This window comes from Mesorhizobium sp. M0207 (assembly GCF_040321995.1).
GTDB lineage: Bacteria > Pseudomonadota > Alphaproteobacteria > Rhizobiales > Rhizobiaceae > Mesorhizobium.
Map to the genome: position 1 here is coordinate 223,343 of NZ_JAMYSQ010000003.1, position 57,001 is coordinate 280,343.

Here is a 57,001-nt window from a genome sequence, read left to right on the forward strand (position 1 = left end):
GCTCGACACAGTGAAGGTGTCGTCACCGCCCCGAGCAAAATTGAACAAGCTCCGAGCCGCGTCGCCGTAGAAGGTGTAAGTCGACGGTGCGGTTTCCGTAAAGGTGTCGTTGCCGCCTCTTGAGAAATCGAGCAGGCTGCCGCCAGCGTCGCCGGTCAAGATATTCGTATTCGGATCGCCTGTGAGGGCGTCATCGATACCCCGCTGATGATCTGCCAGATCACCGGTAGTAAAGGGAACGCGTTTAGACATTTATCCGCTCTCCTGTTGAGCCTACCCGTCCCATGGCAGCCGTACGATGTGAGGCAAAAACGAGCAATAATCCCGAATGGCTATGTCTTTAGGCGTAGGGATCGGTGCCTCGTTAACGGCGCGCTTGGCGGCAGCTTCCTGAGGCCGTCCTATTCCGGACTATCCCAGCCTTGCCCGAGCCTTCGCCGTCCAGGCGTTGAACAGCCGGTCTGCGACGATGCCGATGAAGGCGATGGCTAGGCCGGCGACGATGCCGCGACCGGAATCGGCCTTGGACAGGGCGATGAACACCTCCTGGCCGAGATCGCGCGTGCCGACCATGGCGCAGATGATGATCATCGCCAGCGCCATTAGGATGGTCTGGTTGACGCCGAGCATGATCTCGGGCAACGCCAGCGGCAGCTGCACGCGAAAGAAGGTCTGGCGCCTGGTGCAGCCCGAAACCTTCGCCGCCTCGATCAGCGCCGGCGGCACCTGTCGAATGCCGTGATTGGTGTAGCGGATGGCCGGCACCACGGCGAACGCGACGGTGGCGATCATCGCGGTGACGTCGCCGACCCTGAACAGCATGACCACCGGAATGATGAAGCAGAACGACGGCAGCACCTGCAGCGTGTCGATGACCGGCGTGACGGTCTTTTCGAAGCGGTCGCTGCGCGATGCCATCAGCCCAATCGGGATGCCGATCAGGCAGGCGATAAAGGCCGAGATTCCGCACAAATAGACGGTCGCCATGGTCTTTTCCCAAAGTCCGGTGACGGCGCAGAACGCTGTCAAAGCCGCGACCAGGGCGGCGAGGCGCAAGCCGCCGAGCTGGTAGCCGGCAAGGCCGAGGAGACACACCGCGCCCAGCCACGGAAAACCCTCGCAGAAGGCGCGCACCGGGTTCAGCACGTTGAGGATAAGCGCCACGCGGAACGCTTCGATAGTGTCGAAGAAGTTGATGGTGATCCAGTTCACCGCCGCCTTCCACAAAGGCGCGGTGGTGAAGGTGATCGCTTTCGGCACCGCGGCGAACGCCGGCACGAACAGGCCGAGCAGCGTGGCGACGGCGAGGATGGCAACAGCCAGCGCCAGATTGGGATAGCGCCGCCAGAAACTGGTGCTGGCCTGGTGGCGGACATTGCCCTTGGCGTGATTGTGCGCGATCGCCTGGCTCAGCCGGTCGAGTGCAATTGCCAGTGCGACAATGGCGAGGCCAGCTTCCATCGCCTCGCCGACCTTGAGTGCGCGCAACGCCAAAAGCACGTCATAGCCGAGCCCACCGGCACCGATCATCGAGGCGATGATCACCATGTTGAGCGCCAGCATGATGACCTGGTTGACGCCGACCATCAATGTCGGCCGCGCCGACGGCAACAGCACCCGCCACAGCTTCTGCCGTGCCGTGCAGCCGGCCATCTCGCTGAAATCGTCGATCTCTGACGGCACCCGCGACAGGCCGAGCATCGTCGCCCGCACCATTGGCGGCGTCGCGAAAATTGCCGTCGCGATCATTGCCGAGACCGGGCTGTTGCCGAACAGAAGCAGCATCGGGATCAGATAGGCGAAGGTCGGGATCGTCTGCATCAGATCGAGGGCAGGGGAGATCAACAACCTCTCCGCCCAAGGCTTGCGCCATGCCCAGATGCCGGCGAACAGCCCGGTGACAATGCAAAACGGCACGGCGATCGAGATCAAGCCCAGCGTCAGCATGGCGCTGGTCCACTGCCCGAACAGCGCGATGTAGAGAAAACAGCCGCCGGCCAGCGCACCCAGCTTCCAGCCGCCGGCGGCGCGTCCGGCAAGGTAGGCGGCAGCGCACACGCCGACCCAGGACAGGCGCGGCAAGACGATCATATCCGCACCATGGCCGATCTTGAAATTCTTGGCCAGAAGACCGAGCGCGAAATCGAGCGGCACGCCAAGCACCGCGGTGATCGAGCGGGTCAGCCAGGAGAAGTTCGACTTCACCCAGTTCATCAGCGCACCGACCCAGTCAGCGACAGGAACGATCGCGCCGGCCGGGTAATTGACCGCCCAAGCCAGGCTTTCCTGCAGCAGGAAGACAATAAGCACGGCGGCGAGCGCACAGGCCCAGATCGCCAGCCAGGTTTGAACCGGCCGGGGCCTCGCTGCGCTGGCGCTTGCCGTGACGGTCATCCGCCGGCCCCACGACGCTCGATGCCGGCGAGAAGATCGATCACCGCCTGCGGCGTGACTTCGCCGATCGGCTTGCCGGTGCCGTTGACCACCGCGAAGGGCTTGCCGGCAGAGACGATATCTGCCGAAAAACTTGATATCTTGGCATCCGGCGCGACCGTGCCGCCGTACTCGGCGCCGTCGCAGGCGCGCATCAGGCGGCGCGCCGAGATCACCTTGGCGCGATCGACATCGCGGGTGAATTCGGCGACATAGTCGGTCGCCGGGTTGACCACCAGCTCTTCCGGCGTGCCGATCTGGATGACCTCGCCGTCCTTCATGATGGCGATCCGGTCGGCCAGCCGGATGGCCTCGTCGAAATCATGGGTGATGAAGACGATGGTCTTGTGCAGCATGGTCTGCAGCCGCATCAGCTCGTCCTGCATCTCACGGCGGATCAGCGGATCGAGAGCCGAGAACGGCTCGTCGAGGAACCAGATTTCCGGCTTCGTGGCGAGGCTGCGGGCGATGCCGACACGCTGCTGCTGTCCGCCGGAAAGCTCGCGCGGATAGAAATGCTCGCGGCCGCGCAAGCCAACCAGCTCGATGACTTCACGGGCCCGCTTCTCGCGCGTCGGCCGGTCCTGCCCCTGGATGCCCAAGGGAAAGGCGATGTTCTCCAGTACGTTGAGATGCGGCAGCAAGGCAAAATTCTGGAACACCATGCCCATGCGATGGCGTCGCAGCTCGATCAGCGCGGCATCGGAAATCTTGAGCAGGTCCTTGCCTTCAAACTCGACCTTGCCGTGGGTCGGCTCGATCAGCCGTGACATGCAGCGCACCAGCGTCGACTTGCCTGACCCCGAAAGTCCCATGATGATGAAGATCTCGCCCTGGCGGATTTCGAGATCGACGGCGCGCACCGCGCCAACCAGTCCGGCCGCGGCGATGTCCGCCAGGCTGGCCTTGCCGTCGCGCCGGCGGATGAAATTGGCCGCGTCCGCCCCGAACAGCTTCCAGACATTGCGACAGCCAAGCTTTATCGGGCGGGCATCCTTGCCCGTTGCTTTCACCGCCTGTTCAATCGTATCGCTCATGCAATCGTCCTTCTGGAATAGGGGATCGAGACCCGGCCCTGACTGGCCGGGTCGTCGCGTTTCCAGTCAGACGGTCACTCGGCCCAGGCTTTCCAGTCGGCTTCGTGGGCGGCGATCCAGGCGGCGGCGACGTCTTCCGGCGTCTTGCCTTCGAGATCGATCTCGCCGCTCATCTTGTTGAGCTCGTCGGTATCGACCGTGTAGTTTTTCGCGACCTTATAGGCGACCGGCCATTTGTCCTTCATGCCGGCCCAGGAATATTTCCAGATCTCGCCGTGCGGCTTGCCGCAGTCATATTTCGCGTCGGGGTTCACACCCCATTTCGGGTCGGTGTAGCACTCGGTCGTATAGTCGGGGAATTCGACCCATTCGCCCTTGTATTTGGCCGGCGCCCAATGCGGCGAATAGATCCACAGCATGATCGGCGCCTTGCGCTGATAGGCCGAGTCCAGTTCGGCGAACATCGCCGCGTCGGTGCCGGCATGGATGACGGTGAAGGGCAGTTTCAGCGCCTCGACGCGTTCGTCGTCAAAACCTTCCCATGTCACGGGTCCGCCGAGATAACGCCCCTTCGGCGCGGTTTCGGCCGTCGAGAAGGCCTCGGCGCATTTCGGGTCTTTCAGCGCTTCCCAGTTCGGCAGGCCGGGGCATTTCTCTTTCATATATTCGGGAAACCACCATTCTTCCTTGGCCTTTGGTCCGAGCTTGCCGAGGCGTTCGGTCTGGCCCGTCGCGTCCGAGGCCTTCATCGCCTCGCCGGCCGTCGTGTCCCAGAATTCCAGGCCGACATCGATGTCGCCATTGGTCAGGCCGGTGGTCAGGCTGGAGAGATAGTCGGCGGTCGGATACTCGACGGTATAGCCGAGCTTTTCGAGGATGCCGCCGAGGATCTTGGCGTTCAGATTGACGCTGGTCCAATCGAACAGCGCGATCTTGATCGGGTCGTTGGATTCCGGCGCCGCCGCATAGGCCGAAGATGTCAGTGCGGCTGCGGCAAGTGTTAAGGCTCCCATTGAGAAATTCGAAATCATGCTCCGAAGTGACATGCTTGTTCTCCTGTCAAGCTCTGGTGGAAATTATCGTTAGTTCCCTTCTTGCGTCTTTTTTTGATTGTGTTGGAAAAGCTGGTCGTTGCGCAAGGCCGTAGGCGCCACAATGCTGCCGAAGCGGATGCCGGCGCAAACGGGGTGGTGCCCAAATTGGTGAAGATGTGGTGGGACCGGCCGCGTCATGACTGCCGAAGGATTGCTGCCAAAGCAGTCATCCACGGATCGATCGCCGGTCTTGAGGGGCAAACCATCAAAGTCCCATGATCTCGGCTGTTGGCTCCGCAACTCGCCCAGAGCCACTTTCATGAGATGAAATTATATATACCAACGGTCATGTCGCGCAACGAATAACGCCGGTGCCAATTTCACGGCCCGTCTTTTTACATGGACCCGCAGATCGGTTCGAAAAAAGCCAAGGTTGCCGATCATCCCGTATGCGAGCCGCAAGATAGGGTACCGATACAATGCAGCAGACCTCTTCCTTGAACAGACTGCGCATCGCCGTGCTCTTTGGCGGACGTTCCGCCGAGCATGACGTTTCGGCGCTTTCAGCAACCAATGTCATGCGTGCGCTGCTGCCCGCCAAATACGATGCCGTCCCAATCTTCGTCACGCGCGAAGGACAGTGGCTGCTGAGCAGCTTCCAGGATGGTACGCTCGCAAAGCCTGCGGGCGGTTTGGAAGTTTGCCTGGTTCCGGGCGGGCACGGACGGATGATGGCGATCCCGGCCGACGGCACGCCCTATGACCTACCGAAGATCGACATCCTGTTTCCCGTACTGCACGGCCCTCATGGCGAAGACGGCTCGGTACAGGGGGTGGCCGAGGTGGCTCGGGTGCCGCTCGCCGGCTGCGGCATCCTGGGTTCGGCAACCGCGCTGGACAAGGACATCGCCAAACGGCTCCTGGAAGCGGCGGGGCTGCCAATCGCGCGCTCAGTGACGATCCATGAAGGTGCGGCGCCCGCCCTCGCCACACTGGAAGGCGAGCTCGGCCTGCCGTTCTTCATCAAACCGGCGCGTCAGGGATCGTCTGTCGGCGTCGGAAAAGTCCATGCCAGCCAGGAATTCGATGGAGCGCTTGCTGAAGCCTTCCGGCACGATTGCAAGCTGTTGGCTGAGGAATTCATTCGTGGGCGCGAGATCGAATATAGCGTGTTGGAGGACCCGGCAGGCGACCTGTTCGTCTCGCGGCCAGGCGAGATCGTGCCGGCCGAAAGCCACGATTTCTATAGCTACGATGCCAAATACATCGACGAGAACGGCGCGGCGCTAAGAGTGCCGGCCGATCTGCCGCCGGAGGTCGAGGCAGCCATGCGGGACGTGGCCGCAAGGGCTTTCAGAGCCGTCGGCTGTGACGGGATGGCCCGCATCGACTTCTTTCTGACGCCGGACATGCAGTTCCTGGTCAATGAAATCAACACCATCCCCGGCTTCACCGACATCAGCATGTATTCCAAGGCAATGGCGGCAAGCGGCGTCAGCTATTCCGAAATCATCGACCGGCTCGTGGAACATGGATTGGCTCGGGCGGGCCGAGCAGCCTGAACGCAGCGAAGCGGCATTCATATCCGGTCGATGGTATGTCGGCCCGCGCCGCTCACGACATGATCAGGCCGCCATCGACATTGATGGTCTGGCCGGTGATGTAGGCCGCATCGTCGCTGGCGAGAAAGCTGACCAGGCCGGAGACGTCCTCGCCGCTGCCGGCGCGGCCCATCGGGATGTTCTTCACCCATTCGGCCATCAGCTCGCCGGGCTTGTACTCGCCCATCAACTTTCCCCATGTGGCGTCGTTATAGGCCCACATATCGGTGTCGATGATCCCGGGGCAGATCGCGTTGACGGTGATCTTCTCCTTCGCCACTTCCTTGGCCAGGCTCTGGGTGATGCCGACGACGCCGAATTTCGACGCCGCATAATGTGGCGTGTAGATAAAGCCCTGCCGCGCCTGGCCTGATGCGGTGTTGATCAGCCGGCCGCCATCGCCATGCTTGCGGATGCGCGCGATCGCCTCCTGGCAGCACAGGAACACGCCCTTGGTGTTGACCGCCATCACCTTGTCCCATTCGGCCTCGGTCATAGCCTCTATCCTGGCGATTGTGATGACACCGGCATTCTGTACGGAGATGTCGACGCGGCCGAACTGTTGCTCGGCCAGGTCATAGAGGGCGATGACTTCGTCCTTCTTCGTCACGTCCATGCGCAGCGATGCGACCCTGGCGCCCATAGCCTTGAGATCGGCGGCGACCTCTTCGACGCGCGCGTCGATGGCGCTGACGACGACCGCGGCACCTTCCGCCGCGAAGCGCCTGGCCATTGCCGCACCAATGCCGCCGCTGGCGCCGGTGATGACCGCCGTTTTTCCTAGGAATCGCTTCTGCATGTTTTCTCCTACCAGCAGACAAAGCCGCCATCGACGATCAGGTCGATGCCGGTGACGAAACTCGCGGCGCGGCTGGCCAGGAACACGGTCGGGCCGACCATCTCTTCCGGCGCCGCCATGCGGCCCATCGGCGTGTCGCGCTCAAAGATCCTGACCTGGTCGGCGACCTCCGGCCGTTTGTTCATCGGCGTCAGCGTGTAGCCGGGGCTGACGACATTGACGCGCAGGCCGCGATCGGCCCATTCCATGGCGAGGCTCTTCGACATGTGGATCACCGCGGCCTTCGACGAATTGTAATGCGCCTGGGTCAGGCCGCGATTGACGATCGAGCCCGACATCGACGCGATGTTGATGATCGAGCCCTTGCGCCGCGTCAGCATGGCGCGGGCCTCGGCCTGGCAGGACAGGAACACGCCGCTGACATTGACGTCATAGAGCTTCTGCCATTCCTCCAGCGACAGCGTCTCTGCCGGCTCAGCTCCGGCGACGCCGGCATTGTTGACGGCGATGGTCAACGCGCCGAGTTCCATCTCCGTACGCTCTATCGCGGCCGCGAGATCGGTCTCTGAAGTTACTGTGCCGTTCAGCACCAGCGCCTTGCGGCCGAGTGCCGTGATCCGGTGCGCGGTCTCCTCCAGCCCGCCTTTCGAGGCGTGGCCGAAGCAGGCTATGTCGGCGCCGGCTTCGGCCAGCCCAATGGCGATTGCTTGCCCGATGCCGCTGCCGGCGCCTGTCACAAGTGCCACGTCACCATGAAGGTCGAATAATTTCATCGTCGGTCCCTCTGCTCCAACCGCCGTCCTCCGGAAATAAAGGGGCGCCAACTCTGTTGCTGGCGCCCCGCGCGGTCTGGTGCCCGGGAGGATACCACCTGCTGCGCTTTGTTTCGATGGGCGTCCTAGCTCGTGGCTAGTTCCATCACGGCGATATTGCTTGCTTCGCTGCGGTCGAGAATGCCGCGTTGCCGGCCGCGGCTCAGCACCAGCACGCGATGCGACAGGCCGAGAACTTCCTCGAGGTCGGAGCTCACCACCACCACCGCCATGCCGGAGCGGGCAAGGTCGGCGATGACATCATAGATCGCGGCGCGTGCACCGACGTCGATGCCGCGCGTCGGCTCGTCCAGGATGAATACCTTGGGCGGGCGCGACACCCATTTGGCGATGATCACTTTCTGCTGGTTGCCGCCGGAGAGCTTGCTGACCGCCTGGTTCGGCCGGCCCTTGACGCCGAGCCGGCGAATGCCGGCCTCGGCGAATTTCTGCACCGCCTTCGGGAACACCCAGCCATTCGGCGCGACATGGTCGAAATTGCCGATCGCCAGGTTCTCGCCGATCGTCTGGTCGAGCACCACGCCTTGCGCCTTGCGGTCTTCCGGTACCAGAACGACGCCGGCCTTGATCGCCGCCGCCGGGCCATGGAGATGCACCGGCTTGCCGGCGACGCGCACCGATCCCGATGAGATCGGATCGGCACCGGCGATCGCCCGCACCAGCTCCGTGCGTCCGGCGCCGATCAGCCCGGCAATGCCGAGGATTTCGCCGGCCCGCACTGAAAAGCTGACATTTTGAAAGCTGCGTTCCGGCGAGGACAGGTTCTCGACCTCGAGCAGCGTGTCGTTGCCCGGCGCCGATACCGTAGGGAACATCCGCTCGACGCTGCGGCCGACCATTTGCTCGACGACTGTGCGCACCGGAATGTCGGCGCGCTCGTGCCGGGCGACGACGCGCCCGTCGCGCATCACCACCACGCGATCGGCGATCTGGGCGATCTCGTCCAGCCGGTGGCTGATATAGATGAAGGACATGCCTTCCGCCTTGAGCTTGCGGATCTGCTGGAACAGGAGCTCCGTTTCCTCGCCGCCAAGGGCTGCCGTCGGTTCGTCGAAGATCAGCAGCTCGGCATTGAGCGTCAGCGCCTTGGCGATCTCGACCTGCTGCTGGGCGGCGATACGCAGCGTGCGCACCTTGCGCTCCGGCGAGACATCGAGGCCGAGGCGCTTCAACTGGGCCGATGCCCGTGCATTCATTGCCGCGCGGTCGATGCGGCCGCCACGCATCGGCAGGCGCCCGACATACACGTTTTCGGCGACCGACAGATCGGGCAAGAGCTTCAGCTCCTGGTGGATCATGCCGATGCCGGCGTCGATCGCCGCGGCAGGATTGGCGGGGGAATAAGCGTTCCCCCGCCAGGTGATGGTGCCGGCATCGGGTTTCGTCGACCCGGCGATGATGTTCGAGACAGTCGACTTGCCGGCGCCGTTTTCGCCAAGCAGCGCCACGACCTCGCCCGGCTGCACCTCGAAGCTCGCATCGGCCAGGACCTGCACCGGCCCGTAGCTTTTGCAGAGGCCGCTGACGACGAGCCCGTTATGGGGGCTGTGCGTGTGGCGAGGATCGGTGGACATCGTTGCGCTCGTCGATTGCCGGACTGGTCTCAATCAGGGATGCTTGGCGATGAACTGCTCGACATTGTCCTTGGTGGTCAGCGTCGCATCCTGCAGCTGTTCGGCGGGAATGGTCTCGCCGGCCACCAGCTTGATTGCTGCATCGACGGCGAGCCGGCCCATGCCCTGGGTCTGCTGCGTCGCGGTCACGTCGAAGACGCCGTCCTTCAGTGCCTTGAGCGCCGCCACGTCGCCGTCGAAGCCGGCAACCCAGACCTTGTGGCCGGGATTGGCGACCTTGACGGCCTGCGCCGCACCGAGCGCCAGCGCGTCGGCCTGGCCGATGACGATCGACACGTCGGGGTGCGACTGCAACAGATCCTGCGTCAGCTTGAAACCTTCGTCCTGGTGCCAGCCTTCGCTCCACAATTCTCCGACAACCTTGATGTCGGGATAGCCTTTCAGCGCTTCGCCGCAGCCCTTCGAGCGGTCGACTTCGGGCGTCGTGCCCTTCTGGCCGTGGATGATGATCAGCTCGCCCTTGCCGCCGGCCTGCTTGGCGATGTAGTCGCAAACCGCCTTGGCCGATGCCACGCTGTTGGTTGCGATGAAGGTATCGCCGGGCGCGCCGTCGGCGTTGCGGTCGACATTGACGACTGGGATGCCGGCAGCCTTGGCGGTCTTGGTCGGCACGGTGGCGGCGGTGGCGCCGGCTGGAATATAGATCAGCGCATCGATGTTCTGCGTGATCAGGTCCTGCACCTGGCTGACCTGGGTCGCCGAATCGCCCTTGGCGTCGACGGTAACGACCTCGATGCCCTTTTCCTTGCCGTAGGCTTCGACGGACTGCTTGATCTGGTTGAAGAAGTCGGCCTGCAGATTGGCGACGGCGAGGCCGAGCTTTTTGGCCTCCTTGGCCGAGGCCATGTCGGACAGGCCAAGCAGCGGGATGACGGCCGCGGCGGCAAGCAGCAATGAACGTTTGGTCAGCATGTTTATTCCTCCGTTGATGTTCAATCTGTCCTGCCCGCGCATCGCGGCGCCCCTTGGCCGAACAACTCCCAGTTTCGGATCACCGATCCGTTTTCGCCCGAATATCGGGGCGAATCTCATTGAGCCCAATTCTTCATTGTGCTCCATTCTTCATTGTGCTCGGCGCCGCCACGTGTCGGTGGCCACCGCCAGTGCGATCACCACGCCGATAACCACTTGCTGGATGAAGGGCGAGACACCGAGCAGGTTCAGCCCGTTGCGCAGCACGCCGATGATGAGGACGCCGATGGCTGTGCCGCCGATCGAACCGACGCCGCCCGACAGGCTGGCGCCGCCGATCACCACCGCCGCGATGGTGTCGAGTTCGTAGCCAAGGCCGGAGCTCGGCTGGACGGAGTCGAGCCGGGCGGCAAGCACGATGCCTGCGAGACCGGCCAGCACGGCGCAGATCGCATAGACCCAGTTTGTCAGCGACTTGACTGGTATGCCGGACAGCCGGGCGACTTCGGCGCTGCCGCCGATTGCGTACAGGCTACGGCCGGTAGCGCGATAATTCAGGAAGATCGCGAAAATGACGGCAAGCACGATCATCAGCCCGACGGTGACCGAGAGGAAGCCGAAATGGCGGATTATCGACAGGCTGGTGAACCAGTCGGGAAAGCCGACGATCTGCGAGCCGTCGGTGATCATGTTGGCGAGGCCGCGCGCCACCGACATCATCGCCAACGTGGCGATGAAGGGCGGCAGCCTGGTGACCGTCACCAGCAGGCCCGAAACCAGGCCGCAAAGACCGGCGACGACGAGGGCCGCGGCGATGCCAGCGGGCAGGCCGAGATTGAGATAGTCCGGATGGGCGACGAAGCCCATCACCATGGAAGCCAGCGCCAGCACCGAGCCGACGGACAGGTCGATGCCGCCGATCAGGATGACCAGCGTCATGCCGATCGCCATGATGCCGAGCACGGTGACCTGGTCGAGCACGTTTAGGATGTTGCGGATGGTCAGGAAGGTGTCGGTGGTCAGCGAGAGCGCCAGGCACAGCAGCGCCAGCCCGATCAGCGGACCCATGGTTCCGGCAAAGACAGCCGAAAACCTTGCGCCCGCCGTAGCCTGCGCGCCAGAGCCTGCCTTCAACTCGCCTGCCTTCAAATTGCTTGCGTCGTTGCTCACAGCCACTTTGTCTCCTCCACAGCAATCCGGCGCTGCATCACCGGGCCACTTTGTCCACCAGGCCCCTCCCTGTGAACAATTTATCTTTAACATGCAATTTTGTTCAGCTAAACTGTTCGTCGGAAAATTGTCAAGGCCTGCCGCTTCATTCGACGACGGGTTTGCGCTGTCCGCCGGTTTGCCTTACGCAAGGTCTCCGAAATCTTGGGCATTTCGAAGTCGCCGGATTGGAATATCATGAGCAGAGCCGGCGGCTGCGGCAAGGCAAACAGATGACGATCGTAGAGAACGAAAGAGCCCCGCGCTTCCCCGACGCCGAACTCAAGGCCCGCGCCGCCTGGCACTATTATGTCGAGGGTCTTACACAGGAGCGGATTTCCGAAATTCTCGGCGTCGGCCGCATCAAAGTGCATCGCATTCTCTCCGCCGCCCGCGAAGAGGGTGTCGTCCAGTTTCGCATCCGCGACAGCGTCGTCGAATGCGTGATTTTGGAGGAAAGCCTCAAGCAGCGGTTCGGGCTCAGCCAGGCTGTTGTCGTGCCGTCGGCGGCAGACCGAAGCAACGCGCCGCTGATGATCGGCCACGCCGCCGCCGCCTACCTGGCCGACCATGTGAATGCCGGCGATGTCATCGCACTGGGCTGGGGGCGGACACTGAAATTTGCCATCAATGAATTGCCGCGGCGGCCCATCGCCAGGACGACGGTGGTTTCGATGCTTGGCGGCCTCACCCATGCCCAGCCGCTTAACCCGACAGAAAGCGCCTGGGATTTCGCCGAAAAGATCGGTGCGGAGTGCTTCCTGCTGCCGGTGCCGGTCTATGCCGACAGGCCGGAGCAGCGCGACGCTTTCATGAGCCAGCGCAGCGTTCAGGACGTCGTCTTCCGTGCACGCCGGGCAAACATCGCCGTGCTCAGCGTCGGCTCGTTTTCCAACGACAGCCCGATCGCCAATTACGGCTTCATCAAGCCAAGCGAACTCGAGGAATTGCAGGCGGCCGGTGCCGTCGGCGATATTCTGTGTCATTTCATCGACGCCGAGGGCCGCCCGGTCGACCACGAGGTCAACCGCCGCGTCTGCGCCTATCCGCTGCAGGATCTGTCGGATATCCCGAGCATCATCCTGGTGTCGGGAGGCAGCGAGAAGGTAGCGGTAATGCGGGCTGCGCTCGCCAACACCAAGGTATCGGTTCTGATCACCGACGAAGACGCGGCCAAGGGCCTGCTCAACCGCTAGATTTCGCCGAGAGCGCTGAGGCGGGTGTGGATGTCGCGCGTCGCCTGATAAAGGTCGCGGTAGATTTCCTTGCGGCTGCGATAGGCGGCGACAAGCCCGTCGACCGGATCGACATGCCTGGTGGGAGCGGCAGCCATTGCCTGCGCGGCGGCTTCCGGCGAGGCAAACCAGCCGACAGCCGCTGCCGCCAGCATGGCAGCGCCGAGTGCGGCGGCTTCGTTGACCGGCGAAACCGAGAGCGGCCGCTCGAGCACGCTTGCCATGATCTGCATGAGCAGCGCGCAATTGGTGCCGCCGCCGGCGGCAATCATCGCCGCCGGTCCGCCGGCCTGGGCTTCCATGGCCTCGGTGGCGACGGCCTGCTCGAAGGCGATGCCTTCCAGGACAGCGCGGAAGAGATGCTCCGGCCGGTGATCGAGCGACAGGCCGACAATGGCGCCGCGCGCGGCACCGTCCCAATACGGGCTCATGACGCCGGCCCAATAGGGCATGATGAGCAGGCCCTCGCTGCCCGCGGCAACATCCAGCGCCACTTTCTCCAGCGCTGCCGCCGAGGGCGAACCGGTGGTTCGCACGATCCAGTCGACCAGCTGCATGCCCGAGCGCAGCACGGTCTCCAGCATGAAACCGGAGCCGGTCGGCGAAACCAGCGTGCGAAACGCGTCCGAGGTTTTCACCTTGCCGGAATAGCAGCCGCTGACCACGCCGGAGCCGAGCGAGAGATAGCTCTTGCCCTCGCCGTAGACGCCCATGCCGAGGCCCATCGCCTGGCCGTCCCCAGCGCCGGCAACGACCGGCGTGCCGGCCCTCAGGCCGGTCAGCTGCGCTATGCTTGCGGAAAGACTGCCGCAGACCACGCCTGGCGCGACCAGCTCGGGCAATTGCTCCATCTGCAGTCCGGCGGCCGCAACGAGGCGGGGATGCCAGGTACCTTTCTCGACGTCGAGCAGCCCGAGCGGATCCGCACTTGCGGTGCTGGTGACCAATCGCCCGGTCAGCCGCTGGACGAAGAAACCGTGCACGTCGACCAGTGCCGCTGCCTGGCGAAGCACTTGCGGCTGGTGCTCGGCAAGCCAGGCAATGGCGTAGAGCGCCGGCGTCGGGTCCGGCGGCTTGCCGCTCCAGTCGCGGATCGCCTCGCGGCCGAGTTCGGCCGAAAGCCTGATAACTTGCGGCCGGGCGCGTTCGTCCAGCCACAGGATTGCCGGCATGAGTGCTTTGCCGGCGCTGTCCACCAGCGTGAAGGTCTCTCGCTGGTGAGCGATGCAAACCGCCGCCACCCGCGCAGCGCCGACCGCCTCGGTGACCTGCTTCAATGCGCCAAGCAGCGCCGTCCACCACTGTTCGGCCTCCTGCTCGAAATGGCCGGGCTTCGGATTTGAAAGCGGATAGGTCTCGCGCGCCTGGAACAGCTCCTCGCCGGCGCGGGTGAAGGCAATCGCCTTCACGGCCGTGGTCGAGGCGTCGATCCCGATTACGACATCGTCCATCAGGCGGAGATCCGGCGGGGTCAGGCTGCGTTTGTAACGAACCGTCCGTCCGACTGGTCGAGACGGCGGCGGATCTGGGTTATCACCATCGAATCGTCGGGTACACAATTTTCATAGGTCAGGAAGTCGCCGGTCTTGAGCGGCTTGACCACCTTGGCGCGTTCGGCAAGGCCGAGCGGCAGGGCGCCACGGGCGCGCGCATCCCCCCAGGTCATGGCGAAGCCGCGATAGTCGTTCTCGCCGATCATGCCGAGCGACTGGCCAACGCCAAGATCGCTCTTGGCGACCGCGACCGCCTCGGCCACAGGATGGTCGAGCGGCTCCATGTCGGCCCGCTTGTAGACCACGGCGCGCGCCGCCGACAGCGGCACTTCCAGGCTGGTCAGATGATAGGGCCGGAAGATCGTGAAATAGGGCCCCTTGCCGACCTTGAGGTCGATCATGCGCTCCAGCACACGCGGATGCCGGGTCTCGATGATGCAGAACACGCCGGGCGCCACACCCTTGCCGATCGAGTAATCGACAACGCCCTTGCGATGCAGCACGCCGCCATCGTCGCGCGGGCAAAGCACGCTGGCCAGTTCCTCCAGCGTCGCGGTCGGGCCGTGCATGCCCGGCACGTCGGGCACCAGCCCGGTCGCATTCGCGATCGCCACCATCTCGATCGCCGTCTTCGAGCCGTCGACGAATTCGACCAGCATGCGCGCATTCATGTTGCGCTCGGCCGCCTCCTTCTCGTAGTCGGCCGGCATGGCGTCGATCTTCAGCGGATTGTTCTTGCCCTTGCCGGCGGCGATGATGTTGAAGCCGAGGCTCTTGGCAAAGCCGATGATCTCCAGCGTGCAGGCGGGCTCGTCGCCGGCCGCACCGGTATATACGACGCCAGCCTTACGCGCTTCGTCCTTGAGGAAACGGCCGATGGTGATGTCGGCCTCGACATTGAGCATGACGATGTGCTTGCCGTTCTTCATCACTTCGAGCGCAAACAACGTGCCGATATTGGGATTGCCCGTCGCGTCGATGATGACGTCGATCCGGCCGGCCGCCGCCAGCGCATGCAAATCTTCGGTCACCGCGATCTTGCCGGCCTCGATGGCGCGGTCGATCGCGGCCGCATTGCCGGCCTGGACGATGTCGGAACGGTCATGGCCAGCGAGCAGCGCCGCGTCGATCGCTGCCTGCGGCCTGACTTCGGAAATAGCGCCGATCCGCATGCCCGGCATCAGCGCGACCTGGACGACGATGTCGGTGCCCATCTGTCCGGCGCCGGCAAGCCCGATGGTGATCGGCCCCTGCTGTTCAGCGCGCTGCAGAAGTTCCGCTGCAAATTGCGGATGGGACATGTCGCTTCCTCCAGTTCCTGACGCGCCGCAGCGTCCAAATCAACGTTTTGAACATTTCTATTTGCAAATGAAAAATATTTCAACCGGCAATTGGGCATTGTCGCTCTGCAATCGGCCGAAGACGATTGGATGAGCGGTCAATCCGCACGACAGTCAGAAGGACGCGGCATATTCAGCTTGATTGGGTGCAGCCTTGTTGCAGCTCAGCTGCCGATTTCGAAGAAGGGCGCACCGAGCAGGCCGGGAACGACATCGATGCCGAGGCCCGGCCCATCCGGAATGCCCATACGGCTTCCCGAAACCGGCGGCATGTTGGATGCGGTGCGCACCGTCACCCATTCGTGAAAGGCGATGGCGTGCAGCCGGCGCTCCTCCGGCGTCGACAGCGACAGATGCGCCATGGCCGATGTGTCGATCTCGGCGCCGCCAGTGTCCTCGACCGTGATCATGAAGCCGAGGTCGACGGCAAGGTCGCGGATCTGGCGCGTTTTGGTGACGCCACCGAGGCGTGAGATCTTCAGCGTCAGCCCGTCGGCCGCGCCCTTGCGATGGATATCGAGCATATCATCAAGCGAGGCGACGGATTCATCGAGCACCATCGGCTTGTCGAGCGAGCGGCGCACCGACAGGCATTCGTCGATCGTCGTGCAGGGCTGCTCGAACGTGTAGTCGATCGTGCGCGTCGCATCCACGAACTGGCGCGCCTGGTAAGGCGTCCAACCGGCATTGGCGTCGCAGAAGATGACGGTGCCCTTCGGCACGGCGGCGGCGACGGCTGTGACGCGTTCGATGTCGTCATGGAGGTTGCCGCCGACCTTGACTTGCAGCCGATGAAAGCCGTCCTTGACGATGTGCTTGGCGAGCGCGGCCATCGCGTCGACCGTGCCGTGGGTGACGACCTTGTAGAGTTCGGCCGTCTCGCTTTCGCGTCCGCCGAGCAGGGTGACCAGCGGCACGTCGACGGCGCGCGCCGCGAGATCCGAGCATGCCATGTCGAGCGCCGACTTGATGTAGGGATGGCCCTTGAACACGGTGTCCATCAGCCTGTTGATACTGGCTAGCCCGCGTGGGTCATGGCCAATGAGATGCGGCGCGATCTCGACGACACCGGCGCGAGTACCCGCAGCGAAGGCAGCCGAATAGAAGTTGCCAAGCGGCGCCATCTCGCCCCAGCCGGTGAGCCCGCTATCGGCGGTGACGGCGACGATCACCGCGTCGAACGCATCGGCGACGCGCCCCTTGGACATACGGTAAAGCCCGTCAACGAAGGGCTGCACGACATGGTAGGCTTTGATGGTTTTGATCTGCACGTTTTCTGTCCGTTGTCTGTGTTCCGGGATGTCCGTCAAATTTGTCGGGCTCAGCCGCCTCTAGGTCGGCCGGCACGATCGGCGCCGGCGCCCTTTGAGCCGCGCTGTTCCAGCCCGCGCGCATAGGCGAGCAGTTCTTCGAAATCCAGGTCGATATGCTCCTTGGCGTGGCGCTGTGCGGCGCGCATGTCGCTGCCCTTGAGCAGCCGTACATAGGTCTCGTGAGCATCTTCGGCAGGCACCGGCTCGTTGCGCGCCCGCTGGTGCAACGCGAAATACATCTGCAGCCGGCTGGTCAGCCGTTGCCACGTTTCAAGCAGCACCGAATTGTCGGCCCATTCGTGGATCAGGCCATGCAGTTGCAGCGCTGTTTCGATCTGCCGCGTCGTGTCCAGTTCGCGCGTCGCCTGCTTCACCGCCGCATGACGCCGGTCGAGTTCGTCGAAGAAGCGCTGGTCGCGAAGCGGCCAGGTCCGCGCGATGGCGAACTCGTCGAGCACCTTGTTGAGCGAATAGGCGTCGTCGATGTCCTTGGCGGTGACGTCGATGACAAAGGTTCCGGCGTAGGGAATGCTGGTCAGGATGCCTTCCTGCACCAGCTCGCGCATCGCCTCGCGCAGCGGCGCGCGGCTCACCCGCATCTGCTCGGAAATCCTGAGTTCGTTGAGCTTCTGTCCAGGTTCCAGCTGGCCGGTCAGGATCGCCCGCCGGAGCAGCCCTACGATCTCGGCCCTGCGTGTCGTATCCGCGATCGGACTGAAATCCAGCTTTGCCATTCGGCTGCTCCAGGGAACCGAAATCAAGACAAGCAGATTGTCGACAATCTAACAAGAGGCGGGTTGTGGATTTCTTGACTTCCGCTTGGCCGGCTGGCTTGCGGCGCCGGCAAGGCCGTCAGGCCGCACGGCCGCAAAGACCGACCCGTTCTTCATCGCTGAACATCACACCGGCTTCTCGAAGCCGGCGTACGTTGCGTTTTCCCCAAGGAGTTGCGTAGAACGAAACATAGCAAAAACGGCGCCCTTGGCGTGGGAGCCGAGGGCGCCGCGGAACCGGACCTGATGGGGGTTATCAGGTGGCCGGTTTCTCGGGCAGCGGCGAGACCGGCATTCCCGGGCCGATCTTCTGCAGATTGCCGGTAATCACCCGGTCGCCTTCGGCCACACCGCTCAAGATGGCGACCTGATCGCCATTGGTCGGTCCGAGCGAAACGATACGCTGGTCGACCGTGTTGTCCTTGCCGACGACATAGAGGTATTTGCCGAGCTGGCCTGAGCCGAGTGCCGTCTGCGGTACCATCAGCGCATCGGGCTGCTCTTTGACGTGCAGCCGGACGCGGACATATTGGCCGGGCAGCAGCGTGAACTTGCCGTTGCCGATCGTCGCCCGTGCCGTGATCGTGCCGGTCGAGCGATCGATCGTGTTGTCTATGAAGGTAAGATCGCCCTTCTGGCGCGGTTCCGTTTCACCGGGAAGCAGGACGTCGACACTGATCGGTCCCGCGGCCCGGGCTTCCTCGATCTGTGTCAGGTCCGTTTCGCTCGGATTGAAGGTGACGTAGATCGGATCGAGCTGCACCAGCGAATTGAGCACGGTGCCGGCAACGCTGACCAGCGTTCCAACGGAAGCCTGGCTGCGTCCGATGCGTCCCGCGAACGGGGCACGGATTTCGGTATAGCTCAAATTGAGCTCGGCGGTCCGCAAGGCGGCCTGGTTCACGGCGAGCGAGGCCTGAGCCTCACGCAAGGTGCTGGTGCGCTGGTCGAACACGTCCTTGGCGAGATAGCCGCTCTTGGCGAGTTCGCTGCCGCGCCCGAGATTGGAGCGCGCATAGTCGAGCGTCGCCGTGTCGCGCTGGATAAGCGCCTTCGCCTGCTCGAGGGCAGCCTGAAAATCCTCCGGCGCGATCTTGTAGAGAAGGTCGCCCTTCGCCACGTCGCTGCCGTCGGTGGCGACCTGCTCCTGCAGATAACCCGGCACGCGCGCCTGCAGCGTGATGCTGCGGATCGGCTCCACCCGGGCGGCGTAGTCGAGATAGATCGGGATCGTCTTCTTGACGACGCTCACCACCGGCACCGGCATGACAAAGGCTTCCGGCTTGGGTGTCGCCGCCCCGGCTGTGCCCGCGTTGAGGCTGAGGCTGCCCATGTCGAGCAGGTGAACGCTCGCCACCGAAATCGCCCCAAGGGCGACGGCCGTTCCCAGCGCGATTTTCCATTTACGCATGATCAATTCTCCAGTCCTATTCGGCCGCTTCGGCCAATGGCTCGAAGGCGGGTTCGGCAGTTGGTTGTTCGGTCGCTTCGGAAACCGGTTCGCTCTCGCTGCGGCGCTCGCGCAGCTGCTCGATCACCGCATAGAAGACCGGCACGAACACCAGCGACAGGATCGTCGCCGCGACCATGCCGCCAAAGACGGTGGTGCCGATCGACTGCCGGCTTGCGGCACCTGCACCTGTAGCGAACATCAGCGGCAGCACGCCGAGGATGAAGGCGAAGGCGGTCATCAGGATCGGTCGCAGCCGAAGCCGCGCCGCTTCCATCGCGGCGTCGACGATGCTGAGGCCTTCTTCGCGCCGGCGCCGGGCAAACTCGACGATCAGAATCGCGTTCTTGGCCGCCAGTCCGATCAGCATGACGAAGCCGATCTGCGAATAGACATCGATCTGCATGCCACGCAGCCACAGCACGACGAACGCACCGAACAGTGCGAGCGGCACCGCCAGCAGCACCATGAACGGCATCGCCCAGCTCTCATATTGCGCGGCGAGGATCAGGAAGACGAAGACGATCGCGAGACCAAAGACGACGGATGCGATCGATCCCGCCTTGAGCTCCTGATAGGTGATGCCGGTCCATTCGTAGCCGAAATCTCTCGGCAACGCCGTGGCAGCGGCACGTTCCATCGCCGCCACCGCCTGGCCGGACGAAAAGCCGGGCGCGGCGCCGCCATTGATCAGGGCCGACGCATTGTTGTTATAATGCGGCACGGTCTCGGGGCCGACGATCGGCACAAGCTTGCCCAGCGTGCTCAGCGGCACCATCCCACCCGAGGCATTGCGGACATAGAGCCGCGATATGTCGGCCGGACCGGCACGAGAATCCTTGTCGGCCTGGATCGTCACCCGGAAGGTGCGGCCGAACAGGTTGAAATCGTTCACATAGAGCGAGCCGAGATAGATCTGCAGCGTATTGAACACGTCCGGCAGGTTGAGCCCGAGCAGCTTCGCCTTGGCGCGATCGAGATCGTAGTTGAACTGCGGCGTCGAGGTCGAGAACGACGAGAACAATTGCTGCGGGTTGAGCTCGGGCTGCTTGCGCGCCTCGGCAATCACCGCTTGCGTCGCATCGTTGAGCGCCACGCTGCCGCGGCCGGTCAGGTCCTCGACCTGGAACTCGAAGCCACCGGTGGTGCCGATGCCCGGGATCGACGGCGGGTCGAAACTCAGCGCAAAAGCCTCCGGAATTTGCAGCAGCTTGTTGCGCACATCGGCGACGAGCTTCGAGGCGCTCTGGTCGGGGCCGCGTTCGTCCCATGGCTTCAGGATAGCGAATTCGACCGCCGAGTTCGACTGCGCGGCGCTGGTCAGGAAGTTCAAGCCGCTGATCGAGCCGACGATGTCGACGCCGGGCGTGTTCTGCAGGATGTCGCGTGCCTTTTGCGCCACCGCGTCGGTGCGTTCCAGCGAGGCCCCGTCGGGGAGCTGGATGACGACGAAGAAATAGCCCTGGTCCTCGACCGGAAGGAAGGTCGAGGGCAGGCGCTGCCAGACGAAATAGGTCGCGACAAGTCCGGCCGCGAACACGCCAAGCATGATCCAGCGCAGGCGGATGAGAATGCGCACACCATTCGCATAGGCATGCGCCAGCCGTTCGAAGCCCATGTTGAACCAGCGGAACAGCACGAACTGTGTTTCCGGCCGGTGGCGCAGGAAGGCAGCGCTGAGCGACGGGGTAAGCGTCAGCGAGACGAAGGCCGAGATGCCGAAGGAGATCGCCACAGTCAGGGCGAACTGGTTGTAGAGCCGGCCGGACACGCCGGGAATGAAGGCAACCGGCACGAACACAGCCATCAGCACGGCGGTCGTGGCGATGATCGGGCCGGTAACCTCTGCCATCGCGGTACGCGTGGCAGCCAGCGGTTTGAGGCCGGCCTCAAGTTGGCGTTCGACATTCTCGACCACGACGATGGCGTCGTCGACTACGAGGCCGATCGCCAGCACCATGCCGAGCAGGCTGAGCATGTTCAGTGAGAAGCCAAGCATATGCATGACGGCCAGCGTCGCCACCAGCGACACCGGAATTGCGATCGTCGGGATGATCGTGGTGCGCCAGCTTTGCAGGAAGATGAACACCACGGCGACGACCAGGACCAGCGCCTCGCCGAGCGTGATCAGCACGTCGTGCATCGAGGCCGAAACGAAACGTGTCGTATCGTAATGCATGGCGTAGCTGACGCCCTTCGGGAAACGGGCCGACAGCTCCTGCATCTTGTCCTTGACGCGCTGCTGCAGATCGAGCGCGTTGGAGCCCGGCATCTGGTAGACCGCGAGCACCACCGTAGGGTCCTTGCCGAAGAAGGCCGACGACGAATATTGCAGCGCACCGAGCTCGATGCGCGCAACGTCGCGCAGCCTGACCAGCGAGCCGTTGGCGGTATTGGCCCGCACGACGATTTCGCCGAACTCCTTGGGATCGCTCAGCCTGCCGACGGCGTTGACCTGCATCTCGAAGGCAGTGCCGGCCGGAGCCGGTGATTGCCCGATCTTGCCGGCCGCTACCTGGACGTTCTGCTCGGCGACGGCGTTCTGCACGTCGACGGCAGTAATGCCGAGATTGGCGAGCTTGTCGGGGTCGAGCCAGATGCGCATCGAATAGCGCCGCTCGCCGAAGATCTGCACGTCGCCGACGCCGGGCAGGCGCTTCAGCGGATCGACCACCTGCAGATAGGCGAGATTGCTCAGCGCGACCGGGTTGACGGAACCGTCCGGCGAGGTGAGGTCGACGATCAGGACGAAGTTCGGGTTCTGCTTCTTGATCGTCACGCCGCCCTGATTGACGATGGCCGGCAACGAGGAAGCCGCCTGCGAAACGCGGTTCTGGACGTCGACGGCCGCGGTGCTCAGGTCGTAGCCAACGTCGAAGGTGATGGTGATCGTCGAGGAGCCGTCATTGGAGCTCGACGACGACATATAGGTCATCCCCTGGACGCCGTTGATCTGCTGTTCGAGCGGCGTCGTCACCGTGTCGGCGACGACCTGCGCGCTGGCGCCCGGGTAGTGGGCGCTGACCACGACCTGGGGCGGCGTGATGTCGGGAAACTGCGAGACGGGCAGGAGGAAATAACAGATCCCTCCGGCGAGCACCATGATGATGGCGATCGCCGACGCAAAGATCGGACGATGAATGAAGAAGTTTACCATGAGATGCACGCCTCGCCCGATGCTCTGGCCCGGCCAAACGCCCTGGCCACCCTGGACAGCCGCCGGCTGCGCGTTGAGCCGGAATCTTCGAGAAAGCCGAAATCTTCCACAAGGCGGCGCGGCGCATTGCGGCGCTCGGCCTGCTCATCCGCCAGCGCACGCAGCATCGCCTCGAACGACCGCGGGTCGACGCGGTCGGCCTTCATCAGCATGCGGATCATCGGATCCCTCACGACTTCATCGATCGTCAGATCATTGCGCTGCGACATCGAAGCGGCTCCTGGTTTTTGGCGATCCGCGGCAAGCCGCGGATCGGGTGTTTTCTTGCTCGCCGGCCGAGGCCGTGAGGTGCGGTTCGTCCCCTTGCCGCTCGGGGCGGGGTTGATGGCCGGCACTTGCGAGTTTGACATGATGCAATGCGGGTGTTACAGGTAAGTAACATCTCTAACGTTACAGACCGGTAACACCCTAGTCAAGAGGTGCACCGAGGGAATTTCGGGAAACGCAATCACGGAGGTTTTGATGACAGACGGTGTTGTGGAGCGTGTTCGCCCCCGGGACAGGATCCTGGAGACGGCACGGGACATGTTTCACAAGCATGGCATTCGCGGCGTCGGCATCGACGCCATTACCGAGGCCGCCGGCACCAACAAGATGACGCTCTACCGGCATTTCGAGTCCAAGGACGACCTGATCATCGAATGTCTGCGGGCGACCGCCTGCAGCGCCAACGCGATGTGGGAAAAGTTCGAGGCCGAGAATCCGGGCGACAAGCTGGCGCAGCTGCACGCCTGGGTCCGGATGGCGGCCGATTGCCTGATGTCGGATCGCCGCGGTTGCGACATGGCCAACGCCGCCATCGAGCTGAGCGAGGCGGATCATCCGGCAAGGCAAGTGATCAAGGAACTCAAGGAAGCGCAGCGCGAGCGGCTGGTCTCGCTGTGTCGCGATGCGGGTATCGGACAGGCCGAGCTTCTCGCCGATACGCTGTCGCTTCTGCTCGAGGGCGCCCGCGTCAGCCTGCAAAGCGTCGGCGCCGAGGGCCCGAGCGCGCAGTTCGTCCGCATGGCTGAAGGCCTGATCACGTCTTTCAGGGCAAGATAGTCTCGTAAGCGGCGAAACGACCCGTGGCGTTTCGATTGCGCGCCGCGCCGCCGGGTGATGTCTCGTCCCATCGCGATGTGCCATCTCGCGTCTCCTGTGCCGATCCTCCGCACCATTGCCGGCGCGGCGTTGTTTGCTGGTCGTGGCGGTCGCAGCGAAGCTCATCGATGCGCGGATCAGCAAACGTGTCCGGTGCTGTCCCGACCGCAAGCATTGGCCGCTATCCCGGAGCTGGAACAAAAAAAGCCCGCTGCCGGGAGGAGGTGGCAGCGGGCTCGATTTCGAATACGGCACGGGAGGAGGTGTGCCGCACTCAGCGTCGGCATCGCATCTGGGAGGAGTAGATGGCCGACACCTGCGAAACTATCGATTGCCCAATGATTCGGCAACCACAAAAGTTGCATAGGTGATGTGCAGATTTGCGGTATCAACCGAATTTTAACCATCGAGGCCCGAGCGACCATCGCCCTCGCGCGACATCACTGCACCGGGACATTTTCCTTGAAGATCAGGCGCGGCTCGATGAATTTCCGCGTCAGATAGGGCGCCGACGAGGCGATCGAGCCGAGCAGGCGAATGACCGACTGTTCGGCGATCAGCCGCGCATTCTGGTCGATGACGACGTCGAGCAGATCGTCGACCAGATAGCCGCGCGTCTCGCGCGTCAGATCATGGCAGATGAACACCGGCTTCGTCTGCGGCCTGACTTCGAGCAATGCTTTTGCCACGCCCGAGCGCCCGGCGCCGATACAGTAGATGCCGAGCAGCTCCGGCTCGCTGTGCAGCGCCTTCATGGTCGCGGTATAACTGGCCTCCGGCTCATCGTTGATCTCAACGGCGCTTGTGACCGTCAGATTGGGGAACTCCTCGCCGAGCACGGAGCGAAAGCCCATCTCGCGTTCCTCATGGCCGCGGTAGGAGCGTGAGCCGACGACCATCGCCAGATGGCCCTGGCGGCTGCCGAGGAACCGTCCCATCAGCAGCGCCGCGGTGCGGCCGGCCACCCGGTTGTCGATGCCGACATAGGCTGAGCGGGGCGCACCCGGAACATCGGACACCAGCGTGACCAGGCGTATGCCGGCCTCGACGATCTCGCGCAAGATGTTGCGCGTTCTCGGATGATCGATGGCGATGACGCCGACGCCGTTCGCCTTGAGCGAGAGGTTTTCGACGGCCGCCTGCAAGGCGCTCGGCGAGATGCCGGCGAGCTTGTGGATGCGGCAGGAGGCGACCAGCGGCAGGCGCGCCGCATAATCCTCGATGTGCCTGGCCAGATCGGCCATGAAGGCATTGCTGCCGATCGGCAGGAAGAATTCGAGATGCGCCGGCCGCGATGGCAACGCGACCTGGTCGACGACCGGCAGATAGCCGAGCTGCTTGGCCGCCTCCATCACGCGCTGCCGGTTGGCGGCACTGGCCCCCGGCCGGTTGTTGAGCACGCGGTCGACCGTCGCGGTCGACAGGCCGCAGCTCCTGGCAATATCCGAAACGGTGGCTTTCATGTCGCAACCATGTGGCGATGCGATCCAGTGCCTCGACGATCAGGCGGACCCCCGGCTGCTCAGCCGGGCCGTTGCGTGCCCTCGACCAGCGCGTCATGGATCTCCTTGTCCGACATGCCGGTGATGACGCGTTCGACTTCGGCGACGCTGGTCTTCTTCGGGTCAATATCGTCGGCGACCACCTTGCCGCGGCGCATGACGACGATGCGGTCGACCACCTGGAAGACATGATGGATGTTGTGGGCGATGAAGATGCACGAATGGCCGGAATCGCGGGCGCTGCGCACGAAGCTCAGCACGCCTTGCGTTTCGGCGACGCCGAGATTGTTGGTCGGCTCGTCGAGGATGATGAGGTCGCTGTCGAAATGCATGGCGCGCGCAATCGCCACCGCCTGCCGCTCGCCACCGGAGAGCGAGCCGATCGGCGTCGTCGGCGGGATGTTCTTCGAGATGCCGACCTGCTTGAGCAGGTCGCGGGCAACCACGTTCATTGCCTCCTGGTCCATCCGATTGAGGAAGCGCGGCGGCTTGATCGGCTCGCGCCCGAGAAACAGGTTGCGGGCGATCGACAGCTGCGTCACCAGCGCCGAATCCTGGTAGATCGTCTCGATGCCATGCGCGATGGCGTCGCTGGTACTGCGCAAATTCACCTTCTTGCCGCGAATGAAGATGTCGCCGCTGGTCAGCGGGACCGCGCCCGACAGCACCTTGATCAGCGTCGACTTGCCGGCGCCGTTGTCGCCGAGCAGGCCGACGATCTCCCTTTCGTTGACATGGAAATTGGCATCAACCAGCGCCTGCACGCGGCCATAGGACTTGCGGATATTTTCCATTCGGACAAGCGGTTCGGCCATGGTTCAAGTCCCTGCCTGATGCCGGCGTTCCAGCCATGAATGGAGCGCCATCATGCCGAGGATGATGGCACCGATGAAAATATTATAGGCAAGGCCCGGCACACCGATCAGCACGATGCCGTTGCGCATCACGCGCAGGATCAGGATACCGAGCACCGTGCCGATGATTGTGCCGCGCCCGCCTGTCAGCGCCGTGCCGCCGATCACCACCATGGCGATGACTTCGAGCTCGTAGCCGGTGCCGCTGTTGGGGTTGGCCGCCGAGGTGCGCAGCGAGGAGATGACCCCGGCAAGCGAGGCCAGGATCGACGACAGGATGAACAGGCCGATCTTGACACCGCTGACATTGACGCCGCGCGCCCTTGCAGCACTCGGGTTGCCGCCGGCTGCCTGGATCCAGTTGCCTGTCCGGCTCTGCGTCAGCACGTAACCGAGCGCGATTGCGGCGGCGATGAACCAGAACAGCGACATGTAGATACGGAACGGCCCGATGAAGAAATCGCCGACCAGCGCTTCCGCCAGCCAGCTGCCCTCGGCGCTCCAGGTCCGCTGCGGAAACCCGTTGGTGACGAACAAAGCGGTGCCGCGCACCACCAGCAGCATGCCCAGCGTCACCAGGAAGGACGGGATCTTGAGCTGCGTCACGAACCAGCCATTGACCAGTCCAATGAACGCAGCGACCACCAGCGCAACGACGAAAGCGGCTTCCAGCGAGGCGACGCCGCTGTTGAACAACGTCCACATCAGGACCGGCGAGAAGCCGAACACCGAGCCGACCGAGAGATCGAATTCGCCTGATGTCATCAACAGCGTCATCGCCAGCGCGATCAGCCCGAGCTCGACCGTGAAGGCCAGCGTGTTCGAGATGTTTTGCGGCGACAGGAAGTCGTGGTTGATGCCCCAGAACACGGCGATCTCGACGACGAGCAGCACAAACGGCCCGAACTCGGGCCGCGCGATCGAGCGTTGGATAACAGAACGATTTTCCACCTTGGACCCGCGATAGGATTGGATTTGGCCGCGACCGCAACCGGCTTCGGCGGAATGATGAGAAGGTCACGGCCGCCGAAGCGGCCGTGACCAACTCGATCGCGGATTTATTTGCCAGACAGGATCTTGTCGTAGACTGCCGCGGTGTCCTTCTCGTAGAGCGCGCCGGTGATCACGTCGAAGCCGGGCGGAATACCGCTCGCCGCCATGTTGGCGAGCGACAGCGCGACGTAGCTGGTCGCCTGCGGATCCTGCCACTGCGCGGCATTGACGTAGCCGTTCAGCACTTCCTGGGTGGTGTCGAGCGAGTTACCCCAGCCGACGACCGGGATTTCGCCCGGCTTGACGCCGACCTGGTCGAACACCCGCTTGATCGAACCCGTGACAAGGTCGCCGAGACCGATAACCGCCTTGACCTTGGCCCTGTTGGCGGTGAGGTAATCGACCATGCGGTTGATCACTTCGGCCTGGTCGAGCGTCGCTTCGGTGATTTCGTAGGTGATGCCGAGCGGCTCGAACACGCTCTTGATGCCTTCCTCTTCCTGGACGCCATAGGTGGCGCCGGGAATCTCGACCGGCATCCAGACGAAGTCGCCCTTCTTCACAAGGCCCTTGTCGACCAGATACTGCGCCCAATGTTTGCCGAAGGTGACGTTGTCGCCGCCGACATAGGCGTTGAAGTCCGCCTTCGGGTCGGGCGTGTTGAAGTTGATGATCGGGATGTTCGCCGCCCGCGCTTCCTTGGCGATCTCCACAAGGCTGCCCGGATCAGGGCTGGTCGTGGTGATGCCGTCGGCCTTGGCGGAAATCGCGGCGCGAACAGCCTCCTGCTGCGACGCCACGTCGCCATTGTGGAACGACGTGTTGACGGTGTTGCCGGTGTCCGCCGCCCATTGCTTGGCGCCGGCAAGGAAGTAGGTCCAGACCGGATCGGCCGGGCCGCCATGCGAAATCCAGTAGAACGTCTTGGCCTGTGCCGCGGCCGGAATGGCCAGGGCCACCACCAAGCCAAGTACAAGCAGTCTTAGCCTCGTCAGCATTTGATTTCCTCCCATTTGAACCGAACTCCTCCTCCGACGACGATCGCGGCCAAAAACCGTGCGCGGCCAAAGCCGTGATCGCATTTGCCAGCGTCGACCTGGGCGCATTAGAGCATTCCCTTTTTCGATCGATGGCAAGCCTCGATTGCCAATGGACGTTGGCGCAAGGCACCGCGCCATCAGCAATCCCATCAGATTGCATCAGTTTGGCTGATATTTTCCAGGCGGGCGACGATCGGCCTTGCGACCGTCATGCAATGCTGCGCGGCGGCGCGCCGAGCACGGATTGCTCTAGGTCGATAAGCGTCCCGGTCATCAGCCCGGAGGCGTCGCTGAGCAGGAACAGCGTTAGCTGGGCGACTTCGTCCATGGTCAGCAATCGACCAAGCGGCAGGCCGGCGGCGGCAATCTTTGCCCAGTTTTCGCCCTTGCCCAGCGTGCGCGCCTGCATCTCTTGTTCGGCCGGCGTCGCTACCCAGCCCATGTTGATGCCGTTGACGCGGATGCGATCGGAAAGATGCGCGTTGGCAATGTTTCTGGTCAGCGTCGAAAGCGCGCCCTTGGTTGCGGAATAGATGGCAAGGTCCGGCGTACCGCAATGCGCATTCACCGACAGTATGTTGACGATGGCCCCCGCCGCCCGCCGTGTCTTCATGTCGGCTACGGCCGCCTGCATGAGGAAGAACGGCGCGCGCGCATTGACGGAAAATAACCTGTCCCAGTCGTTGATTGTGCCAGTTTCCAGCGAGGCCCGGTCGGTGAGGGCCGCGGCGTTCACCAGACAATCGATGCGGCCGAGTCTTTTGATCGCTTCCGCCATGACAGCTGCAGGCGCGGCCGGATCTCCAAGATCGGCCTGGATGAAGACGACGGGCCGGCTTGGTCGTGAAAGCTCTTCGGCGATGCGTCTGCCACGCTCGGCATTGCGGCCGACAATGGCGATCCCTTCGCCGCCGTCGGCTGAGGCCAGCCGGGCGATGGTCTCGCCAAGCCCTTGCGTTCCGCCGGTAACGACAAGGGTCTTGCCCTCAAGAGCGACGATCAATGGACTCTCCCGAATGCCGACGAGCAGGTAATTTCCAATCAGAGAATTCTAGAAACTATCGGATGTTAGGCTGCGGGACTAGATGAGGTCGGCCCTGGCGAGGTCGCGCATCAGGTGGCTGGCGCCGTAGGTCCAGTGTGGGCAGTCGGGCGACAGCCGCACGCGGTTGACCAAGGCGCCGAATTTCTCCGACGAGATGGTGACGATGTCGCCGACTTTGTGGGTAAAGCCCTTGCCTGTTTCGCCGCGATCCTTCGACGGCACGAACATGGTGCCGAGATAAAGCGCCAGCCCGTCGGGGTATTGATGATGCGGCCCCATGGCGGCGGCGACCAACTCTTCCGGCGAGCGGCTGATCTCGGCCATCGAACTGGCGCCCTCCAGCGAGAACCCATCCTCGCCCTCGACTTTCAGGCGTACGATCGCCTGTTTTACGTCGCCAATTGAAAATGTCTCATCGAACAGCCGGATAAAGGGGCCAAGTGCTGCCGAAGCGTTGTTGTCCTTGGCTTTGCCGAGCAGCAGCGCCGAGCGCCCCTCGACGTCGCGCAGATTGACGTCGTTGCCGATCGTCGCCCCGACAATCCTGCCGCTGCTGGCGGCAATCATGGCGATCTCCGGCTCCGGATTGTTCCATGTCGAAACCGGATGCAGGCCGACATCGGCGCCGAAGCCGACCGAGGCCATCGGCTGGCACTTGGTGAAGATCTCGGCGTCGGGGCCGATGCCGACTTCCAGATATTGCGACCAGGCGCCGCGCGCTATCAGCTTGGCCTTGATCTCCATCGCTTCCGGCGAGCCGGGTTTGAGCTTCGACAGATCGTGGCCGATCAGCCCGGCGATGTCGGCGCGAATGGCGTCGGCCTTTTCCGCCGAACCGCGCGCCTGCTCCTCGATCACCCGTTCGAGCAGACTGACGACAAAGGTGACGCCAGACGCTTTGATCGCCTGCAGGTCGACAGGAGACAGCAGGTACGGTTTCCCCGGATCGCGCGCTGTCTCGAAACTGTTGGCGGCAATGGCATCGAGCGGGCCGATCGGCCGCCCCTTGGCCGAGCGGACGTGCCCCGCCGGATCCGGCAATTCGCAAACGTCGCGCACGGTCGGTGCCACATTTGACGTGATGTCGAAGACCGTGCCGTCACGCACCGTGACCACCAGCGGATGGGAAGCATCGCTCGCCCGGGCGCGGCCCACGAACAGGCCTTCGGCGGGCAAATGTGTGGCGTTCGTCATGGCTTACATTTCCTGTTGGCTTGTCCTTCGGCTGCGGCACTTTCAACAAATTCCCGCCAAAGGTCTATCCCGCCTGCAGGACGAGCTTTGTCAATTCTTTCAAGCGGTCTTCGCATCGCTGGACCTTGATCGAGCCTGACGTGCGCCAACGGCGACGGAAAACGCTCTTTCAAAATAATGAAACCGTCGCTAGGGTTTTCACCTACTGAAATCTCCAGGTGACGCTTGCCCGTACGGTTTTCCGATCCAATCTGGCAGAAGCCGCGGACGGCCACCGCGTTCCAGTCGCTTTTTCCAGCCGGCCGATGCGTCGATGTCGTTATCGTCGGCGGCGGTATCATGGGGCTGTCGACAGCCTTGCACGCTGCCCGGTTCGGCCTTGCCGTCCAGGTGCTGGAGGCCGGCGAAATTGGCAATGGCGCATCCGGCCTGAACGGCGGTCAGGTCATTCCCGGCCTGAAATACGATCCGGACTGGCTGCTGGAGCATTTTGGTCTCGAACGCGGCGAAGCGCTCGTCAACTTTGCCGCCTCGACCGCTGACACCGTCTTCGAATTGATCCGCGACGAAAGACTGGCGGTGCCGTTCGTCCGCAATGGCTGGATCCAGGCCGCGCATACCGAGACCGCGCTGAAAGCGTCGGCGAACCGGGATCGGCAGTGGCGGGCGCGCGGCGCCGATGTCCGGCTGCTGAGCGGGACGGAGATCGCGACGATGACCGGCGCGCAAGGCTATCTCGGCGGCTGGCTCGATCGCCGCGCCGGTGCCATCGATCCGCTCGCCTACACGTCGGAACTGGCGCGCGTCGCTGCAGCGGCGGGCGTAAAGATCGCCGAGCGCCAGAACGTGATGCAGATCAGCAAGAATGCCGGCATTTGGCATGTTTCTACGGAAAGCGGCGCCGAACTCAAGGCCAAGGCGATTGTCCTGGCGACCAACGCCTATACCGGCGGCCTGCTTCCCGGCCTCGCCGAGACGATCGTCCCGCTGCATTCCTTCCAGATCGCGACAGCGCCGCTATCGTCCAATCTCGCGGCGGCGATCCTGCCGGAAGGGCAGGCAGCGTCGGATTCGCGCCGCATCCTCGTCTATTACCGCAAGAGTTCCGATGGTCGGCTGGTGCTCGGCGGACGCGGCCGCATGGCCTTGCCGAACGGCCCGGCCGACTGGGCGCATCTGGAACGCGCGCTGCTGCGGCTCTACCCGGCGCTGTCCGATGTGGCCATTGAAAAGCGGTGGTTCGGCCGGGTGGCAATGACGCCGGACCATCTCCCGCATATCCACGAGCCAGAGAAGGGTCTGCTGGCGGTCGTCGGTTGCCAGGGCCGCGGCATCGGCCTGATGACCGCGCTTGGCGAGCGCATCGCCTCCTACCTGTCGAGCGGCGACACCAGGCAATTGCCGTTCCCGGTCTCGCCGATCCGGCCGATTCCGTTTCATGCGTTTCGGCAGGTCGGCGTCGCCGCGACCATCGCCTGGTACCGGATGCTGGACGCGTTCGAACGCTGACGTTCATGCCCAAGCATGAAACAGCTTGACAATTTCACAAACATGAAAAAAGCTTAATCGATTTCAAATTTCGATGGAGAGCCGATGTCGACCATCGTCCTAACGCAGTCGCTGCCGGAAACCCGGTCTTCGCCGGGTTTTCGCTTCGCCATGCTGCTGCCCGGCGGGTTGGTCACCTTCTTGCTGATCCTTTTCGCCCTTGGCCTGGTGTTCTTTCTCGCCTTTCGCGGCAATGACGGCTCGCTGCTGGGGGCTGGTTTCACCCTTGCGAATTTCGTCACCGTGGCCACCGATCCGCTGTACTGGACGGTGACGCTGCGCTCGCTGGGCATCGCCGGCCTGGTGACGCTGGCAACCGTCGTCACCGCCTATCCCGTTGCCTACTATCTGACTTTCCATGCCGGGCGGCGGCGCGGGCTGCTGCTGTTCCTGCTGACCCTGCCGTTCTGGACCAGCTATCTGCTGCGCGTCTTCGCCTGGAAGATCGTGCTTGCCTATAATGGCGTGCTCAACTCGGCGCTGATCGAAAGCGGCATCTGGTCGGAGCCGACATTGGCCTTCCTTAATACGCCGGCAGCGGTCGTCGTCACGCTCGCCCACGCTTATGCGCCGTTCGCCATCCTGCCCATCTATGTGGCGCTGGACACCATCCCGAAGTCGTTGCTCGAGGCCGCTTCCGATCTCGGCGCAAAACCATTCACCAGCTTCCGCCGCATCGTGCTGCCCAATTCGATGCCGGGCGTGCTGGCGGCCGCTCTCGTCGTCTTCGTGCCGACCGTCGGCGATTATGTGACGCCGGCGCTGGTCGGCGGCCCTGCCAGTACAATGATCGGCACACTGATCCAGGCCGAGTTCGGCAAGGCCAATGACTGGCCGTTCGGCGCCGCACTCGCCGTCGCCGTCATGCTGGTCATTCTCGCCGTGGTGCTGGTGGTGCGCTTCGCCGACCGGCGATACGGCAGCCGCACATGAACACGGCGCGTATCGATGCAAGGCAGGGCGGCGGCTGGCTGGGTGTCTATGTCCTTGCCTATCTGGTGTTCCTGTATCTGCCGATATTGCTGATCCCGCTGTTTTCCTTCAACAATTCGATCCAGGCGGCATTTCCGCTGCAAGGCTTCACGCTGGAATGGTACGGCACGCTGGTCGGCAATTCGGCGCTGTCCGGTGCGCTTGCCACCAGCCTCGTCATCGGCGCCATTGCCGCCACCGGCGCAACACTCTGCGGCATCACCGTGTCCTATATGGACCTCTACGGTCGCTCGCCGCTGGCCGCCACGATCAGTGCCATTGCGCGGCTGCCGATCCTGATCCCCGGCGTCATCGTCGGCATCTCGCTGTTGATCCTGGTCAATCTCGCCGGTTTCGGGCCGTCGCGCGTTGCCATTGTGCTCGGCCACGTATTGGTGGCGCTGCCGACGACGGTGGTGGTCATGCGCAGCCGCTTCGCCGCCATCCCGAAGACCGTCCGTGAGGCAGCGCTCGACCTCGGCGCCTCGGACTGGACGACCTTCAGACGGGTGATGCTGCCGCTCAGCCTGCCCGCCATTATTTCGGCGTTCATGCTGGCCTTCCTGACCTCGTTCGACGAGTTCATCGTCGCCTTCTTCCTTGCCGGCACCGAGCCGACGCTGCCGCTTTATATCTGGAGCCAGCTGCGCTTCCCGAAATCGCTGCCGACCGTCATGGCGCTCGGCACGGCGATCCTGGCCGTGTCGTTCGTCATCGCCGCACTCGCCGAAATCCTGCGCCATCGCGGGCTTGCCGCCACCCGGCGGCCAGCGCCCGCCAGCCTGTCAAAACCAGAAGAAACCGAAAGAGGAGAACTGCAATGGCATTCGACCTGAAATCGATAACGGCAAAGACAACGAAAACCGGACTGGCTGCTTTCGCGCTGGCGCTGGCGCTTGCGTCGACTGTCGCCTTTGCCGGCGACAAGCTGCAATATTTCACCTGGTCGGGCTATGAACTGCCCGACTTCAACAAGAGCTTCCTCGCCGCGCACCCCGATGGTGTCGAAGCCTCGATGTTCGGCGACGACGATGACGCCTTCACCAAGGTCAAGGCCGGCTTCCGCCCCGATGTCGCGCACCCTTGCTATGACAAGGTGGCGCGCTGGAACAAGGAAGGCCTGCTGCAGCCGATCGACACCAAGCGCATCAAGAACTGGGATTCGATCTTCCCGGTCTTCAAGAACCTGCCCGACCTGCAGGCCGGCGACGGCAAGGTCTGGATGGTGCCGTGGGACTGGGGCAATACCTCGATCCTCTACCGCACCGATCTGGTGAAGAACCCGCAAGCCAGCTGGAACCTGCTCTGGGACAAGCAATATGCCGGGCGCATGGCGACCATCGATGCCGTCCACGACACACCGGTGGTGGCGGCCCTTCTGGCCGGCGTCAATCCATTCGACATGACACCGGAACAGATGGACAAGGTGGCGGAAAAACTGCGCGAGCAGCGCCCGCTGCTCTCGAACTATACCACCGACATGACCTCGGTCGAACAGGCACTGGCGAGCGGGCAGCTGGTCGCGGCCATGACCTGGAACGCCTCGGCCACCTCGCTGAAGAAGCAGGGCGTGCCTGTCGAGTTCATGAAGCCGAAGGAAGGCATGCTGACCTGGGCCTGCGGTTTCGTCATGCTCAAGGACGCCAAGAACGTCGACCTAGCCTATGACTTCATCAACAGCCGGCTGGAAACGGATTCCGGAAAGTATCTGATCCAGGCCTACGGCTATGGCAGCTCGACCAGCTCGGCTTTCGCCGCTGTGCCGAAGGAGGAGTTGGAGAAACTGCAGCTGCCTTCCGATCCCGAGGTGATGCTGAAGACCACGATCTTCACCGGACCGATGAAGCAGAATGACGAACTCGCCAAGATGTTCGAGAAGGTCAAGGCAGGCGGCTGAGCCTGGTTCTTCCTTCTCCCCTTGCGGGAGAAGGTGTCGCCGAAGGCGACGGATGAGGGGTGTTCCAGATGGCACCGACAGCACTCCGGCCAACACCCCTCATCCGTCTCGGCGCCTCGCGCCGATCCACCTTCTCCCACAAGGGGAGAAGGGAAAACCTAACCAAACAAGGACGAACGAATGGACATGCTGGACGAAGCGGCTGAGAAGCCGAAGGACGACGCCGACGTCAGGGTCGGCCGGCGCGTGCGGGCGCTCAGGCTGGAGCGCAATCTCTCGCTGGCCGAACTTGCCGCCAAAGCCGGTGTCTCGATAGGTGCGCTAAGCCAGATCGAGCGCGGCATGTCGTCATTGCGGGTCCGCGTGATCTGGCCGCTTGCGGCCGCCCTCGATATAGAGCCGTCGGCGCTGATCGCCGACGGCAATGATGTCGGCAACGATCTTTATTGCGTGCGCGCCAACAGCCGGCGTCAGATCCCGGTCAAGTCGGAAGGCATCGCCAAGGCGCTGCTGTCGCCGCCGGCCGCCACGCTGACCGGCATGCTGGTGACCGTGGAAGCCGGTGGCGGCACCGCCGAAGCCTATGCTCATGCCGGCCATGAATTCGGCTTCGTCCTGTCGGGCGAGGTCGAGCTGGTGGTCGATTCGACCAGATACGGGCTGAAGGCCGGAGACAGCTTCGCCTTCAAGAGCACGTTGCTGCATGCCTTCCGCAATCCGGGCAGCGAGCGCTGCCAGATCCTGTGGGTCAACACGACCAAACCGTCCGAGGTTCGCGATGGCGCCTGATCCGCTCGTCCGGCTGGACAAGGTCTCCAAGATTTTCCCCGGCGGCATCATCGGGCTCGACGCCGTCGATCTCGATATTTCGCGCGGCGAGTTCCTGACCCTGCTCGGACCGTCCGGCTGCGGCAAGACCACCAGCCTGCGGGTCATCGCCGGATTCGAGAGCCCGTCGAACGGCAAGGTCCTGCTCGAAGGCCGCGACATCACGGCGCTCAGGCCCTTCGACCGTCCTGTCAATACCGTGTTCCAGGACTACGCGCTGTTCCCACACATGAACGTTGCCGAAAATGTCGGCTTCGGCCTGTCGCTGCGCAAGCTCTCCGGTGCCGAACAGGCAAAGCGCGTCGGCGCAGCGCTCGACATGGTCGGCCTTGCCGAGAAGCTCGGCGCCCGCGTGTCCGAATTGTCGGGTGGCCAGCGCCAGCGCGTCGCGCTTGCCCGCGCCATCGTCTGCGAGCCGCGTGTGCTGCTGCTCGACGAGCCGCTGTCGGCGCTCGACGCGCATCTGCGCGAGCAGATGCAGGTCGAACTGAAGCGGCTGCAGTCGCGGCTTGGCACCACTTTCGTCATGGTCACGCACGACCAGACCGAGGCGCTGTCGATCTCAGACCGCATTGTCGTGATGAACAAGGGCCGCATAGAGCAGATTGCGCCGCCGGCGACCCTTTACGACCGCCCCGCCACCAAATTCGTCGCCAGCTTCATCGGCACCATGAATCTTCTGCAGTCGCGCTTTGTCGGCCGTGACGGCGAGCGCTTGCGGTTCATCGCCGGCGCTCTGCCGCTGGAAGCGATTTCGGATAAAGGCGAGCTGCCTGGCGAGGGCACGGTGCGCACCATTGGCGTGCGTCCGGAGGACCTTTTGGCCACGACCGAGGCGGCGGCCGGTACTGCACCGGTGCGGGTGAACAGCATCGTCTTTCACGGCCGCACCTTGCGCCTTCATGCAGAGTTGGGGCAGGGGACACAGGTGGTGATCGACGCGCCGCGCCGGACAGAGGGTTTTCAATTCAGCGTCGGCGACGTGGCGCATATCAGCCTGCGCCGTGGTGCCAACTGCCCTATGCTGCCTAGCTAGTCTCACTCATTTCCAGAAAACCGGAGCACGACCCATGAGCAATCATCTCAATTTTTTCATCGGCGGCAAATGGGTCGGCCCGGTGGTTCCGGCAACGCTGGATGTGATCGATCCGTCCACTGAAGAGGCCTACACCAAAATCTCGGTCGGCTCGAAAGCCGATGTCGACAAGGCCGTGGCTGCAGCCAAGGCGGCATTCCCGGCCTTTTCGCAAACGACCAAGGCCGAGCGCCTGAAGCTGCTGAAGCGTATCCTCGACGTCTACAATGAGCGCTACGAGGACATCGCCCAGGCGGTCAGCCAGGAAATGGGCGCGCCGATCAGGTGGGCGCGCGAGGCGCAGGCCTGGGCGGGCAGGGCGCACATGGAAGCTACCATCAAGGCGCTGGAGGATTACGAATTCAGCGAGAAGCGCGGCACCACCATGGTGGTCAAGGAGCCGATCGGCGTCTGCGCGCTGATTACACCGTGGAACTGGCCGCTCAACCAGATAGTCTGCAAGGTGGCGCCGGCCATCGCCGCCGGCTGCACCGTCGTTTTAAAGCCTTCCGAAATCGCGCCGATCAGCGGCATCATCTTTTCCGAGGTGATGGACGCCGCCGGCACGCCGAAGGGCGTCTACAATATGGTGAATGGCACTGGTCCGGATGTCGGCCAGGTCATGGCTGGCCATCCCGACGTCGACATGGTCTCGTTCACCGGGTCGACCCGGGCCGGCATCATCGTCGCCAAGACGGCGGCCGAGACGGTAAAGCGCGTCGCGCAGGAGCTCGGCGGCAAATCGGCCAACATCGTGCTGCCCGACGCTGACTTCGAGACGGCGGTGCGCAAGGGTGTCAACGCCTGCTTCGGCAATAGCGGCCAGTCTTGCGATGCGCCGACTCGCATGCTGGTGCCGGCCGCCCGTCACGACGAGGCGCTGACGATCGCCAGGAAGGCCGCCGAACGGCACAAGGTCGGCGACCCGCGCTCGGAGGAGACGAAGCTCGGGCCGGTGGTCAGCAACATCCAGTTCGACAAGATCCAGCGGTTGATCGAGGCAGGTATCGCCGAGGGTGCGACGCTGGTCACCGGCGGCCCCGGCCGGCCGGAACACCTCAACCGTGGCTATTATGTGCGACCGACCGTTTTCGGCCACGTCAGGCCTGGCATGACCATCGAGAAGGAGGAGATTTTCGGGCCGGTCCTGTCGGTCATCTCCTACGATGACGATGATGATGCGGTGAAGATCGCCAACGACACCGTCTATGGCCTGGCTGCCTATGTGCAGTCCGGGGATATCGACCACGCCCGCAAGATTGCCAGCCGGCTACGCGCCGGGCAGGTCTCGATCAACTATCCGGAATGGGACACGTTCGCGCCCTTCGGCGGCTACAAGCAGTCCGGCAACGGCCGCGAATACGCCGACTGGGCCATCCACGACTTCCTCGAGATCAAGGGCATCATCGGCTACGGCGCCTGAGCGTTCAACATTGGCATTACGCCAACCGTCAAGTTTGTTGCGAGCGTTGGTGCCTCGGCACCGGCGTTCGGTTGAACGGCCACGACGGCTCCGTGGCCGCAATGTGAGTGCGAAGCAGGGTCGCCTCAGATCGTCTTGAGATAGCCGGCCAACTGATCCGCCACCGTGCCCCAGCCGTCGTGAAAGCCCATCTCCTCGTGGCAAGCGTGAAAATCGCCGACGGCCGGCGAGGCCGCTGGAAAAGTCAGAGGCGCGGTTTTACGGTGCCGCTAGAATCGACCGGTCCGAGGATCCGTTTTGACGATCACCATGTACGGCATTACCAATTGCGATACGGTCAAGAAGGCGCGTTCCTGGCTGGCGAGCCATGATGTTGCCTATCGCTTTCACGACTACAGGGCAGACGGGCTTGAAGCGGATCGGCTGAACGGCTGGTCAGGCAAGGTCGGCTGGGAAATCCTGCTCAACAAGGCGAGCACAACGTTCCGTGAACTGTCGGACGAGGACAGACTGGGCTTGGACGAGAACAAGGCCAAGGCGCTTATGCTGGCCAAACCGACGATGATCAAGCGTCCGGTGCTGGAACTTGGCGACAGGGTTCTCGTTGGCTTCAAGCCTGATGTTTATCAGCAGGCGGTGAGTGGGAAATAGGACCGACCCGCCATGATCCGTCGCGTCCCCCTCTGTCCTGCCGGACATCTCCCCCAACAAGGGTGGAGATTGGCAGCTTCGGCGCTCCGCTCACCACTGCAACCTTGGATATTGGCGATAGCCGGCGACATGCCGCCTGCCTGCATATTGATCGTATCAAACGCTTGTGGTTTTCCCACGCAAATAGCTCGCCAGCGCCACCGCGTTATTGTGCTTCTTGTCATGCGCGCCGTAGAGCAGCGTCACCCGGCCTTTGTCGAGCAGAGCGCACAGCTGGCCGACCGCCTCGCCGTTCCGGTCGAGCTCATCGCGGTATCGCCGCTGGAACTCCGCCCAGCGCGCCGGCTCATGGCCGAACCATTTGCGCAACCCATTGCTTGGCGCGATGTCCTTTAGCCATAGCGTCAGCGCCGCTTCCTCTTTGCGGACGCCGCGAGGCCATATGCGGTCGACGAGCACCCGCTGCCCGTCATCGGGCGCCGGCGGCTCATAGATGCGCTTTACCGCGAGCTCCATTGCCAATTCCGCATGGGCCAGCAGGCGCCGCTGCTTGCTGCCCTTCGTTTAGAGATCCCGGGCCTAAACCCACTCGCCCTTGCGCATCACCGGCACGCGGCTGCCGTCCTTATGGACGCCGTCTATGTCGATCTTGTCCGAGCCGATCATCCAGTCGATGTGGATGAAACTCTTGTTGCCGCCGCGCGCCGCGATCTCGTCCTGGCCGAGCGAGGCGCCGTCGACGAAGCACTTCGAATAGCACTGGCCGAGCGCGATGTGGCAGGCGGCGTTCTCGTCGAACAGCGTGTTGAAAAACAGCAGCCCGCTCTTGGCGATCGGCGAGGAATGCGGCACCAGCGCCACCTCGCCGAGACGGCGCGAGCCTTCGTCGGTGTCGAGCACCTTCTGCAGCACATCCTCGCCCTTCGTGGCCTTGGCCTCGACAATGCGGCCCGCCTCGAAACGCACCGCAATGCCGTCGATCAGGGTACCCTGATAGGACAGCGGCTTGGTGCTGGTGACATGGCCTTCGACTCGCCTTGCATGCGGCGTGGTGAAAACCTCTTCGGTCGGGATGTTGGGGTTGCAGGTGATGCCGTTCTTGGCGGTCGAGGCGCCGCCCATCCACTCGTGGCCGTCGGCCAGCCCGACGGTCAGGTCGGTGCCGGGGCCGGTGAAATGCAGCGCGTGGAAATTGTGGCCGTTCAGCCATTCGGTGCGGCTCTTCAACGCCGCATTGTGCGCCGTCCAATTGCCGATCGGGTCTTCGACATCCACCCGCGAGGCGGCAAAGATAGCGTCGGCGAGCTTGGCCACGGCGACGTCGTCGGCGTCGTCCGGGAATACCTGCTTGGCCCAGGCCTGATCGGGATAGGCGACGATGTTCCAGTTGATGTCGAAGCCGGTGATCTTCTCCAGCGCCGGCTTGTAGGCCATCGAATTCGCCTTGTTGGCACGCGCCACCTTTGCCGGGTCCTGCGCCGAAAGCAGCGACGGATCCTCGCCGCGCACGGCGAGCCTAGCCGCATTGTTGGCGAAGGCTTTTGCCATGCCTTCGTAGAGCCAGCCGGCGGCGCGGTCGAAACCGGCGTCGGCGCCGTAGCGGAAGCGCGCGAGAGTGATCTCATCGTCGTTGAAGATCGGCGTCACCAGGCCCGCGCCTGCCTTGTAGGCGTGCTCGATGATCCGCCGCGTCAGAGGCAGCGCGGCGATAGACGAGGTCAGCACCAGATCCTGCCCCGGCTGCAATTGCAGCCCGACCTTGACGGCGACCTCCGCCAGCCTGTCGAGCTTCACCGGGTCGATGCTTGCGGAAACGCCGCGCGAATGTGTGGTCATGATCCTGCCTGCCGTGATTGGGGACTGTTTCTTACATAGACCGGCGCTGCCGACCTTTCCACTCTGATGACGCCGGCAGGTCTAGCTGGCGCTCTCGAGCGACCTGAACTGCGCCATCGTCGCCTCGATCTCTTCGCGGATCCAGGTCTTGAAATCCCTGACCTTGCGGCTTTCGCCCTTGCTGGCCGAAGTCACCAGCCAATAGCCGAGGCCGCTCTGGGCGCGTATGCCGAACGGCGCGACGAGACGTCCGTCGGCCAGTGCGTCGGCGGCCAGCAAATGCCAGCCGAGCATGACGCCGTGACCGGCAATCGCCGATTCCAGGCACAGCATCGGATCGGTGAAGCGCGCGCCGTTCATGAAGGTGACCGGCTCCACTCCGGCCGCTTCGAACCAGCTCTCCCAACTGATCATCGACCTTTCGTCCGTGATCGCACAGGTCAAAGCAAGGTCCTCGATCGATTTCAGCTTGCTGGCGATCACCGGTGCGCAGACCGGAAACACCTCCTGCGCCAGCAGCAATTCGGCCCGCCCGCCCGGCCATTTGCCGTCGCCGAGCCGGATGGCGACGTCGATGTCCGAACGATCGAGATCGGCAAGCCGCACCGAGGCATCGATGCGCAGGAGCACGTTCGGATGGCGGGCAAAATGCCGCGACAGCCGCGGCAGCAGCCATTTCGAGGCGAAAGCCGGCGCCACCGAAACCACGAGCGTGCACTCCGAGCTTTCGTCGGCAAGCGCCACCGCCTGTGCGAGTTCGCGGAAGCCTGCGCTGAGCCGGGCGCTAAAGACGGTGCCGAATTCGGTCGCCACCAGGCCAGCTGGCGTTCGTTCGAACAGCGCCCGGCCGAGCTGCTTTTCTGTCCGGTTGATCTGCTGGCTGACGGCGCTGACCGAGACGTTGAGCTCGCCGGCCGCCGCCGCAAGCGAGCCCAGGCGGGCAACGGTTTCCACGGCGCGCAAGCCGTTGAGATGGACGCGGTTCAGAGTAGCCATACAGTTTTTCTAAACTGGAGCGGCGGAAATCTCAATTGCCAGACGCTAACGAACGGCGGATTCTAAGTGGGTTACGCAGAGTGAGGAGGCAAATCCGATGAAGATCTTATCATGGCTCGGCGCCTTTTCCCCGATCGGAACGCAGCCGCACCGGCATGACAGCGAGGCCATCAATTGGGTGACCGATCCGCTGTCGCATCCGGTGCTCGACACCATGTCGGAGCGCGAACTCGCCGACATACCGTTCAGGCTGACCGCGCGTCGTACCCGCTTCGAGACGGCCCCGCCAAGGACCTGCTGCGGCTGAACAAGGACTTGCTGGCACTTCAGGTGAGCCGGCCGCCGACGCGGCTGCGCAGCCCTTCTGGCCCAATAAAAGGCGGATTGTCTCGCCGGCAGGCGCACCTATGGTGCACCGCGATGAACATCGCTTCGCCCTTGCGCCTGGCAATCGCCGGCATGATCGCCCTGGCCGTCGCCATGGGCATCGGCCGTTTCGTCTATACGCCGATCCTGCCCGGCATGATGGAAGAGCTCGGCCTGTCGCCGGCCGATGCCGGCTGGATCGCATCGGCCAATTATCTCGGCTACCTCGTCGGCGCGCTTGCCGCCACCGGCGGCTGGGCGCAAGGCCGCGAGCGCCAGCTGATGCTGGCCGGCCTTGCCGCCACCGCGATCCTCGCCGGCCTGATGGGCCTGACCGGTACCATGCCCGGCTTTCTCCTCATCCGCTTTCTTGCCGGCGTTGCAAGCGCCTTTGTCCTGGTCTTCATGACCAGCATCGTTTTCGGTCATCTCGCCGCGGCCGGTCGAAACGACCTGCAGGCGCTGTATTTCGGCGGTGTCGGCCTCGGCATCGCGGCGTCCTCGGCGCTATTGGCGCTCCTCGTCACCGAACATGCGGGCTGGGCGGCGGGCTGGCTGTGGTCGGCGGTGATTTCTGCCTGCGGCTTTGCCGCCGTCGCCTTGCTGGCCGGCGGCACCTCGGCCGCGAACAGCACCACCGGGAGCGAGCCGGCCTTGCCGAAGCACCGGTCGCTGGTGAAGATCATCGTCGCCTACGGCCTGTTCGGCTTCGGCTACATCGTCACGGCAACGTTCCTGGTCGCCATCGTCCGCCAGGGCGGCGGCGGCCGCGTCTTCGAGGCCGTGGTCTGGATGGTCACCGGCCTTGCCGGTTCCCCCTCGGTCTGGCTGTGGCAGAAGCTTACGGCCAGGATCGGGCTCTATGCCACCTATGCCCTGGGGTGCCTGGTCGAGGTGGTCGGCGTCAGCGCCAGTGTCGTCATGGGCGGGCGCACCGGGCCGCTGCTCGGCGGCCTTCTTGTCGGCGGCACCTTCATAGCCATCACCGCGCTTGGCCTGCAGGCCGGCAGGCAGCTTGCTCCGCAAGCACCACGCCGGATGCTGGCGGTGATGACGGCCGCCTTCGGCCTCGGCCAGATCATCGGCCCGATCGTCGCCGGGCTGCTTGCGCAGGCCTCGGGCAACTTTTTCCTTGCCTCGATCGTGGCTGCCGCCGTCCTGCTCGCTTCCGGCGCGATCGCCTGGTCGGCTGCGCCAAAATCGCCATGATTATGGTCTTGCTCGGTTGCGGGCATCGCGCACGGGCATTTTCTTTCCCACTAATGTGTGACTTTATGCCCGCTGACCAACGCCGCTGATTTGCGCCGACCGAGGATTTCGCCACAGTGTTCGTATCGTTTTTTCCGCAGCCGAAGCTGTTCTTCAGTTCCTTGGCCGTCTGGAGCCTTGCCGCTATCCTGTTCTGGTTTTTCGGTGGCGAGCAGCTGGGCGCTGTGTTCGGCTTGCCGCCGGCTGCGGCTGATGCACCGCCCATTATTGGTATTGCCGTGCTCTGGTCGAACCCGTTTCTGTGGTTCTATCTCTATTTCGCTTTTTGCGTTGCCGTCTTCTATGCGTTCTGGAGTTGGTATGCACCGCATCCGTGGCAAAACTGGTCGATATTGATCAGCGCGGTCATCCTGTTCCTCATCTATTTCAATGTACAGGTCAGTGTCGCGGTCAACGCCTGGTATGGGCCTTTCTTTGACTATATCCAGGGATTGATGTCGGGGACTATTAAATCCACCGACGCAGAGTTTTATGCCGGATTGGCGAGCTTTTCATGGCTCGCGCTGATAGGAATGAATGTACAGGTCGTCAATGCCTTCATCGTGAGCCACTGGATATTCCGCTGGCGCACCGCGATGAACAATTACTTCGTGGAGAACTGGAGCAGGCTCCGCCACATCGAGGGCGCCTCACAACGTATTCAGGAGGATACGATGCGGTTCTCGCAGATCATGGAAGATCTGGGTTCCAGCTTTGTCCAGTCGATCATGACCTTGATTGCATTCCTGCCGGTGATGATCCAGTTGCAGAGCCATATCAGCGAACTGCCGATCGTCGGTGCGATCCCTCAGCCTTTGGTCGTTGCCGCATTGGCCTGGTGTCTGTTCGGAACAATCTCAGTCATGGTTGCCGGATTGAAACTGCCGGGCCTGCAGTTCCGGAACCAGCGTGTCGAGGCAGCTTATCGTAAAGAACTCGTCTATGGCGAAGATCACGAGGATCGAGCTCAGCCTGCAACCACTGCCGAGCTGTTTTCAAAGGTTCGCCACAACTATTTCCGGCTCTATTTTCATTACATCTATTTCAATGTTGTACGTTACACCTACCTGCAGGCCGACAATATCTTCGCAATGCTGATCCTTGGACCATCCTTTGTGGCTCACAGAATAACTTTCGGAGCCTTCCAGCAGATTTCCAATGCGTTTGGCCGAGTAACAGGATCGCTCCAGTTCCTGCTCACTTCGTGGTCGACCATCGTTGAGCTGCAGTCGGTGCACAAACGCCTGCGCGCCTTCGAGGCTACGCTCGAAGGCGAGCCGCTGCCCGAAATCGACCAGCGCTATCTGGAACGCGAGCAAGCCGGGCTGCGTCCTGAGGACCAGCCGGCAAGCTAAGCCTGGCGGGCGGCGGGCGCTTGCGGCTCAGCCGCCCACCGCCGCCCGCCTTTCGCCTCGCCGCGAAACATAATCGCGAAAACTGATGCACTCGACGTCCGCCTTGATGCAGACCTCGCCGGCAAAGCGTTCCAGCGCGTTCCAGTAGGCGCCGTCATTCATCAGCGTGAAGTGGAAGCCGAGCTCAAGCGGAATGCGCTTGCCCTGATATTGCGCATCGAAGGCGGCGCGGAACGCGTTATAGGTCCGGTCAGCGAACTCTTCCGCCATGCTCGGCCGCTCGAAGCCGCCGGAATGCCTGACATAGAGATTGTAATCCATGGCGATCACCCGCCTTGAGCTCGGCCCTTCCGGGATCTGCGGTAGCGAAAAGCGCGTGATGCCGTTGACGGTCGGTGGCTCAACCGGCCCACGCGAGACGCCGCTTGCGTCGAGCAGGAAGCCGGCCGCGGGCAGCGCCTCGTAAAGCGCCTTGTTTGCCGACAGATAAGGCGCGCGGAAGCCGACCACCGACTTACGGGCAAAATCGCGCCAGCCCTTCGGTTCAGCAGCAATGCCGTTGATCGAATAGGCGTTTTCGAGAACATGCCTGAAGGCGCCAAATTCGCTCAGCCAGTCGGCCTTGCTCCAGTCCTTGCCGTCGAAATGACCGCAGCCATGGCTGCCGATGTCGTGGCCTTCCGAGGCGGCGAGGTTGATCTGCTCGAGCCGCTCGGCGACTTCCTGTTTGGAGGCGGCAAAGCCGATGTTCGATTTGCCTTCTGTCTTGCCGGGCGCGGTGTATTCCTTGCGTGTCTCGGGCGACAGCAGGAACACGCAGGAGACGAAATAGGTGAAATGCGCACCCGTGCGTGCGGCCAGCGCCCGGCTGCGCTGCCACTGCGAAATGTCGCGGGCGCTGTCGAATGAGATAATGACGATCTGCTTCGGTTTTGCGGGCGGCGCCGGCGGGTCGGCAAAAGCCGCGCCGGCAGCAAACACGGCAATGGAAAACGCAATAACGCGGGACAAATGGGGCAAAGGCATCTGACTTGATTTAGGGAATGTAGAAGCGACGCCTACCGGTGAAATATGGCACGGGTACGATCGACCTGTCGGCCGCCGTTGGCGGCGACTGCCTCGTGAATAGGCGATTTTCCTGCCGAACCCCTTCCATGCCGGCAAAATTTCGCTAAAACGCGGGCTCATCAACCGCCCCGGCCGGGGCATGAATGGTTTTGATCCATGTCGGACGACAGTTTTATCCGCGAAGTCAACGAAGAGATTCGTCGCGACCAGGCGCATGCGCTGTGGGACCGTTTCGGTCCCGCCTTGCTTGTGCTGGCCGTGCTGGTGGTGCTCGGCACTGCCGCTGTCGTTGGCTACCGCTATTGGGACGAGACCCGCGCCAACCGCTCCGGCGATGCCTTCTCGCAGGCGCTCAAGCTTGCCAATGACGGGAAGAACGACGAGGCGCTTGCCGCTCTGGAGGCGTTGGAGAAGGACGGCTACGGCGCCTATCCGCTGCTCGCCCGCATGCGCGCGGCAACCGTCAAGGCGGACAAGGGCGACGTCGACGCCGCCGTCAAGGATTTCGACGAGGTCGCCGCCGATACCAAGATCCCCTCCGGCATTCGCGACATGGCGCGTCTCAGGGCAGCGCTGCTTCTGGTCGACCACGGCTCTTTCGCCGATGTCTCCAGCCGCGTCGAGGCGCTCACCGCCGACACCAACACGCTGCGCCATACGGCGCGCGAGGCGCTTGGCCTTGCCGCCTGGAAGGAAGGCAAGGCGGCGGATGCATTGAAGCTGTTCGACCAGATCGCCGCGGATGACGGCGCCCCGCGCAACACGCGCGAGCGGGCGACATTGATGTCCGAGCTGATCCGCGGCTCGGGCGGCGTGTCGTGATAGTCCATGACCTTCAAAGTCGCCATCATCGGCCGGCCTAACGTCGGCAAATCGACCCTTTTCAATCGGCTGGTGGGAAGGAAGCTGGCGCTTGTCGATGATACCCCCGGCGTCACTCGCGATCGCCGCGTCCATGCCGCAAAGCTCTACGACCTGCATTTCGACGTCATCGACACCGCCGGCTTCGAGGATGCGGCTGCCTCGACGCTGCCCGGCCGCATGCGCGCCCAGACCGAGATCGCCATCCGCGAGGCCGACCTGATCTTTTTCACGATCGATGCCAAGTCCGGGCTGATGCCCGACGACAAGACCTTCGCCGAGATCGTGCGCAAGTCCGGCAAGCCGGTTGTCGTCGTCGCCAACAAAGCCGAGGCGCGCGGCGCCCAGGGCGGCATGCTGGAGGCCTGGGAGCTCGGCCTTGGCGAACCGATCCCGGTCTCGGCCGAACACGGCCAGGGCCTGCCCGATTTGCGCGACGCGGTGATCGCAGCGCTTGGCGAGGCGCGCGCCTTCGGCGAGGACGAAGAGGCCGGCGAGGATGAGGTCGCCGCCAGCGAGGTGCTGATCGGCGAGGACATCACCGACCCGGACGCCGAGCCGAGCTATGACGACACCAAGCCGATGCGCATCGCCGTCGTCGGCCGCCCCAACGCCGGCAAGTCGACGCTGATCAACGCGCTGATCGGCGAGGAGCGGCTGTTGACCGGCCCTGAGGCCGGCATCACTCGCGATTCCATCTCGGTCGACTGGGACTGGCATGGCCGCCGCTTAAAATTGTTCGACACCGCCGGCATGCGCCGCAAGGCCAGGATCCACGAAAAGCTCGAAGTGATGTCGGTGCAGGACGGCTTGCGCGCCATCCGCTTTGCCGAGATCGTCATCATCGTGTTCGACGCCACCATTCCCTTCGAGAAGCAGGATCTGCAGATCGCCGACCTGATCATCCGCGAAGGCCGTGCCCCGGTGATCGCCTTCAACAAATGGGACCTTGTCGATCATCCCCAGGAGTTGCTGGCCGAGCTGCGCGAAAAAACCGAGCGGCTGCTGCCGCAGGCGCGCGGCATGCAGGCGGTGCCGGTGTCGGCCGAGACCGGGCGTGGCCTCGACAAGCTGATGGATGCCGTCATCCGGACGCATCGAGTTTGGAACAGCCGTGTGTCGACCGGCAAGCTCAACCGCTGGCTGGAAGGCATCCTGGCGCATCATCCGCCGCCCGCTGTCGCCGGGCGTCGGCTGAAGATCAAATATGTCACGCAGGCCAAGACGCGGCCGCCGGGCTTCGTCGTCTCCTGCTCACGGCCGGATGCGATGCCACAATCCTACGTCCGCTATCTCTCGAACAGCCTGCGCGAGGCTTTCGACATGCCCGGCGTGCCGATCCGCATCGCCTTGCGCACCTCGGACAATCCTTTCGCCGGCAAGGCAAAGAAGCGCCGCTAGGCGCCACTTCTCCTTTACGCCACTTTGCGCAAGACAGGCGCCGATTGCGTCTGCGGCAACGCTTCGAGCGCTGCCTGCAGCAGGATGTCGCCGAGCCGCGCTGCCACGGGGTCGGGCTCGGCCTCCTTGCGGTGCAGGAACAGCGCCATCTTGGGCAAGGCGGGCAGCCCGGCGATCTCCGGCGTCATCGCCCTGACGGTGGCCGGCAGGCCGATATCGGTGCGGATCGTCAGTCCGAGCCCGGCGGCGACGGCTGCCCAGATGCCGCCAAGGCTCGGGCTGGAGAAGGCCATCCGCCATGCCAGGCCGGCGCGGTCGAGCGTTTCGGTCGCCACGCTGCGCAGCAGGCACGGCGCTTCGAGCGCCACCAGCGGCAACGCCTCGCCATCACGCAGGCTGATCTCGATCTGTTTTGCCGGGCCGATCCAGCGCATCTGGACGTCGGCGACATGCCGGCTGTAGGGCAGCGTCGCGCCATTGTGCCAGGCAAGCGCGATATCGAGGCTGCCCGAAATGATCCGTTCGGCAAGCTCATGGCTGCGTGCGATCCTGGCCTCGATCTTGACCTTGGGATGGGCGCGGGCGAAGCGCCCGAGCACCTCCGGCAGCACGGCCTCGCCGAAATCCTCCTGTAGCCCAAGCCGCACCCAACCCTCCAGCTCGACATCGTGGATGGCGGAGGCGGCCTCGTCATTGAGCTCGATCAGCCGCCTCGCGTAGCCGAGCATGGTCTCGCCCGCGTCCGTCAGCGCCAGGCCACGCCCAGATTTGCGGAAGATCGGCATCGCCGCCTGCTCCTCCAGCTTCTTCAATTGCGCACTGATTGCCGAGGTCGAGCGGCCGAGCCGGTCGGCGGCCTTGGCGAAGCTGCCCAGCTCCATGCCGGTAACGAAGCTGCGCAGAACGTCGAGATCGAATGTCACGCGTCGCATGCCAATAATCCTGATATTCGGGACATTACGTCAAAAACTTCCTGATATTCAGTACGAAGCTATGGCGGTAGAGAGAGCGCGTCAAGACCGAATGCAGCCGACCCATGCAGGAGCTGAACCATGTCCGCTGTCGCCACACGAGTAGAATGCAAACCGCTTCGCCCGGCCGCCGTTACCACCCCGTCAGAGGCGGCGGTGCTTCGAGCCAATCATCGCTGGAAGGTGCTGGGCATCGGCGTCGCCGCCAATGCCTGCTTTTCCGCGACCTTCTCCGGCATTCCGGCCACGGCGGTGTTCCTGCGCTCGGGCTATCATCTCTCCAATGGCGAGCTCGGCCTGGCGCTTGGTCTTCTCGGCCTGGGTGTGGCGCTGAGCGAATTGCCGTGGGGGCTGCTGACCGATCGCTGGGGCGACCGCCGCGTGCTGCTGACGGGGCTCGGCGCAACCGCGGTCTGGCTGCTTGTCATGGCCGCGCTGGTCGTGCCGTCACCGGCCCATATTCCCGGCATCGCGCTTCTCGCCGCTGCCCTGCTGGTCACCGGATTGCTCGGCGGCAGCGTCAACGGCTCCAGCGGCCGCGCCATCATGGCCTGGTTCGGCGAAGGCGAGCGCGGCTTTGCCATGAGCATCAGGCAGACGGCGGTGCCGCTTGGCGGCGGGCTTGGCGCGCTGGTGCTGCCGTCGCTCGCTTCGGCCCATGGCTTCACGGCGGTCTTCGGACTGCTGGCGGCTGCCTCCGCGGTCTCGACCTCGCTCGCCTGGCGCTGGCTGCATCAGCCGCCGGCGCATGACGACGCCCGTTCGAGCAGCGCGGCAAAGCCGGCCGGCCCGGCGCCGCTGCGCAACCCGGCCGTCTGGCGCATCGCGACAGCCATTGGCCTGCTTTGCTTTCCGCAGGTGGCGGTGCTCACCTTTGCTTCCGTGTTCCTGCATGATTTCGCCGGCATGGGAACAGCCGTGATCAGCGCCAGCCTCGCTGCCGTGCAGGTCGGCGCCATGGTCATGCGCGTCTGGAGCGGCCGCTACACCGACCGTCACGGCAACCGCCGGTCGTTCCTGCGTCTGTGCAGCATGCTGAGCGTGGCCGCCTTCACCGTGCTTGCGGCGCTCGTCTTGTTTTCGGGCCAATTCTTGTCAGGCCAAGCGCCGATGCTGTCGCCGGCGATCGTTGCGATGCTGGTCGTGGCCGGCGTCTGCGTCTCCTCCTGGCACGGCGTTGCCTACACCGAGCTTGCGACGCTGGCCGGCGCCAGCCAGGCCGGAACGGCGCTCGGCCTCGCCAACAGCCTGGTCTTCATCGCCTTCTTCCTGGTGCCGATCGCCATTCCCGGGCTTCTCGTGCTCTGCTCGTGGGCAGGCGTCTGGCTGGGTGCGGCTATTTGCGCGCTGATCGCCTGGCCGATCTTTCTTCCGTCAAGCGACGGCCGCAAAAGCGCCTGACTTCGACACGAGATGGGAAAACAACGTTCTAAGCTGTTAACGCCCCATCAAGGTTAATGCATCATTGTAGCTCTCCAGTGGGGTCCGTTGCGTTTCTGGAGAGTTCCGTGCATCGACGTGTTTTGACGCGGCTTGTCGCCGCCGCCGGTGAGAAAAAGCGTTCCTTCCTGTCTCCCCTCGTTATTGGCCTTGGCATCTGGATCGGCTTTCCGACGGTCGCTGCCTATCAGGACATGACCAGCCTGGTCTCCGGCCTGGAGGCGCCGAGCGTCCGCTGGAACGCCTATGTCGAGAAATCCGTCGCCGGCTCCGTTCACGCCGCCGAAATGCCCTTCCTCGATTCCAGCAGCACCGGCTCGCTCTCCGGCTCCGGCGTTCAACTGCCCGGCATCGGCGCCGTTTCGTTTCGCGGCAAGGGCAGCATCGCCGGCACGACGCCGGACGAGGACCGCATCACGCGCGCCGACAAGAAGGGCCGCATCATCCAGGTCTCGCCCGTCTCGCCGCCGAAGAACTTCAACGCCGGCTCGATCTTCGAGCGCACCTCTTCGCTGCTCCGCCCAAGCATGGACAGCGGCCTGAGGATGGCCTTCGCCAAGCCCGAGATCAAAGGCAAGGAAATCCAGATCGCCGCCGCCTTCCACACGCGCATCGACAAGAAGCCGGATTCCGGCGTACCGGCGATGCTTGCCGCGCTGGTCAACAATGATCATCCTGACGTGCTGGCGACCGCCTACGCCTCGTCCGCTCCCGATTATGCACAGGCGTCGCCCTTCGAGGCCTTGCTGCAGGACGAGGACCCGAACGACGGCCGCTTCATTCCGCCGCTGAGCAAGGGCGATCATTCCTGGATGCAGACGCCGCTGCCGGCGAGCGTCTTTTCCAAGCCGGAGCAGGCCTGTCTCGCCAACGGCATCTATTTCGAAGCGCGCGGCGAATCCGTGCGCGGCCAGGCCGCCGTCGCCCAGGTCATCCTCAACCGCGTCCGCAACCCCGCCTATCCGAACTCGATCTGCGGCGTCGTCTACCAGAACGACAACTGGTTCAACCGCTGCCAGTTTTCCTTCGCCTGCGACGGCAGGAAGAAGCGCATCGACAACCCCGCTGCCTACAAGACCGCCCAGGATGTCGCCATGGCAGTCACAGCCGGCAAGATCTTCATTCCGGAAGTCGGCTCGTCGACCCATTATTACGCCAACTACGTCCATCCGGGCTGGGCGCGGACGATGCAGAAAATGACCAGGATCGGCCTGCACATCTTCTACCGCACCTATGGTGGCGGCTGGAGCTGAGCGCTCGGGCAGCCCTTGCGTCTTTCGCGCGAGAGCGGCCGATCGAAGACGCATCGCCGCGGGGATTCGGCCGCAGCCCGCCAGAGACCGCGTCGGGCACGATGTCGCACCCGAGCAAGTGGCTGATTTATAACGAAAAAATACTTGAGCTTGAACGTCCGCCCGTGGCTTGACGGGCGCGGACCCTCTAACTATGTTGCCGGCGACTTTAAGAAGCGGACGGACGGTGACGGTCTGACCGGGCAGGGGGGTTGCGTGGCCGACAAGAATGGGCCAGACGGAACCGGCAAAACCGGCCGCGGCAAGCAGCATGAAGCCGACATCCGCGACGACGATCTTGAGCGCCGCCGGCGCGACCTTGAAGCATCACTTGCGACAAGGCGGCCGGACCGGCTCGAGGGGAAAGACGACGCGAAAACGGGCAGTGTGGCCGGGTACGGCCAGGCGCTCAAGCTGTCCAGCGAGTTCATCGCCGGGATAGTGGTCGGTGCGGCTCTCGGCTGGTTTATCGATCGCGTGGCGGGGACATCGCCATGGGGTCTGATAGTCGGTCTGCTGCTGGGTTTTGTCGCCGGCGTGCTCAACGTCCTGCGTTCAGCCGGGCTTGTGTCGGAATTCGGAACGGGCGACAAACCGCGCGATCCGAAAGAATGAATTGAGGCGCCGCATGCCGGCGCATTGAACAGAATGCTGAAGCCGTCTGCGGCTTTGATGGGGATTTAAAGTGGCTGCTGACAAGGTCGATCCGATCCACCAGTTCCAGATCCATCCGATCATTCCGATTCACATCGGCGGCTACGACCTGTCCTTCACCAATTCGGCTCTGTTCATGCTTGCGACGGTCGCTGTCGCATCGGCGTTTCTCTACCTCAGTACGTCGAGCCGCAGCCTGGTTCCGGGCCGCCTTCAGTCGGTCTCGGAAATGGCCTATGAATTTGTCGGCAATATGCTGAGGGACGCCGCGGGCACGCAAGGCATGAAGTTCTTCCCCTTCGTGTTCTCGCTGTTTATGTTCGTGCTTGTCGCCAACCTGCTTGGCCTGTTCCCGTATTTCTTCACCATCACCAGCCACATCATCGTCACTTTCGGCCTCGCTGCGCTGGTGATCGGAACGGTCCTCGTCTACGGCTTCACCAAGCACGGCCTTGGCTTCCTGAAGCTGTTCGTCCCGCATGGCGTGCCGGTCTACCTGCTGCCGCTGGTGGTGCTGATCGAGGTGATTTCCTTCGTCTCGCGTCCGGTCAGCCTGTCGGTTCGTCTGTTCGCCAACATGCTCGCCGGTCACATCACGCTGAAGGTGTTCTCGGGGTTTGTCGTCAGCCTGAGCGCGCTCGGCGCGGTCGGCGTGGCTGGTTCGGTTCTGCCGCTGGCGATGGCCGTGGCGCTGACGGCGCTGGAGCTGCTGGTCGCGTTCCTGCAGGCCTACGTCTTTGCGGTGCTGACCTGCATGTATCTCAACGACGCCCTGCATCCCGGGCACTGACAAGGTTTCCGGCATTGCCGCCGGATCGATTTTGCAACGGAATTTTAGATCCAAAGGAGTTGAACAAATGGACGCAGAAGCAGCAAAGTACATCGGTGCCGGCATCGCATGCCTCGGCATGGGCGGCGCGGGCATTGGCCTCGGCAACATTTTCGGCAGCTATCTGGCGGGCGCGCTGCGCAACCCGTCGGCAGCCGACGGCCAGTTCGGCCGCCTGATCTTCGGCTTCGCCGTGACCGAAGCGCTGGGTATTTTCTCGCTTCTCATCGCGCTTCTCGCTTTGTTCGGCTGAATGCTTGTTCGGCTGAACATTGGGAAGAATTGAACAGGTCGGCCGCGATCCTGCGGCGGGCCTGAATTTCGGGGATAGTCCATGTTCGTGACATCTGCCTTTGCGCAAGAGTCCGCGCCCGCCGTCGAAGGCGGCAGCGCTAGCACCGGCGTGCCTGCCGAGGCGCACGGCACGTTCCCGCCATTCAATCCGGCGACGTACCCCTCGCAGCTTCTATGGCTGGCAATCACCTTCGGGCTGTTTTATCTCTTCTTGAAACGGGTGGTGATGCCGCGCGTTGGCGGCATCATCGACGTGCGCAACGACCGCATTACCCAGGATCTCGACCATGCTGCCCGGCTGAAAAGCGAGGCCGATGCCGCCGTTGCCGCCTATGAGCAGGAATTGGCGGAAGCCAAGGGCAAGGCCAATGCGATCGGCCAGCAGGCCAACGATGCGGCCAAGGCGGAAGCCGAGGCTGCCCGCAAGACGATCGAGGCAGCGCTTGACCAGAAGCTTGGCGAGGCCGAGGCGCGTATATCTTCTATCAAGGCCAATGCCATGAAGGAAGTCGGCACGATCGCCGAGGACACTGCTTCGGCCATCGTCGAGGCGCTTGTCGGCGGCAAGGCCAGCAAGGCCGAAATCGCGGCCGCGGTCAAATCCGTGGCCGGGTGAGGAGCGCATCATGGACGCCACATCTCTCGCGACGCTTTGGGCAACTGTTGCCCTCGTAATCTTCCTCGGCATCGCCATCTACATCAAGGTGCCGGGCATGATCGCCAAGGCGCTTGATGCGCGTGCCGACAAGATCAGCTCCGAGCTCGAGGAAGCGCGCCGGTTGCGCGAAGAAGCCCAGCAGCTGCTTGGCCAATACCAGCGCAAGCGCAAGGAAGCCGAGCAGGAGGCGGCGGCCATCGTCGCCGCCGCCAAGCGTGAAGCCGACATGCTTGCCGCCGAGGCGCACAAGAAGACCGAGGACTATGTCGCCCGGCGCACCGCCTTGGCCGAGCAGAAGATCGGCCAGGCCGAACGCGAAGCGATCGGCGAAGTGCGTGCCAGCGCTGTCGACATCGCGGTCGAAGCCGCGCGGGCGCTGCTGGCCGGCAAGATCGACGCCAAGGCCGGCGCCGACCTGTTCAACGCCTCGCTGCAGGATTTGAAGTCGAAGCTGAATTAAGCGACTTCGACGAGAAATTCATCGAAAGTCGCCCGGGAAACCTGGCGGCTTTTTTGTTGGCGAAAGCGACTGAGCGCGTAATCTCCCCCCTCGAGGGGGAGATGTCGCCAAAGGCGACAGAGGGGGTCGGCACGTCCTGGCGCGACGCCCTATGGAACGAAAGAGAACGTTGGCGCTTCACGCGAGGCGACCCCCTCTGGCCTGCCGGCCATCTCCCCTCGAGGGAGGAGATCCGCGCCTAGCCGCCTTCGCAATGTCAATCCAAATCCGAAAAACCCTCTTCCTCCAGCACCTCGGTGCCGCCGAACCGGAACGGCGCGAAGGAGGCGCGGTGCAGCCGTGCCACTGGCCCGTGCAGATCGATCGCCGTGCGATGGCGCACAGTGGCGTAGCCCATATGCAGTTCGAAGCCGTAACGCGCATGATGGCTGCCGCAGCCGCACATCATGCGGTCGCGCATCACCTTGGCGACGATCGAGGCTGCGGCGATCGACTGCGAGCGCTGGTCGCCCTTGATCAGTGCTTTGCCCTCGCAGGGCAGCCCGGGCGGCACGTCGCGGCCGTCGGCCAGTGCCAGCTTCGGCCGGATTGACAGGGCGGCCACGGCACGGCGCATCGCCTCCAGGCTGGCCTTGAGGATGTTGGAGGCATCGATGCCTTCGGCGCTGACCGAGGCCATCGATACGGCGAGCGCGGAGCCGAGGATTTTCAGGAACAGCGCCTCACGCTGCAAATGCGTCAGCCGCTTGGAATCGTCGAGGCCGTCGGGGATGTTGGCGGGATCGAGCACCACCGCTGCCGCCACCACCGGCCCGGCGAGCGGGCCGCGGCCGGCCTCGTCCATCCCCGCCACCGGCCAAAGGCCTTCGGCCATCGCCCTCGTCTCGAACGAGAAGTCGGGTTTCTCGACGATTTCGAAGAGAAGCGGAGAATCGGAACGCGGGCGAGCCATGGTGCGGCGAGGTTCGCATCGGCTCCGATTCTCCGCAAGTCCCCTCCGGGTCGGGCGGGGCACCGGACCAGGAGGGGGCTACCGTCTGCAAGCCCGGGGACAGGACAGGCCGGACGGGATTTTTCGCCTGCTGCGGCCGCTTCAAGCGGCTGGCGCGAGACGCTTTGTCACAGCAGCATCAGCTGCTCGGTAGCCTTGGCGGCGGGGACGAACTGGTCGGTCCTGAGCGAGCGCCGCTCGGCGTTGAGGCCGAGCCGTTTGGCAGCTATCTCGAAACGCCGGCCGATCTGCCAGGCATAGGGACCGGAGCCTTTCATGCGCTTGCCCCATTCCGAATCGTAGTCCTTGCCGTCGCGCATCGAACGGATCAGCGACATGACGTGGCGATAGCGGTCGGGATAGTGGCGCAGCAGCCAGTCCTTGAAGATCGGCGCGACCTCCAGCGGCAGGCGCAGCAGCACATAGCCGGCCTCGCGCGCGCCCGCTGCCTGCGCCGAATCGAGGATGCGCTCCATCTCCGGGTCGGTCAGTCCGGGGATGATCGGCGCGACCATCACCGAGGCCGGAATGCCGGCATCCGAAAGCTGCCTGATCGCCTCCAGCCGCTTGGTCGGCGTCGACGCTCGCGGCTCCATCGTTCTGGCCAGCATCCTGTCCAATGTCGTCACCGACAATGCCACCTTGGCCAGCCCGCGTTCGGCCATGCGTGACAGAATGTCGATATCGCGGGTCACCAGCGCCGATTTGGTGACGATGCCGACCGGATGCCCGCGCGCCTCCAGCACTTCGAGGATCTCGCGCATGATCCGGTATTGCTTCTCGATCGGCTGATAAGGATCGGTATTGGTGCCGATGGCGATGGTGCGCGGCTGGTAATTATCCCTGGACAATTCCTTGTCGAGCAGCCGCGCCGCATCCGGCTTGGCAAACAGCTTCGATTCGAAATCCAGCCCCGGCGACAGGCCCATGAAGCTGTGCGTCGGCCGCGCGAAACAATAGACGCAGCCATGTTCGCAGCCGCGATAGGGATTGATCGAGCGGTCGAAGGAGATGTCGGGCGATTCGTTGCGCGTGATGATGGTGCGCGGCTTCTCGACCTGTACCTCGGTCCTGAACGGCGGCAGCTCCTCCAGCGAATTCCAGCCATCGTCAAACACGTGTCGGCTGACCGGCTCGAAACGGCCGGACGGATTGATGCCCGCCGACCTGCCGCGATTGCGGTCGGGACGAACGCGCATGCCGCTCTGCTCGATCATCGCATTCGCCATCTCGGCCCTGCCAGCGCCGAAGGCTGCAATATCGGCACGCACGATCTGTTCCATTTTGGCCCTTTCCCAGGGACTGTCCGCCCGCTGTCGAATCGCTCTGCTCATGAATGTATTCCTATCGCATTGATGAGAACAAAGCAAGAACTTTCTCGCGGCGCGCCGCAAAAACTGGCGCTGCCCACCGCTTTCCGCTATTCGGCTAAACATGCTCAGCGTCCTGATCGAAACCCTGAATGACGAGGAGGGCCTTGCCCGCACGCTCGCCTCGCTGATCGGCGGCGCGGTCGAAGGCGTGGTGCGCGACGTTCTCGTCTGCGACACCGGCTCGACCGATCAGACGCACCGCGTCGCCGAACATGCCGGCTGCCACTATGTCAGCGGCGGCATCGCCGCCGGCATCAGGCAGGCCAAGGGCGACTGGCTGCTCTTGCTGGAACCGGGCGCGCGGCTGGGAGAGGGCTGGATCGACGAGGTCGTCGCCCATACCGCCAGGCAAACCATGGCGGCGCGGTTCTCGCGGGCACGCGGCAGCCGCGCGCCGTTCCTGTCGCGCGTCTTTGCCGGAAATCGCGCTCTCGCCGAAGGCTTGGTGATCAGCAAGCGTCAGGCCGCGGCGCTGTCGAAGAACGCCCGC

General features: G+C 63.6%; 53 protein-coding genes (2 of these 53 cut by a window edge). 24 read left to right on the forward strand and 29 right to left on the reverse strand.

The annotated features are described in order from the left end of the window. From NKJ15_RS07175 to NKJ15_RS07190, 4 genes are all read right to left on the reverse strand, one after another. Positions 1-252: the start of an autotransporter outer membrane beta-barrel domain-containing protein gene (locus tag NKJ15_RS07175; RefSeq protein ID WP_352814686.1), read on the reverse strand. It extends 1,296 nt beyond the left edge of the window; only the first 252 of its 1,548 coding nucleotides appear in the window; its start codon is at positions 250-252; the stop codon falls past the left edge of the window. Positions 253-411: 159 nt separating this feature from the next. Beyond that, the gene (locus tag NKJ15_RS07180) at positions 412-2,394 is read right to left on the reverse strand and encodes an ABC transporter permease (protein ID WP_352814687.1); all 1,983 of its coding nucleotides are present in this window, start codon (positions 2,392-2,394) and stop codon (positions 412-414) included. Continuing rightward, positions 2,391-3,470 carry a quaternary amine ABC transporter ATP-binding protein gene (locus tag NKJ15_RS07185; protein WP_352473409.1) on the reverse strand — a complete coding sequence of 360 codons (1,080 nt, stop codon included), beginning with the start codon at positions 3,468-3,470 and terminating at the stop codon, positions 2,391-2,393. Before NKJ15_RS07185 ends, NKJ15_RS07180 begins: the two co-directional genes overlap by 4 nt. Positions 3,471-3,544: 74 nt before the next feature. Next, positions 3,545-4,516 carry an ABC transporter substrate-binding protein gene (locus tag NKJ15_RS07190; RefSeq protein WP_352473408.1) on the reverse strand — a complete coding sequence of 324 codons (972 nt, stop codon included), beginning with the start codon at positions 4,514-4,516 and terminating at the stop codon, positions 3,545-3,547. A 467-nt stretch (positions 4,517-4,983) separates the two neighbouring features. On the opposite strand from NKJ15_RS07190, the gene NKJ15_RS07195 reads away from it, so the two are divergent. Continuing rightward, entirely contained in the window at positions 4,984-6,066 is a 1,083-nt protein-coding gene (locus NKJ15_RS07195) for a D-alanine--D-alanine ligase family protein (RefSeq protein ID WP_502899578.1), read from the forward strand. A gap of 52 nt (positions 6,067-6,118) precedes the next feature. Here the strand turns inward: NKJ15_RS07195 and NKJ15_RS07200 are convergent, their stop codons facing one another. The 5 genes from NKJ15_RS07200 to NKJ15_RS07220 form a co-directional block, all read right to left on the reverse strand. After that, positions 6,119-6,904, reverse strand: a complete 786-nt coding sequence (locus NKJ15_RS07200; protein WP_352814690.1) for an SDR family oxidoreductase — start codon at positions 6,902-6,904, stop codon at positions 6,119-6,121. Positions 6,905-6,912: 8 nt separating this feature from the next. Continuing rightward, positions 6,913-7,677 carry an SDR family oxidoreductase gene (locus NKJ15_RS07205; protein WP_352540146.1) on the reverse strand — a complete coding sequence of 255 codons (765 nt, stop codon included), beginning with the start codon at positions 7,675-7,677 and terminating at the stop codon, positions 6,913-6,915. Positions 7,678-7,802: 125 nt separating this feature from the next. Further along, complete coding sequence (locus NKJ15_RS07210) at positions 7,803-9,311, reverse strand: sugar ABC transporter ATP-binding protein (protein WP_352814691.1); 1,509 nt, start codon at positions 9,309-9,311, stop codon at positions 7,803-7,805. A 33-nt stretch (positions 9,312-9,344) separates the two neighbouring features. Next, positions 9,345-10,283: a sugar ABC transporter substrate-binding protein gene (locus NKJ15_RS07215; protein ID WP_023674026.1), complete on the reverse strand. Its 939-nt coding sequence runs from the start codon at positions 10,281-10,283 to the stop codon at positions 9,345-9,347. Positions 10,284-10,433: 150 nt separating this feature from the next. After that, positions 10,434-11,417, reverse strand: a complete 984-nt coding sequence (locus tag NKJ15_RS07220) for an ABC transporter permease (protein WP_502893735.1) — start codon at positions 11,415-11,417, stop codon at positions 10,434-10,436. Positions 11,418-11,725: 308 nt separating this feature from the next. Here NKJ15_RS07220 and NKJ15_RS07225 point away from each other — a divergent pair, with 308 nt between their 5' ends. Next, positions 11,726-12,688 carry a sugar-binding transcriptional regulator gene (locus NKJ15_RS07225; RefSeq protein ID WP_352473400.1) on the forward strand — a complete coding sequence of 321 codons (963 nt, stop codon included), beginning with the start codon at positions 11,726-11,728 and terminating at the stop codon, positions 12,686-12,688. Here the strand turns inward: NKJ15_RS07225 and NKJ15_RS07230 are convergent. From NKJ15_RS07230 to NKJ15_RS07260, 7 genes are all read right to left on the reverse strand, one after another. Further along, positions 12,685-14,178, reverse strand: a complete 1,494-nt coding sequence (locus NKJ15_RS07230) for a xylulokinase (protein ID WP_352768584.1) — start codon at positions 14,176-14,178, stop codon at positions 12,685-12,687. The genes NKJ15_RS07225 and NKJ15_RS07230 overlap by 4 nt on opposite strands. Before the next feature lie 20 nt (positions 14,179-14,198). Next, positions 14,199-15,521, reverse strand: coding sequence for an NAD(P)H-dependent oxidoreductase (locus tag NKJ15_RS07235; protein WP_352768586.1), 1,323 nt, complete (start codon positions 15,519-15,521; stop codon positions 14,199-14,201). A 203-nt stretch (positions 15,522-15,724) separates the two neighbouring features. Then, a complete protein-coding gene (locus NKJ15_RS07240; RefSeq protein WP_352814694.1) occupies positions 15,725-16,831 on the reverse strand; it encodes a mandelate racemase/muconate lactonizing enzyme family protein in 1,107 nt (368 codons plus the stop codon). A gap of 50 nt (positions 16,832-16,881) precedes the next feature. Further along, positions 16,882-17,607, reverse strand: a complete 726-nt coding sequence (locus tag NKJ15_RS07245) for a GntR family transcriptional regulator (RefSeq protein WP_352473393.1) — start codon at positions 17,605-17,607, stop codon at positions 16,882-16,884. A 295-nt stretch (positions 17,608-17,902) separates the two neighbouring features. After that, positions 17,903-19,057 (reverse strand): efflux RND transporter periplasmic adaptor subunit, encoded by a 1,155-nt coding sequence (locus tag NKJ15_RS07250; protein WP_352466107.1) that lies wholly within the window; start codon positions 19,055-19,057, stop codon positions 17,903-17,905. A 16-nt stretch (positions 19,058-19,073) separates the two neighbouring features. Continuing rightward, positions 19,074-22,253 (reverse strand): efflux RND transporter permease subunit, encoded by a 3,180-nt coding sequence (locus tag NKJ15_RS07255; protein ID WP_352681076.1) that lies wholly within the window; start codon positions 22,251-22,253, stop codon positions 19,074-19,076. Continuing rightward, on the reverse strand, positions 22,247-22,522 hold the full coding sequence (locus NKJ15_RS07260; RefSeq protein WP_352489531.1) for a hypothetical protein: 276 nt from the start codon (positions 22,520-22,522) through the stop codon (positions 22,247-22,249). Before NKJ15_RS07260 ends, NKJ15_RS07255 begins: the two co-directional genes overlap by 7 nt. A 253-nt stretch (positions 22,523-22,775) precedes the next feature. Between NKJ15_RS07260 and NKJ15_RS07265 the strand changes: the two genes are divergently transcribed. Further along, positions 22,776-23,357 (forward strand): TetR/AcrR family transcriptional regulator, encoded by a 582-nt coding sequence (locus NKJ15_RS07265; RefSeq protein ID WP_031211029.1) that lies wholly within the window; start codon positions 22,776-22,778, stop codon positions 23,355-23,357. Between the two features lie 479 nt (positions 23,358-23,836). On the opposite strand, the gene NKJ15_RS07270 is transcribed toward NKJ15_RS07265, so the two are convergent. The 6 genes from NKJ15_RS07270 to NKJ15_RS07295 form a co-directional block, all read right to left on the reverse strand. Then, positions 23,837-24,859 (reverse strand): LacI family DNA-binding transcriptional regulator, encoded by a 1,023-nt coding sequence (locus NKJ15_RS07270; RefSeq protein ID WP_352681080.1) that lies wholly within the window; start codon positions 24,857-24,859, stop codon positions 23,837-23,839. A 59-nt stretch (positions 24,860-24,918) separates the two neighbouring features. After that, entirely contained in the window at positions 24,919-25,713 is a 795-nt protein-coding gene (locus NKJ15_RS07275; RefSeq protein WP_023674040.1) for an ATP-binding cassette domain-containing protein, read from the reverse strand. Between the two features lie 3 nt (positions 25,714-25,716). Next, the gene (locus tag NKJ15_RS07280; RefSeq protein WP_352579431.1) at positions 25,717-26,703 is read right to left on the reverse strand and encodes an ABC transporter permease; all 987 of its coding nucleotides are present in this window, start codon (positions 26,701-26,703) and stop codon (positions 25,717-25,719) included. 107 nt (positions 26,704-26,810) lie between these two features. Further along, positions 26,811-27,743: a substrate-binding domain-containing protein gene (locus tag NKJ15_RS07285; RefSeq protein ID WP_352473388.1), complete on the reverse strand. Its 933-nt coding sequence runs from the start codon at positions 27,741-27,743 to the stop codon at positions 26,811-26,813. A gap of 250 nt (positions 27,744-27,993) precedes the next feature. Further along, on the reverse strand, positions 27,994-28,788 hold the full coding sequence (locus tag NKJ15_RS07290) for an SDR family oxidoreductase (protein ID WP_352681085.1): 795 nt from the start codon (positions 28,786-28,788) through the stop codon (positions 27,994-27,996). A gap of 78 nt (positions 28,789-28,866) precedes the next feature. After that, positions 28,867-30,024: a fumarylacetoacetate hydrolase family protein gene (locus NKJ15_RS07295; protein WP_352452558.1), complete on the reverse strand. Its 1,158-nt coding sequence runs from the start codon at positions 30,022-30,024 to the stop codon at positions 28,867-28,869. A 225-nt stretch (positions 30,025-30,249) separates the two neighbouring features. On the opposite strand from NKJ15_RS07295, the gene NKJ15_RS07300 reads away from it, so the two are divergent. The 8 genes from NKJ15_RS07300 (at position 30,250) to NKJ15_RS07335 (ending at position 38,418) form a co-directional block, all read left to right on the forward strand. Continuing rightward, positions 30,250-31,533 carry an NAD(P)/FAD-dependent oxidoreductase gene (locus NKJ15_RS07300; RefSeq protein WP_352814696.1) on the forward strand — a complete coding sequence of 428 codons (1,284 nt, stop codon included), beginning with the start codon at positions 30,250-30,252 and terminating at the stop codon, positions 31,531-31,533. 84 nt (positions 31,534-31,617) lie between these two features. Beyond that, positions 31,618-32,505 carry an ABC transporter permease gene (locus tag NKJ15_RS07305; protein WP_352681089.1) on the forward strand — a complete coding sequence of 296 codons (888 nt, stop codon included), beginning with the start codon at positions 31,618-31,620 and terminating at the stop codon, positions 32,503-32,505. After that, entirely contained in the window at positions 32,502-33,380 is an 879-nt protein-coding gene (locus NKJ15_RS07310) for an ABC transporter permease (RefSeq protein WP_352681091.1), read from the forward strand. The genes NKJ15_RS07305 and NKJ15_RS07310 overlap by 4 nt, the downstream gene beginning before the upstream one ends. Beyond that, positions 33,365-34,441, forward strand: coding sequence for an ABC transporter substrate-binding protein (locus NKJ15_RS07315; protein ID WP_352681093.1), 1,077 nt, complete (start codon positions 33,365-33,367; stop codon positions 34,439-34,441). The genes NKJ15_RS07310 and NKJ15_RS07315 overlap by 16 nt, the downstream gene beginning before the upstream one ends. A gap of 180 nt (positions 34,442-34,621) precedes the next feature. Next, positions 34,622-35,230 (forward strand): cupin domain-containing protein, encoded by a 609-nt coding sequence (locus tag NKJ15_RS07320; protein WP_023674050.1) that lies wholly within the window; start codon positions 34,622-34,624, stop codon positions 35,228-35,230. Then, positions 35,220-36,305 carry an ABC transporter ATP-binding protein gene (locus NKJ15_RS07325; protein WP_352502010.1) on the forward strand — a complete coding sequence of 362 codons (1,086 nt, stop codon included), beginning with the start codon at positions 35,220-35,222 and terminating at the stop codon, positions 36,303-36,305. Before NKJ15_RS07320 ends, NKJ15_RS07325 begins: the two co-directional genes overlap by 11 nt. 34 nt (positions 36,306-36,339) lie before the next feature. Continuing rightward, the gene (locus NKJ15_RS07330; protein WP_352768614.1) at positions 36,340-37,767 is read left to right on the forward strand and encodes an aldehyde dehydrogenase family protein; all 1,428 of its coding nucleotides are present in this window, start codon (positions 36,340-36,342) and stop codon (positions 37,765-37,767) included. A gap of 297 nt (positions 37,768-38,064) precedes the next feature. Further along, on the forward strand, positions 38,065-38,418 hold the full coding sequence (locus NKJ15_RS07335; RefSeq protein ID WP_352502008.1) for an ArsC family reductase: 354 nt from the start codon (positions 38,065-38,067) through the stop codon (positions 38,416-38,418). Positions 38,419-38,574: 156 nt separating this feature from the next. On the opposite strand, the gene NKJ15_RS07340 is transcribed toward NKJ15_RS07335, so the two are convergent. The 3 genes from NKJ15_RS07340 to NKJ15_RS07350 form a co-directional block, all read right to left on the reverse strand. Beyond that, positions 38,575-38,940, reverse strand: coding sequence for a DUF488 domain-containing protein (locus NKJ15_RS07340; protein WP_352540133.1), 366 nt, complete (start codon positions 38,938-38,940; stop codon positions 38,575-38,577). Between the two features lie 57 nt (positions 38,941-38,997). After that, positions 38,998-40,254 (reverse strand): aminopeptidase, encoded by a 1,257-nt coding sequence (locus NKJ15_RS07345; protein ID WP_352540132.1) that lies wholly within the window; start codon positions 40,252-40,254, stop codon positions 38,998-39,000. Positions 40,255-40,335: 81 nt separating this feature from the next. Beyond that, positions 40,336-41,250: a LysR substrate-binding domain-containing protein gene (locus tag NKJ15_RS07350; protein ID WP_352681098.1), complete on the reverse strand. Its 915-nt coding sequence runs from the start codon at positions 41,248-41,250 to the stop codon at positions 40,336-40,338. 97 nt (positions 41,251-41,347) lie between these two features. Here NKJ15_RS07350 and NKJ15_RS07355 point away from each other — a divergent pair, with 97 nt between their 5' ends. The 3 genes from NKJ15_RS07355 (at position 41,348) to sbmA (ending at position 44,219) form a co-directional block, all read left to right on the forward strand. Then, positions 41,348-41,557, forward strand: coding sequence for a hypothetical protein (locus NKJ15_RS07355; RefSeq protein ID WP_352681100.1), 210 nt, complete (start codon positions 41,348-41,350; stop codon positions 41,555-41,557). 113 nt (positions 41,558-41,670) lie between these two features. After that, on the forward strand, positions 41,671-42,825 hold the full coding sequence (locus NKJ15_RS07360; protein WP_352681102.1) for a YbfB/YjiJ family MFS transporter: 1,155 nt from the start codon (positions 41,671-41,673) through the stop codon (positions 42,823-42,825). Between the two features lie 116 nt (positions 42,826-42,941). Next, positions 42,942-44,219, forward strand: coding sequence for a peptide antibiotic transporter SbmA (gene sbmA / locus NKJ15_RS07365; protein ID WP_352502001.1), 1,278 nt, complete (start codon positions 42,942-42,944; stop codon positions 44,217-44,219). Positions 44,220-44,246: 27 nt separating this feature from the next. Here sbmA and NKJ15_RS07370 read toward each other — a convergent pair whose 3' ends face one another. Then, on the reverse strand, positions 44,247-45,239 hold the full coding sequence (locus NKJ15_RS07370; protein WP_352681213.1) for a polysaccharide deacetylase family protein: 993 nt from the start codon (positions 45,237-45,239) through the stop codon (positions 44,247-44,249). A gap of 204 nt (positions 45,240-45,443) precedes the next feature. Here NKJ15_RS07370 and NKJ15_RS07375 point away from each other — a divergent pair, with 204 nt between their 5' ends. Together NKJ15_RS07375 and der are read left to right on the forward strand one after the other, a co-directional pair. After that, the gene (locus NKJ15_RS07375) at positions 45,444-46,109 is read left to right on the forward strand and encodes a tetratricopeptide repeat protein (RefSeq protein ID WP_023674063.1); all 666 of its coding nucleotides are present in this window, start codon (positions 45,444-45,446) and stop codon (positions 46,107-46,109) included. A gap of 6 nt (positions 46,110-46,115) precedes the next feature. After that, positions 46,116-47,549: a ribosome biogenesis GTPase Der gene (gene der / locus NKJ15_RS07380; RefSeq protein ID WP_352681106.1), complete on the forward strand. Its 1,434-nt coding sequence runs from the start codon at positions 46,116-46,118 to the stop codon at positions 47,547-47,549. Between the two features lie 14 nt (positions 47,550-47,563). Here der and NKJ15_RS07385 read toward each other — a convergent pair whose 3' ends face one another. Then, on the reverse strand, positions 47,564-48,481 hold the full coding sequence (locus tag NKJ15_RS07385; RefSeq protein WP_352681108.1) for a LysR substrate-binding domain-containing protein: 918 nt from the start codon (positions 48,479-48,481) through the stop codon (positions 47,564-47,566). 120 nt (positions 48,482-48,601) lie between these two features. Between NKJ15_RS07385 and NKJ15_RS07390 the strand changes: the two genes are divergently transcribed. The 7 genes from NKJ15_RS07390 (at position 48,602) to NKJ15_RS07420 (ending at position 54,147) form a co-directional block, all read left to right on the forward strand. Next, entirely contained in the window at positions 48,602-49,921 is a 1,320-nt protein-coding gene (locus tag NKJ15_RS07390) for an MFS transporter (protein WP_352814701.1), read from the forward strand. Positions 49,922-50,028: 107 nt separating this feature from the next. Next, positions 50,029-51,213, forward strand: a complete 1,185-nt coding sequence (locus NKJ15_RS07395) for a cell wall hydrolase (protein ID WP_352540125.1) — start codon at positions 50,029-50,031, stop codon at positions 51,211-51,213. 255 nt (positions 51,214-51,468) lie between these two features. After that, complete coding sequence (locus tag NKJ15_RS07400; protein WP_352501994.1) at positions 51,469-51,867, forward strand: AtpZ/AtpI family protein; 399 nt, start codon at positions 51,469-51,471, stop codon at positions 51,865-51,867. 70 nt (positions 51,868-51,937) lie between these two features. Next, on the forward strand, positions 51,938-52,696 hold the full coding sequence (locus tag NKJ15_RS07405; RefSeq protein ID WP_352501993.1) for a F0F1 ATP synthase subunit A: 759 nt from the start codon (positions 51,938-51,940) through the stop codon (positions 52,694-52,696). Between the two features lie 67 nt (positions 52,697-52,763). Further along, positions 52,764-52,988: a F0F1 ATP synthase subunit C gene (locus tag NKJ15_RS07410; protein ID WP_006206606.1), complete on the forward strand. Its 225-nt coding sequence runs from the start codon at positions 52,764-52,766 to the stop codon at positions 52,986-52,988. Between the two features lie 81 nt (positions 52,989-53,069). Further along, the gene (locus NKJ15_RS07415) at positions 53,070-53,645 is read left to right on the forward strand and encodes a F0F1 ATP synthase subunit B (protein ID WP_352501992.1); all 576 of its coding nucleotides are present in this window, start codon (positions 53,070-53,072) and stop codon (positions 53,643-53,645) included. A 10-nt stretch (positions 53,646-53,655) separates the two neighbouring features. Next, positions 53,656-54,147, forward strand: a complete 492-nt coding sequence (locus NKJ15_RS07420; RefSeq protein WP_023674071.1) for a F0F1 ATP synthase subunit B — start codon at positions 53,656-53,658, stop codon at positions 54,145-54,147. A gap of 256 nt (positions 54,148-54,403) precedes the next feature. Here NKJ15_RS07420 and rnhB read toward each other — a convergent pair whose 3' ends face one another. Beyond that, the gene (gene rnhB / locus NKJ15_RS07425; protein WP_352681114.1) at positions 54,404-55,099 is read right to left on the reverse strand and encodes a ribonuclease HII; all 696 of its coding nucleotides are present in this window, start codon (positions 55,097-55,099) and stop codon (positions 54,404-54,406) included. 167 nt (positions 55,100-55,266) lie between these two features. Next, a complete protein-coding gene (locus tag NKJ15_RS07430; protein ID WP_352540123.1) occupies positions 55,267-56,421 on the reverse strand; it encodes a PA0069 family radical SAM protein in 1,155 nt (384 codons plus the stop codon). 151 nt (positions 56,422-56,572) lie between these two features. Between NKJ15_RS07430 and NKJ15_RS07435 the strand changes: the two genes are divergently transcribed. Then, positions 56,573-57,001, forward strand: the 5' portion of a protein-coding gene (locus NKJ15_RS07435; RefSeq protein WP_292664385.1) for a glycosyltransferase. The gene runs 75 nt beyond the window's last position; the window shows 429 of its 504 coding nt (coding positions 1-429); its start codon is at positions 56,573-56,575; the stop codon falls past the right edge of the window.

Bases quoted from the DNA above. Each gene is read 5' to 3' on its own strand.
- NKJ15_RS07190 (WP_352473408.1), bottom strand. From the start codon at position 4,516: ATGTCACTTCGGAGCATGATTTCGAATTTCTCAATGGGAGCCTTAACA.
- NKJ15_RS07345 (WP_352540132.1), bottom strand. From the start codon at position 40,254: ATGACCACACATTCGCGCGGCGTTTCCGCAAGCATCGACCCGGTGAAG.
- NKJ15_RS07325 (WP_352502010.1), top strand. From the start codon at position 35,220: ATGGCGCCTGATCCGCTCGTCCGGCTGGACAAGGTCTCCAAGATTTTC.
- NKJ15_RS07315 (WP_352681093.1), top strand. From the start codon at position 33,365: ATGGCATTCGACCTGAAATCGATAACGGCAAAGACAACGAAAACCGGA.
- NKJ15_RS07265 (WP_031211029.1), top strand. From the start codon at position 22,776: ATGACAGACGGTGTTGTGGAGCGTGTTCGCCCCCGGGACAGGATCCTG.
- NKJ15_RS07215 (WP_023674026.1), bottom strand. From the start codon at position 10,283: ATGCTGACCAAACGTTCATTGCTGCTTGCCGCCGCGGCCGTCATCCCG.
- NKJ15_RS07195 (WP_502899578.1), top strand. From the start codon at position 4,984: ATGCAGCAGACCTCTTCCTTGAACAGACTGCGCATCGCCGTGCTCTTT.
- rnhB (WP_352681114.1), bottom strand. From the start codon at position 55,099: ATGGCTCGCCCGCGTTCCGATTCTCCGCTTCTCTTCGAAATCGTCGAG.
- NKJ15_RS07225 (WP_352473400.1), top strand. From the start codon at position 11,726: ATGACGATCGTAGAGAACGAAAGAGCCCCGCGCTTCCCCGACGCCGAA.
- NKJ15_RS07200 (WP_352814690.1), bottom strand. From the start codon at position 6,904: ATGCAGAAGCGATTCCTAGGAAAAACGGCGGTCATCACCGGCGCCAGC.
- NKJ15_RS07180 (WP_352814687.1), bottom strand. From the start codon at position 2,394: ATGACCGTCACGGCAAGCGCCAGCGCAGCGAGGCCCCGGCCGGTTCAA.
- NKJ15_RS07185 (WP_352473409.1), bottom strand. From the start codon at position 3,470: ATGAGCGATACGATTGAACAGGCGGTGAAAGCAACGGGCAAGGATGCC.
- NKJ15_RS07245 (WP_352473393.1), bottom strand. From the start codon at position 17,607: ATGGCAAAGCTGGATTTCAGTCCGATCGCGGATACGACACGCAGGGCC.
- NKJ15_RS07305 (WP_352681089.1), top strand. From the start codon at position 31,618: ATGTCGACCATCGTCCTAACGCAGTCGCTGCCGGAAACCCGGTCTTCG.
- NKJ15_RS07205 (WP_352540146.1), bottom strand. From the start codon at position 7,677: ATGAAATTATTCGACCTTCATGGTGACGTGGCACTTGTGACAGGCGCC.
- NKJ15_RS07430 (WP_352540123.1), bottom strand. From the start codon at position 56,421: ATGGAACAGATCGTGCGTGCCGATATTGCAGCCTTCGGCGCTGGCAGG.
- NKJ15_RS07260 (WP_352489531.1), bottom strand. From the start codon at position 22,522: ATGTCGCAGCGCAATGATCTGACGATCGATGAAGTCGTGAGGGATCCG.
- NKJ15_RS07250 (WP_352466107.1), bottom strand. From the start codon at position 19,057: ATGCGTAAATGGAAAATCGCGCTGGGAACGGCCGTCGCCCTTGGGGCG.
- NKJ15_RS07410 (WP_006206606.1), top strand. From the start codon at position 52,764: ATGGACGCAGAAGCAGCAAAGTACATCGGTGCCGGCATCGCATGCCTC.
- NKJ15_RS07270 (WP_352681080.1), bottom strand. From the start codon at position 24,859: ATGAAAGCCACCGTTTCGGATATTGCCAGGAGCTGCGGCCTGTCGACC.
- NKJ15_RS07235 (WP_352768586.1), bottom strand. From the start codon at position 15,521: ATGTCCCATCCGCAATTTGCAGCGGAACTTCTGCAGCGCGCTGAACAG.
- NKJ15_RS07210 (WP_352814691.1), bottom strand. From the start codon at position 9,311: ATGTCCACCGATCCTCGCCACACGCACAGCCCCCATAACGGGCTCGTC.
- NKJ15_RS07390 (WP_352814701.1), top strand. From the start codon at position 48,602: ATGTCCGCTGTCGCCACACGAGTAGAATGCAAACCGCTTCGCCCGGCC.
- NKJ15_RS07420 (WP_023674071.1), top strand. From the start codon at position 53,656: ATGGACGCCACATCTCTCGCGACGCTTTGGGCAACTGTTGCCCTCGTA.
- NKJ15_RS07355 (WP_352681100.1), top strand. From the start codon at position 41,348: ATGAAGATCTTATCATGGCTCGGCGCCTTTTCCCCGATCGGAACGCAG.
- NKJ15_RS07295 (WP_352452558.1), bottom strand. From the start codon at position 30,024: ATGACGAACGCCACACATTTGCCCGCCGAAGGCCTGTTCGTGGGCCGC.
- NKJ15_RS07310 (WP_352681091.1), top strand. From the start codon at position 32,502: ATGAACACGGCGCGTATCGATGCAAGGCAGGGCGGCGGCTGGCTGGGT.
- NKJ15_RS07415 (WP_352501992.1), top strand. From the start codon at position 53,070: ATGTTCGTGACATCTGCCTTTGCGCAAGAGTCCGCGCCCGCCGTCGAA.
- NKJ15_RS07320 (WP_023674050.1), top strand. From the start codon at position 34,622: ATGGACATGCTGGACGAAGCGGCTGAGAAGCCGAAGGACGACGCCGAC.
- NKJ15_RS07350 (WP_352681098.1), bottom strand. From the start codon at position 41,250: ATGGCTACTCTGAACCGCGTCCATCTCAACGGCTTGCGCGCCGTGGAA.
- NKJ15_RS07230 (WP_352768584.1), bottom strand. From the start codon at position 14,178: ATGGACGATGTCGTAATCGGGATCGACGCCTCGACCACGGCCGTGAAG.
- NKJ15_RS07375 (WP_023674063.1), top strand. From the start codon at position 45,444: ATGTCGGACGACAGTTTTATCCGCGAAGTCAACGAAGAGATTCGTCGC.
- der (WP_352681106.1), top strand. From the start codon at position 46,116: ATGACCTTCAAAGTCGCCATCATCGGCCGGCCTAACGTCGGCAAATCG.
- NKJ15_RS07275 (WP_023674040.1), bottom strand. From the start codon at position 25,713: ATGGCCGAACCGCTTGTCCGAATGGAAAATATCCGCAAGTCCTATGGC.
- NKJ15_RS07385 (WP_352681108.1), bottom strand. From the start codon at position 48,481: ATGCGACGCGTGACATTCGATCTCGACGTTCTGCGCAGCTTCGTTACC.
- NKJ15_RS07285 (WP_352473388.1), bottom strand. From the start codon at position 27,743: ATGCTGACGAGGCTAAGACTGCTTGTACTTGGCTTGGTGGTGGCCCTG.
- NKJ15_RS07255 (WP_352681076.1), bottom strand. From the start codon at position 22,253: ATGGTAAACTTCTTCATTCATCGTCCGATCTTTGCGTCGGCGATCGCC.
- NKJ15_RS07360 (WP_352681102.1), top strand. From the start codon at position 41,671: ATGAACATCGCTTCGCCCTTGCGCCTGGCAATCGCCGGCATGATCGCC.
- NKJ15_RS07330 (WP_352768614.1), top strand. From the start codon at position 36,340: ATGAGCAATCATCTCAATTTTTTCATCGGCGGCAAATGGGTCGGCCCG.